Source organism: Nocardioides cavernae (genome assembly GCF_013410035.1).
Lineage (GTDB): Bacteria > Actinomycetota > Actinomycetes > Propionibacteriales > Nocardioidaceae > Nocardioides > Nocardioides cavernae_A.
This window is the reverse complement of sequence record NZ_JACCBW010000005.1, coordinates 112,995-170,665: the sequence shown is the minus strand read 5'-3', so window position 1 is coordinate 170,665 and position 57,671 is coordinate 112,995. Positions and strand designations below refer to the sequence as shown.

Genomic DNA, 57,671 nt, shown 5'->3' with positions numbered 1-57,671 from the left:
AGGGCCGGCTCGAGCACCTCACCATCGGAGCCCTGATCCGGTACTCCTCCTCCACGCACGAGGCGAAGGTCTGGTACTTCACCACCCCACTGCGGGTTGGGACCGACCTGATCCTCATCGACGAGCACCGGCAGCCGCTCTCGCGCGACAAGCTCGCTGAGGCGATCGGTGCCGACAACATCACCGACGTCGCGCGGGTGCACCGTGACCGGGTCCGCACCCAGGTGTTCGGGCTGACCGGGCAGGCCGGCGAGGAACGCTACGCCGGGCTGCTGCAGCTGCTCCACACGCTGCGCTCCCCCGACGTCGGCAACCGCATCGACGAAGGCAACCTCCCGCGCATCCTCTCCGACGCGCTGCCGCCGCTGTCGGAAGCGGCACTCGCTGACGCCGGCACCCATCTGGATGCGCTCACCGAGGCCCGCGCCGCCCAGCAGCGCCTCGAGACGGCCCTCGCCCACGTCACCACGTTCCTGGGCACTTACCAGCGCTACACCGCGACGCTGCTGACCTCCACCTCCGAGAACGTCTCCGCGGTCGCGAGGGCCGTGACCAGCGCGGACCGGACGGCCCGGTCCACCGCCGCCGACCGCGACCGGCTGGGACTTGAGGCCGCGCAGGCCGAGACGCAGCTGGCAGAGCTGGAGGAGACCGCCGAGGACCTGCGCGCCACGATCGCCGCCATCAAGCTTTCACCTGCCTACGCGGCAGGCGTCAGCTTGGACAACCTGGCCGGGAAGGTGCAGGCGCTGGCCGCAGCCGCCCGAGGTCGTCTGGACGCCGCGGACTCCGCTCGGGCCACCGAGACCGAGGCGGTCGCCCGCGGCGACATGGCTGCCGGTGAAGTGGTCGCGGCGGCGCTCTCCGCGTCCGCGGCGCTCACCGAGGCCCGCGAGCTGCTGCACCAGGCCCAAGTTCCGGCCGGGGCGCTGCCGGCGACCATCGCCGCCGCCACCAGCCCCGGCCCGGTGCTCATCGAGCCGGTGCGCCGCACCCTGGACTCCGACCCCGAACCCCTGGCGCGCCCGACGCCGGCCGAGCTCACGTCCGTGCCGGAGGATCCGACGGCGGCCGCGGCCACCGCCCGCGAGGTCGCCGCCACCGCTACCGCCCGGGCCGCCACGGCCGGGAACCGCCGCGCCACCGCCCTGAGGCTCGCGGCGGAGAAGGTGAACGTAGAGAAGGCCGATGCCGCCGCAGAGCAGGCCACAGCCCGCCTGGAGGAGGAGCTCGAGGACGCCGACCGGGCGGCCGAGGAGCGCGACAACATCGCCCGTGACCTCGCCGGCGCCTGGCGCAGCTGGGTCACCGACGAGGTCACCGATGGGCTGCTCGGTGCCGTCGACTGGTCTACCACCGCGGTCGGGCCGCTGCTGGTCAGCCTCGATGCCCTCACCGGAGACCCGGCCCACGAGACCGCCACCAACGCCGCCGCCGGGGACGCAGCCGGGGACACGCCTGCAGACGGCTCTGGGGACCGGGTCGACCTCGGCGCCTTGGACCAGGCGGCCCAGGACGCCGCCGGCGCCGCGCGGTCACGGCTGGCCGACCAGGTGGCGCAGTTGAATCTGACCGACCGGCAGGATGCGGAGTCCCGACCCATCCTGAGGGCGGAGCAGGACGACCTGCTCGCGGCCCGCGACCCTGAGCCGCCGGCGGCTCCGTGGGTTCGCCCGGCGGCCGATGGGACGCCACTGTGGCGGTGCGTCGACTTCGCCGACACCGTCGCTGAAGACGACCGAGCCGGCCTCGAGGCAGCGTTGCTCGCCTCCGGGCTACTCGGCGCGACGGTCGACCCGGACGCCGGCCATCTCGTCGCCGTCGACGGGCAGCTGTTGGTCAGCGCAACCGGGCCCGTCGCCGACCGGTCGTTGGGTGCGCTGCTGCGTCCCGATGCCGCCTCCCCCGTCGAGGCCGACGTCGTCGCGGCGGTGCTCGAGCGGATCGGGCTCGGCATCGGGCACTCCACCTGGGTCGAGGTGGATGGAACGTGGGGCAACGGGCCGCTGACCGGTCGCCACACCGTCGCGGCCGCGCGCCACATCGGGGCAGCAGCCCGCGCTGCCCGGCGCGCCGTCCGGCTCGAGGAGATCGCTGCCGAGCTCGCGGCCCTCGACGACGCCGCGGCCGCCCGCCGCACCGAACGCGAGCAGGTCCGGGACGCCCAGCAGAGCTTGCGCGACCACGTGCGGACCGCCCCGGCCAGCTCCGGTCTTGTGGCCGCGCGCCGCCTCGCCGACGCCGCCAGTACTCGGGTCGTTCGGGCCGAGGCGGAGGTTGAGCAGCGACGACGTGCCGCAGAGTCGCTGCGCACCGCCTGGGTGCGCGCCCAGGCCGACCACCGCAGTGCCTGTGACCACACCGCATTGCCCTACGAAGCCGACGCGCTTCTCGAGGTCCGTGACCGGGCCCGCTCCGCCGCGACCGGGTGCACCAAGCTCGCCGACGAACTCTCGGCCCTCGCCCGGCGAGGCGGCGATTACGAGCGGACCCGGGCCGTCGCCGAGGCCCCGACCCGCCGACGTGTCGAGGTCGAGGAGCAGGCTCGCGCTGACTGGTCCCGCTGGCACACCGCCGCCGCGGAGCTCTCCACTCTCGAGGAGACGATGGGCGCCGCAACCGAGGAAGTCCGCGAACGGCTCGCTGACACCGAGGCGGAGCTTGAGAAGGCCAAGAAGCAGCTCGACGGCAGCCGCAAGGAGTCGTCCCGGCTTACCCGCGACGCCGCGGTTGCCGCCGAGCAGGCCGCGGCCGCAGCCACCAAGGTCGACGAGGAGCACGGCCGACTTCTCGAGGCGTTCACCGAGCTCACCGCCCGCCTCGAGCTTCCCGGCGTCGCCGCAGCTGCCACCGGCGGGGACGCGGAGCCGTTGCGCCGTCTCGTCCGCGACACCCTCGGTGACCTCACCGCCGCCGCAGCCGCACGCGTCACCGCCCAGGTGCGCGCCGCCGTGGCCGGGCCCGGTGCGCCGGTGGAGGAGACGGCTCTGGGCCGGGCCCAGCAGACCCTCGAACGGGAGCTGTCGACCAGCTTCGACATCATCCCGACGGTGACCGAAGGGGTGCGGCTGGTCGAGCTCACCGACGCCGAGGGACGCTACCCGATCGCCGAGGCTGCCACCCGGCTCGCAGACAAGGTCGACCGAGCCCGGGCAGCCCTCTCGGACCGGGAGCACACGGTGTTCACCGACGTCGTCATCGGCGGTGTCGGCGAGGAACTGCGCCGTCGGCTCGGGCAGGCCGAGCAGTTGGTCGCAGCGATGAACAACTCCCTGGGCGGCATCTCCACCAGCCACGGCATCCGGGTGAAGCTGCGCTGGAAGCTCGCTGAGGACGTCGGCTCCCCCGTCGCACGAATCAAGGAACTATGCGCAACGTCGGCCGCGATCCGCGCCACGCACGAGACCGACGAGCTGGTCCGGCTGCTGAAGGCCCGCGTCGAGGAGGAGTACATCCTCGACCCGACCGCCGGGTACGCCCACCACCTCAAGAACGCCCTGGATTACCGCCGCTGGCACCGCATCGACATGGTGCTGACGCGGCCCGGCCAAGCCGGGGACGCGCCGGTGACCCGCCGCACCCCCCTGTCTCAGGGAGAACGCCGGTTCGTCTCCTACGTCGTGCTGTTCGCCGCCGTCGACGCCTACCTGTCCGGACTTCCCCACGCCGCCCGGGCGTTGCGACTGATCATCCTCGACGACGCCTTCGCCAAGGTGGACGAACGCACCATCGCCGAGCTGCTCGGGCTGCTGGTCCGGCTCGACCTCGACTTCTGCATGACCGGTCACGCCCTGTGGGGCACCTTCCCCGAGGTTCCGTCCCTCGACGTGTACGAGGTCCGGCGCGTCGACGGCAGCTCGGCGATCACCACCCACATCCACTGGGACGGCAAGACGCGCAATATGCGGGTGGCCCGGTGAGCACACCCGCGCAGGGTCCGACCTCCGGTGCCGGGCCGGGCTCGGAACCGGGTTCGGGGCAGGCAGCGCTGCCGCCGGCGGCACGTGACTACCTGTCTTCGCCGGCGCTGGCGCCGATGTGGTCGGCGGTGCGGGATCGGCTCGAACGCAACGGGCTGGCCGCTCGAGGCACCGTCACCGTCACCGTGGATGACGCCGGAGCCGAGATGCTCGCCGGGCTGCTGCGGGCACCGGTCTCCGGCGGTGAGGTGAAGGTGCGCCTCGACCGGCTCGATGCGGCCCTGCGTGGGTCGGTGGCCGCACGTGGGCTGCTGTCCGTCACGGAACTGCTGCACGGGCGTCTGGTCGACAGGAAGGCGCGCCGCCAGCAGCAGGCCACGCAGACCGCGACGGTGTGGGCCTATCTGGAGGAGCAGCTCACCGCCGTGGGGTTGGCCGGCTCCGACTGGGTCGGCGAGTGGACTGCGGGGATACGTCGGGCGGGGCTGCTGGCTCGCGCCGGCGCGGAGGTCGAGGTGGTCATCAGGCACAGCTGTGCGGTCCTTGCCGAGCTTGCCCCCATGCTGTCGAGCGACTCGGCCGATGTGGGTGCGCTGCTGCCGCGGTGGGAGCTGGCGCAGCTGGCCTCCCAGGTCACGGGCAGCGCCCATGGACTCGACGACGGGACGGCGGCCGCGGCATTGGTGCTCCGCGCGGCCGCCGCCGCGACCGGTCAACCAGTCCCGGCCACCGCGGCCGCACGGCGGGAGCTGTGGGCCCGCGTCGGGGTGAGCCCCGACGCGGTCTCCGGGACGGTGCTGGGCTGGGGCATCCGCCCACCCGGGCCGGGACCGTGGGCGGCGATGATGCGCACCCGGGCGGACCTCGGGCTGGTGACGCACGTGACCCTGCAGGAGTGGCGCGCGGCTGCCGCCGCGACCGCGTGGGGGGCCCCGGGCGACCGTGTGTGGTTGTGTGAGAACCCGCAGGTCCTCCAGGCTGCGGCGGCAGCGGCGGTACCCGGGCCGCTGCTATGCGTGGGCGGGAACCCCTCGACCGTGGGTGTGCTGACCATCGACGCTCTGATCGCCGCGGGTGTGGAAGTCCGCTACCACGGCGACTTCGACGTCGCCGGTGTCGCGATCGCCGCCCGGCTGCACTCCCGGGGCGTGCTGCCGTGGCGGATGGCCGCGGCCGACTACCTCACTGCGGTTGAGGCCAGATCAAGAAGCACCCTTCCCGCGTTAAACGGGTCGGTCACGAAGACACCCTGGGACCCGGAGCTCACCACCGTGATGAACACGCATCGGGTCGCTGTTCACGAAGAGGCGATCCTCGACACGCTGCTGGGCGACCTCCTTTAGTCCGGATGCCGGCTCGACGCGCTCACGGACTCGCGGGCTATACCGGCGGGCAGCAGGAACTCTCGGGCGACGTGTCGACCCGGGCTCCGCGGGACGTCCCGCGCTCACCGCCACAGCGGATAGTCCGTAATGCGCCGGTCGCACTCGCTAGGGTTCTGAGCCAGCGGCCGAGATTTCGGCCGCCACAGGCAGAAGGCAGCACATGCCAGGCGGGCACTTTGCGGAGAGCGGGGGCCGAGTGCGTGTTCGACGACTCTGGATCCAGAACTTCCGAGGCATCAGATCTCTCGACTGGAGAATCCCTCCCGACCAGCGACTGATCGCACTCGTTGGCCCCGGGGACAGCGGCAAGTCGACCATCCTCGACGCTATCCACTATCTCCTCGGCGACCGCTGGAATATCCCCTTCGCGGACACCGACTTCCACGGCGCAGACGTCGAAGCGCCCATCGCCATCACCGCGCTCACCATTGACATCCCTGCCGACTTGAAAAAGGACACGGCGCTCGGGTTGTGGATGTCCGGCGTCGATGCCGCAGGAGAGCTGTATCAGGTTCCTGAGGACGGACTGGAGCCTGCGCTCCTGGTCCGTCTTACCGTCGACGCAAGCCTCGAACCGAGGTGGTCCATCCTTCGAGCAGACGGCTCTGGTCAGTTCCTCACATCGACCCAGCGTCGCGCGTTTTCAACGTTCAAGGTCGACGACCGCGCGGACGCTCAGCTTCGGTGGAGCCGCAACTCGCCGCTCGGCCGGATGTCGTCCAACGACGGCGGCGAGCGAGCCGCTCTGGCGGCCGCATCCCGAGCAGCTCGCGAAGCTCTCGTCGACCACGAGCACTCATCACTGAGCGACTTGGCCACAAAGGTCCAGGAGCGCACCAACCAGATTGGCGGCGGAAGCTTCAGTGACATCAAACCCGGCCTCGATACATCCCGCTCGTCCATGGGCGCCGCCCTAGCGCTGTACGAAGACGTGGTTCCCCTGACTAGCTACGGGTTGGGTAGCCGGCGCCTGGCCAGCCTTGCCGTGCAGCAACTGGCGGCCGGCAGCCGCTCGGTAGCGGTCGTCGACGAGATCGAGTCCGGTCTCGAGCCGCACCGGGCCGTCAGGCTCCTGACCTACCTGCTCGGCGATGACAACTACGCGCAGGTCTTGGTGACCACGCATTCCCCAGTCATCGTCGAGCAAGCCACGATTGAGAATGTGGCGACCGTGCAGAACCAAGCTGGGTATGTCACAGTCACAGCGCTCGGCGGTAGCGAAGAGGTACTCCAGCGGTTGCGACGCGCTCGTCCGTCATCGTTGCTTGCTCGCCGGGTCATCGTGGCGGAGGGTAAGACCGAGCACGGAGTCCTGCTCGAGTTCCTCGACGCCTGGGACGAGGCCCGGACTCACTTCGGCTACTCGACCTCTGCGGGCGAGGGCGTCGCCATCCAGGACGGGAACGGCGGCACCGAGGTTCCGCTCCGATCTCACGCATTGGCAGGGCTCGGCTTCACCGTAGCGGCGTTGTGCGACAACGACGACAGGGCCGTAGACGGTCCCCTCGCTACCGCGCAGGCCGCCGGCGTCACATGCATCCGCTGGGAGCACGGACACAACATCGAGACGCAGATCTGCTCCCACCTCGACGAGCAGGGACTGATCGACCTTCTCGCCCTTGCGGTCGAGCGTCGCAACAGCGTGAACACGGTGCTCGACGACATCAACTCAGTCGTGCCCGGTCGCCCGTTCACCTCTCTGGCCGTCGACGACTGGCTCCTGATCTACGACATGGCGGACATTCGGGCATGGGTCGCCCAGGCGGCCATCTCCAGGAAGTGGTTCAAGGACGTCCCCAGCGGTCGCGACCTCTGCCGCTGGATCCTCAACCGGTACCAGGACCCGCAGGTCGCCTCCACGGTTGCGCGACTGGAGCAAGTCCGTGTCTTTGTCTACCCCGATCCGCCCGCCGGCAGCGAAGAGGACATGGCTGGCCAATCGGGCACTGGGAGCGAACCCGCCGGTGAATGAAGATCTCCGTGCACATGCCGCGGCCGTCTTGGCGGCGGCACCCTGCTCGGTCGAGATGCCCGCAGGGACAGGCAAGACCCACCTCCTCGGCACCGCAGCCGCGGTAGCCGCCGACGAGGGCCACCGGTCGCTGGTGCTCACCCACACCAACGCGGGCGTCGACGCCATCCGCAAACGACTCCGGAAGTTCGGTGTCCCGCCGGCGATGGTTCGCGTCGACACGCTCACGAGCTGGGCGTTCACCCTGTCGCGCTCCTACTCCACCATCGCCGGCGTGATAGTCAGCGAGCTGCCCGACTGGACGCAGTCGACGGCCTACCTCAGCGGTGCAGGCGCGGTCGCGCGCTCGAGGGCGATCGCGGACATGCACGCGGCGAGCTTCGACTACTTGTTCATCGACGAGTATCAAGACTGCTCGCTCGTGCTGCACGACTTCGTCCTCGCGCTGGCCGAAGCCACACCCAGGACCGTGGTGTTCGGCGACAGACTGCAAGGCATCTTCACCTTCGACGGTCCGATGGCCAATTGGGACCATCACGTACTGACGAACTTTCCCCACCACCACATCCCGGTCCACCCACACCGATGGACTCACCACAACACCGAACTCGGTGCCTGGCTCCTCGAGACTAGGACGCTTCTCACCGCTGGCAACACATTCGACTTCGCGCACCACGAGGTCCCCGGACTGACCTTCGTCCAGGCAGTGGGCCCGACCGCCCTGGCCCAGGTAGCCCACGGCTTCCGCGACTTCAACGAGACGGTCGTACTCTTCGATAAGTGGCCCCGCGACGTGGCCGGTCACGCTAGTCGGCTCGGGGGCAGCTACACCGTAATGGAGGACATCAGCGGCAACTTCATGCGAGACATGCTCCGCGACGTTCCCGCACCAGGGGATCCACAGATCGCGCGATGGTTCGCTGGGTTTGCCAAGGGCTGCGTGGTCGGTCTGGCCGGCGTTGACGGTCCCGTCCTAAGCCGACTCGCACGCGGGGAAACGGTGAGCCACTATCAGCGCGACGGCATCTCCGAGGTCCTCGCCGCCCTCGACGCACTGCTGACGAACCCGACCTACGAACAGGTCGCCGTCGCCGCCGCGGTGGTGCGAAACACTCCCGGGCTGCGCGTCTACCGCTGGGAGGCCTGGAACGACACTCGAGAGGCGCTCACGCTGACGTCAACTAGCGGCGAGCCACCCCTCGACAACCTCGCCCGGGTCAGGGACCGCGTGCGACGATCTGGGCGGCGCTCCGAGAGCCGGATTGCATCGAGGACCCTGCTAGTCAAGGGGCTCGAGTACGACCACGTCATCATCGCCGACGTCAGCAAGATGACGGACCCTTGCAATCTCTACGTCGCGCTGTCTAGGGCCCGAAAGAGCGTCACCATCCTCGGCAGCAGCTCGCGCATCCTGCTCAGAGCAGGCGGCTGATGGCCGCCGGGCGCATGATCGGCGATCCAGCGTCCGAGCATTAGTCGCGATCCAAGCCCCCGGTGAACGGGTCAGCTGGCGCGATTCTTGGCACACGATTCGCACAATCGGGTGCCTGATCGACGCCTACTGAGCGCCAACTTGTGTCCCCCCGGCCGTCAGAACATGCAGGTCAGCGGCCTGATCGTCACCCTTAGCCGAGGAGTTCACGTGCTACTACGACATCTACCGAGAGCAATCCTGAGCTCCGCCCCTGCGACGGCATCTCGCGGTCATTAGCCCGTCACCCTGTTGTCTTGGATCAGTGCGTGGCCCGTCAGTTGGACCTGCGCGTCAGCGCAGGGCATCGGCGGCGACCGCCGCCTCAATCTGTGGACTGGTCTTCCCCGAGTGCGCGCCAGCCGGGGTCGAACGCGAAGTAGTCCGCCGACGCGATGGGGTTCTGGATCGCTGTCACCCGCGCCTGTTCGGGATCCTCGGGGTGTTCGACGACGTAGAGCCAGAACTCGTCGCCGAGTTCCCGGTTCATGTCGATCTGACTGTCTGACACTGGAACTCCGCGGTCCGGCCAGTCCCGTGCAGTTGCCTTGACCTCGATGATCCGACGATCTGAGCCATCCGGGCGATAGGAAATGACGTCGAAACCTTTGTTGTTGTGCGGCTGCGGCTCGGCAGTGCGCCCGCGCGCTTCCTCGTACTCAACGACCCGATCCACGCCGTGCTCCCCGAGCTTGATCGCCCTAGCGTCCTGTCGTTCAGCCATTCGGGCTTCGCGACTTCCCGCCGCGGCGACATAGCTGAAGAAGCGTGAGATGGGTTGGGAGCCGGGCTTGTCGCCATCGATCCCTCTGGATACGGAAGGCGTACCACTCGCGGCACTCGACGAGGTGCTCTTGCCGCGCGAATGCCTTGCCGTTTGGGAAGCTTCCCGCCCCTCATCTGGCGACTCGGCGGCTTCCGGTAAACGCTCGGCATCTCCTACTCGTCCTGCCTGGCCACTCATCTCCCGTTCCTGCTCGTGACCCTGGCTGTTGGACGACGAGGTGCGCATATCTTGAGCGTCAGCTTCAACGCCTGCCGCCGCCTGGTCCTCGGGCACGTCGTCAAGACCTTCGTGGCTCCGATCGGGATCCGACTCGAGTCCAGCGGCGCAGTCCCACCCTAAGCGATCGTGCAGGTCGATTGATTCGACTTCGGCGCTCAGAACCTCCTCCGCGCCCTGGACGTCTTCGTCGGAGATGTGGCGGGCGTGGAGATAGTTCTGGCGGCCCCGAGGGCTGGCATCCAGCAGGAGGGCGAACGCGTCGCCCAACGGAACATTGAGGTAGTTGGCGAGACGAAGGCCGAACGCGGACCAGTCCGGCTCGCCCTCGTCGACTGCCAAGTAGGCGGTGCCCTCGTGAATGAATGCACTAGCGCCGACGGTCTGGCGTGGCGAGTGACCCTTCAGCGCGTACTTCAAGCCGAGTTCCGAAGTACACACGAGTTGGAGGGCTCGGAGTCCTCGGGCGATCTCGTCACGCCGTGTGCCATAGTCCGCCGCCGCGGTGGCAAGCAGGGCGGGCGCGACTTCGTCCAGCCGCATGCTCACGAATCGCTCGGCATCCTCCAGCCGATCGACAGGCTTTGGGGTTACCTCGACCCGTTCGTCCAGGATCGGGATCTCGAGGGACGTGAGAACCAGTGGCAAGTGACTGTCACCGGCGTAAACGGCAACAGTGTCTGCCCACACCTCTGCTAGCAGCGGATCGCGGATCATGAAAGGACGCCGGACGAATCGGAGTGCTCCCCTGACTCGGGCAACGATCGGCACTGACCCGTGCTCCAGACTCCCCGTCCCCTCGGCGCCCTCCAATTGAGCGAACAGCCAGGCACCGGCCGCCGCGACATCCTCCGAGAGCGAGGGAAGCTCCTCGCTCTCCTGCTCCAACCGCTCGAGGAGTTTGACGACCGCAGGCGCGTCCGCCCTGGCCGCATCCACGAGGCCGAGGACTTCAGCCATGCCCTGGGTGGGTCGCGGGGCATGGACAGCCAGCGTGGTGAGCAATGCCGTCACTGCGGCGGGAGATCCTGGTGCGGGACGCCACACGTCACTCGGCGCGGCAATCACGTGCCGACCAGAGCGGATAGCCGGGATCCAGGCCTCCGTCTTGAGCAGGACTCCCGCTGCCGAGTCGAAACTGCGGTCGCGCGGGTTCCTATCTACCTTGTGGGCACCGGCAGTGCAGCGCCAGGTGGCGACCAACGCCTCACGGTAATAGGAGTCCCAGTCAGCCACGACATGTCGCCACAGCACCGTCAGGCGCAGGGCGTCCCCGCTCTCGATGATGGCATCGGCTCTATCAATCATCGGTGCCGACTGGAGCCTCTGACTCTGAGGGTGACCCTGCGGGCAAACGCTCGCTTGCGCGAAGGCCTGACCGTATCGCCAGGAACTTGGACCGTCGTGGGGGCCTAACTCGACGACCGCCGGACGAACCTGGACACCCATCCATTCGTAGAACGAGAAATCCGCCTCCGGGTCCGTCGAGTCGACCGCCAGAAATTCGGCATATCCAAATGGGCCATAAAGCGCCTCCAATTCGGCACCCGCTAGCCAGTCGGACCCGAAGTAGACGTCGTAGGCGGGGAGAAACGCAACGCCATCCGTCACGCCTGCGTCGCGCGCCGGCAGAAGGGTCTCGCGAACGGCATCGCGGATCTCGCGGTCACCGGCGCCTTCGCCTCGAATAGAGTCGAAGTAGCTTCGCAGAGTCGCGAGCGCGTCGCGTCGCTCCGCTTCGTCGAGGTCAAGGTCCGTCAGACGAGGCATCAGGAAGTCCGTGACGAGTGCACGCCACGTCAACGGCTCCATCTCTGCTCGCTCGAGTAGGTCCACGACACCCTCCACGTCGGGAAGGTCGGCAACCGGGATGTGGAGCCCGGGCGGGAACTCTTCTTCGGCCCGTTGGCGGGGAAGGAAGGGCTTCGGGTCGTCCGCTGGCCGCACCCAATCGCCGTCCTGCAGGCGGACGCACTTGCATCCCCTGAGTCCTGCGCCGAACAGGTAGCCCGCCGTGTGCGACCACTCCACCAGAAAGTCGTAGTAAATCGTGGCGTCGGAGTCAGGCCCTGGCTCCAGCAACGACAGGGCGCTTTGCTCATTCAACTCCCGGCACTCGAACTCGCTCACAAGGAGCGTGCGCGATCGCTGGCCGCCCTCAACCTCCGGCTGGACGAGCTCGGGTAGTGCCAGCCAGACGTGAACATCGGCAACAGAAGGCACCGAATCGGGCAAGAGCCACACATCGGCCGGCGCGCGCAGTTCACCGTCCTGACACGGAATCCATGCGACGTCGCGGAGCTCATCGAATAGTGCAGCGATCACCCCTTCTCCTGTGTGGGTTGCTGGCCCATGGGGAGCGAAGACATCGACCGTGGCCGCGCCTCCGAAACGGCCAGTCAGGTCCGGGACAACGGCGTCTGCCACGAACTCAGCGAGTTCCTTGGCAAGCCAGTCGTTGTACATGCCCGCTGGCCCTGACGACGCGATCCGGCGACGGTCGAGCTCGACCTGGAAGTCAGCATTAAAGATGATCGAGAGCCCCGTTTCTTCCTCTGTCGGGAAGTACACGTGAAGTGGCTCGGCCGCCGTCGCTCGAGGCTGACCGGTGTCGTCGAGCGGCACCGCGGCTGCGATCCGCACAGCCTCGACCTGACGCCACGCCTTGCCGAGCTCGGAGACCAGGTCATGGTCCGGGATCGGAACAATGTTGCGGTAGAGCACGAACTCCTCGGACCGATCATCGGCCTGGAGGATCACGTACTGTTGGTTGTCGTCGCCCTCACGGAGAGCCTGTGCATAAAAGTCTGATGTGGTGCCGACCAGTTCGAGTGACTCTGCGGCATCCAGGAACAGGAGGAGCCGAGGGACGATGGTTTCGGCAACGTGGGTGACGGCGTCCTCTGCCGCGGCGTCGTCGCGGAAAGGGAGCCTCATGACGGTACTGAAGCCCCCAGCCTGCAGATCCGAGACAGCGGCGACGTCTGCGCCGAGATCCGCGTCCGACAATTCGAACGGGAAGGCGTAGTCAGGGAGCGGGAAGTCGTCATCCAGGGTCCGCCCGACAATCGCCTCGACCTCCCGGCGGAGACGTGCACGGTCGAAGCAGAACCGGAGTTCACCCGAGATGATCTGCGGGGTGTTTGTAATCTCCGCGACCGACTTGAATCCCAATCCCTTATAACCCACGCTCTTGCGAGGGTCTTTGGACGATTGCGCGAGGTCGCAGATCGCCCCGACCTGCGACGTTCCGAACCCTGCACCCGTGTCGCCCACCAGTAGGGCGGAGTCGGTAACCACGAACTTGATGTGTGCCGCCGCTGCACCCTCCGTGGCCACTGCGTCATTCGCGTTCTGGACGAGTTCCAGGGGGTAGCGACCCGCATACTGCTCGCGGACGATCTCCGCACCAGCATCACGCTGGCGTAGCGCCCGAAGTGCCGATTCGACGCGGCCGGCCTTCACTTCGGAGCGGAGGGCGTCAAGCCCGTCAGTGGTAAGGCTGCGTACCAGATCGATCGGACTCGCCATTTGCGGACCTATGACGCCGGATAGTCGGGCGAGAGCTCAACGAGAACCTCGGGGTCGTGCCCGAAGAAGTAGTCGACCTTCAACGCGTTGAAGTGGGCCTCTCCGAACTTGATCTTCCAGCCTTCGGCTTCAAACCGGAGCTTCTCGATGTCCGGTCCGCCCTTCGTCTCGCGCACGAGATACAGGAATTGACCCACAGTCTCTTCGCGGACGAACGCCCAGTCAGGGTTGTAGTTGCCTAACGGCGTCGGGATCTTGAACCACTCCGGCAACTTCACGAAGAGCGGGACGTCCACGCGCTTGTCTAGGAACTGTGCGAACCGCTCCTCCACGTCCGAGTCGCAGACAACGTGGTCGGTCACGCTCTTCTCGACCGGAACTACCCGCGGCGCCACCGTTTCGTCCTGGTGACGCTCCCGGAAGAGATCGACGGACCAGGACTCCCCCGCCGGCTCGTAGACGATGCCGTCCGTCAGCTGGTTGTACAGCGCTTGGTTGATCGACTCCGCAACCTCGTCGATGAAGACCGCAGGGTTCCTGGTGACTTGGTCCAACCGATCACATTCCCGAAGGATGCGGACGATCGTTGCCCTCGATAGGGGAAGCCGTCGACACAGCTCCCCGACGACGTCGGGCATCTTGCGCTCGCTCTCGAGCTTCATCGCGCCGCGGTCGCGGAGGTCGGAGCCGGTGAGCCCCGCTGCCCCCATCTCTACGACATCCTTCGACACTCGGAACTTGACGGGCTCGAGGTCCGGAAGAGCGTTGATGCGCTTGACGGCGTCGCCGACGACATCATCCGACGAGAAGTGCAGCTTGTACGAGGTCCGTGGCGAAATGCGCTCCCAGAGTTGAGCGAACAGCGGTGAGCCGAGGACCTCTTCCTTGAGCCGCAGCTTCTTCTTCTCGCGGAGGTTGACGACGCGGCCCGTGAACGCGACTCCCGTCTCCTCCTCGATCTCCTTCTGGAGGGCCGAGGCGAAAGTGGAGAACGACTCCTTGGCGATGACGGTCAGGAGGTTGACCTCTTCGACATGGCAGCGCTCACCGTTCTCCATGACGGGGAGTCGAAGACCGCGGCCCACCTGCTGGCGCTTCCGCATGGTCGACTTGCCGTCCTGCAGGTTGCAGATCGTAAACACGTTTGGGTTGTCCCAACCCTCTGCAAGCGCGGAGTGGCTGAAGATGAACCGGAGCGGCTCGTCGAAACCGAGCAGTTCCTCCTTCTTCTGCATGATCCGCTCGAAGGCGTCGGCTGCGTCCTTGGAGTCGGGGCGCGCCTCCTTCGCCACACCTCGTGCCGTCACAGCGAAGTAGCCGTCGTGGACGTCTTCTACCGCCGGCATGGTCAGTGCACGGAATCGCCCGTCGCCGAGCAGCCGCGCGTACTCCTCCTCGAACCAGACACGCAGTTTGGCGTCCTCCGGCGCATAGTGATCGACCTTCTCGATGAAGAAGAGCGTCAGCGGCTTGATCCGCGCCGAGATCTGTCCGCGGCGCTTCTGGAGAAGGAGCTGCAACTCCTTCTCAAAGTGACTCTCGATCGCCTGGCGCAGCATCAACCTCAACTGCTGCTCGTCGGCCTCCGATGTCGAGGAACCAGCCGCCACCTTGCGCCCGTTGCCGAACTCGACGACACCGGCCTCGGCATGGATGTCCTCGACCGCCCACCCCTGATAGAGGTCGCGTCGACCGCTGAGTTCGAACAGGTCGTCGTCCTTGCGAAGAGTCACGCGCGTCGGCTTTGTTCCCTGGCGCGTGGCCTTGTGGATGATCGCCGTAGCCGTGACGCCTGTCGGGGTGGCGTTGATCTTCGAGATCTCGACGTACGCCTCGTTGAGATCAGCATCCTTGGTGATCGAGAGGACTCCGATCCTCTTCACCAGCCTGGCCGCGTACGCATCGACGGGCGTCAGGCGGTATACGAGATGGGCCTTCGGGAGCCCGCTCTTTTCCGTCGGTGGCGTGGCCGAATACGCCACGCGGAACAGCGGCTGGAGCTCATCGATCGCCGGCTTCTGCGTCGGCCCGTCCAGGCTCTGCGGTTCGTCCATGATCACGACGGGTCGGCAGGCGCGCAGGAACTCGATGGGCGCATAGCCGTTCATCGCGTCCGTTGGGCGGTGGATGACACGGTTGTTCGCGTCACCGGTCATCGCTGCGATGTTGATGACCATGATCTGGAGGTGGGACGCCGTCGCAAACTGGCGAACTCGGGTCAGCGCGTTGCTTTCATAGACGTAGTAGTCGTACTGCAGCCCGTCGTAGATGTCCCTGATGTGCTCGCGGAGCAGCTTCAGGCTCGACAAGACACCCTCGCGGATGGCCACGCTGGGTACGACGATGACGAACTTGTTGAACCCGTACTGGCGGTGCAGCTCCGCGATCGTTCGGAGATAGACGTACGTCTTGCCGGTGCCGGTCTCCATCTCGACTGAGAACTCGAGAGGCATCTCCCCCGACTCCAGGGCGCGGCGGAGGGGCTCGGCGACCGAAGGAACGACGGAACCATCCTCGAGCTCGATGGTTCGGTCCTGGATGCGGCGAAGGTTGGTTCGGACAGTCTCCGGTGCCAGAGCAAGCGAGTTGCCGAAGACCAACTCCTGGAACGACTCGAGGGTTCCCTCGTCGCCGAACCCTGGTACCGCTACGCCCTGCTGCATCGACTCCTGGCCGGCAAACAGCTCTACGACGCTGTCAATAGCGTCGCGCTGGTACTGCTGGTTGGCGTCGAACTTGATATCGACAGCCATCAGACCGTCTTCACCGTGATGCCGAGGTTCTTGGCGTTCGTGAATGCGTTGGTCTTAACCGCGTCACGTCCGGCAAATCCATCTTCAAGGAAGACTAGAACCCGTGGCTCGAGTGCGATGGCAGCGCTCGCGACGGCCTCGGTGACGTCGAGGCTCAGCACAACAGCGACGCCATCGGCCGAGATGACCTCAGCGGAGTCAGCCTTGTCGCGGGTCCACCGGGCGTCGAGAGCAACACCCTCCTTGAGAAGAATCTCTCCGGCGAGCTCTTCCATCACATGGTCGCCATCGTCCAACGTCGACTCGCGCAGATCGAAGAGGTCCTCCGGGTCCGCCGAGGTCTCGTCGCGGAAACAGCTCGGACTGAGGCGGAAGGAGCGAAGCCCGGATTCCTTGACCTCGGCGGCACAGGCCGATAGCCGTGCGCGCGTGAGTTCGGCGATCGAAGAGTATGGACCGGCGTCCGTGGGCTCCGGCAACTGCACAAGTACGAATCGGCGGCCGGACCCGCCCTCCGAGTCAAGCTCCAGGACGGCCTGGCCCGTTGTCCCGGAACCAGCAAAGAAGTCCAGCACCAGGTCCCCAGGCTCCGTAACCTGGTCAACCAAGGTGCGCACTAGTTCGAGCGGCTTCGGGAAATCGAAGAACTTCCCTCCAAGCAGCTTGGTCAGCTCGCGGGTCGCCGTGTAGTTGTAGCCGGCCACGTCGGACTCCAGCCACGTCGAAAACCCCGTTCGCTCGGACCGAAGATCCGCCAGAAACTTCTTCTCGCGCGGCCGTCCGTCAGGCTTTCTCGGAAACAGAATCCTCCCCTCGGCGATGAGAGCATCAACCGTCGCCTTGGCCTTGGCCCAGCCCCGATCCGGGTGAGGCGGATAGGCCCGGCCCGTCTCGGGATCGACAATGTCGTAGTGGAGATTGGGGCGGGCCTTTGCGTCTGCCAAGCCGGTCAGGTTCTCGCTGGTCCACGGCCCTCGCGGATCGTCGTCGGGGTTCTTGTACTTCGTCAGGTCGATGTCTGCCCCACGCAGCGCCGAGCCCAAGCTCCGCCCGTACAGCAGCACGTACTCGTGATCCGACGAGACCCGCGACTTGTTGCGGCTGTCAGGGGTCTGGCGACGGCGCCACACCAAGGTGCCCATGAAGCATTCAGGGCCGAAGATCTCATCGAGCAGGGCCCGCAGATTTGCGAACTCGTTGTCATCGATTGAAACCGCGAGGACGCCGTCCTGGGTGAGGAGATTTCGAGCCAGTACCAGTCGCGGGTACATCATCGACAGCCAACGGGAATGCAGCCGGCCCACACTGTCAACGGCTGCCGACCTACGATTTCCGGTCTCGTCGAGCTGACCCGTGAACTCCAGGTATGCGGTCAATCCGTCGCTGAAGTCGTCCGGGTACACAAAGTCATTACCAGTGTTGTACGGCGGGTCGATATAGATCAGCTTGATCTTGTCGTTGTAGGCCTTCTGCAGGAGCTTCAGCACCTCGAGGTTGTCGCCCTCGATGAACGTGTGGCGCGCTTCGTCGAAGTTCGTCGACTTGTCGAACTCGGGCAACAGCGCTCCGCGACTCGGAGCCAGCAGCGAGCGGACCGCCCCCTGCTTGCCAGCCCACATAAGACCGAAGCGCTCGCGCCCATCTGCAGGCGCGGCGACCTCGGTGTCGAGCAACTCGCCCAACCGGCCGGCGTCGAGGATGCCGTCGGCGAGGACGCCCGGGAACAGGTCCTGGAAGGCAGCCAACTTCTCGGCTGCCAGATCCGGCGACTCCAGTTCGACCTTCACCACTTCGTCGCTCATGCGCTCCCAATCTCTCGTCAGACGTGCAACCAGCAGGCTAGTGCCGACAACCCCGGCCGTTCGCAGGTTCTGGACGGTTCATCGCCCGTAGCCTTGGCATATGTCAGCAAAACCCACCGACACAATCCCGACACTCGAAGGCGAGGCCGCTGCGGCAGTGGCCCATCGTGGTGGGCATGTGCAGATCATCGCTGCTGCCGGATCCGGCAAGACCGAGGTGGTGTCCCAGCGCGTCGCGTCGCTGCTCGCCGACGGCGAAACCCCCGAGTCGATCGTGGCCTTCACCTTCACCGAGAAGGCAGCGGCCGAGCTCAAGGAGCGCATTCGCGAGCGGGTCACGGCCAAGATGGGTGACACCGCGACCGATCAGCTCGGCCGACTGTACGTTGGCACGATCCACGGCTTCTGCTTCCGACTGCTCCAGACGTACGTTGCGAAGTATGAGACGTACACGCCGCTCGACCCGAATCAGCTGACCAACCTGCTGTACCGCGAGGCTAACCGGCTGAAGCTCCGCCGCCTGGATCCCGACGAGAAGTTGTTCCGGGGAATCACTGCCTTCCAGGAGAACATCGACATCGTTGAGAACGAGCTAATGAGGGTGGAAGACCTGCCCGAGAGCACGTTCCGCGATTCTGCTGAGCTCTACTACGCGATGCTCGATGGCTACCGGTTCATGTCCTTCGGCACCCAAATCGTCGAGGCCGTACGCGCGCTCGAGGACACCGAGATCCGCGCTGCGGTCACCGCCGCCTTAAAGCACCTGATCGTCGATGAGTACCAAGACGTCAACCCGGCGCAGGAACAACTCATTCGGCTCCTGTCGAAGCCGCACGGAACCGCCGACGTGGTGGTCGTCGGGGACGACGACCAGGCGATCTACCAGTGGCGCGGCTCCAACGTCGACAACATCGTCTCCTTCAAGGACCGCTATCCCGGCGTCACGCAGTTCAACCTGCTGATCAACCGCCGCTCACGCCCGGGCATCGTGCAGCTCGCCAACGGGTTCGCTCAGTCGATTCCGGGGCGCTTAGCGAAGGAGATGGGCTTGTTCCGCGCGGAGGCCGGGCCGGCGGTCTCTATCGCTGTCGGCCACGATGCCGAGCAGGACGAGGCGGACGCCATTGCCCTCGATATTGAGGCCCTACATGCGCAAGGCGTGCGCTACCAGGACATCGCGATCTTGGTGCGAGGTCGCAACGCGTACACCAAGATCCTCGATGCGCTCGACATCTCGAAGATCCCTGTGCAACCCGGTGGCCGCACCGGCTTGTTCGAGCAGCCGGAGGCGGCCATCTTCGGAGCGACGTTCGCCTGGCTCTCCGGCGTCGACTGGGCGCCTGGACGATTCATCAAGCGCGAGAAGACTTTCCTTCCCGACCTGCTCGACGACTACCGGAGCACGTTCGGGCTCAACGACGACGACATCCAGAAGCTCCAGGGCCACTTGATCCGGTGGAAGTCCAAGACGACGCAGGACCCTCCGGACTTCGATCCAAGCCTCGTCCGGGAGTTCTATGACCTGACTGTCCTGCTGAGGATCGCAGAGTGGGACCTCTCAGACGCCCACCAGCGCAACCGCTTGGGCACCCTCGCCCGGTTCACCAACGTCCTTGCCGACTACGAGTCGGTCACCCGACGCTCACGGCGGGACCCGGAGAATCCGTCGGAGCAGGTCGGCGGAGCCGTCGGAAACGAGTGGTTCTACCGCAACTTCGCCCTCCTGCTCGTCAACTATGCGACTGGCAGCTACGACGGTTTCGACGGCGAGGAGGATCTGCTCGGTGACGGCGTCGCACTGGGCACCATCCACGGGGCAAAGGGCCTGGAGTGGCCCGTCGTGTTCCTGCCTTCACTGACCGAGGGTCGGTTCCCGTCAAGCCGTTCCGGGCGCGTCAAGGACTGGCTCATACCCCGCGATCTCTTCGAAGCTGCTCGCTACGAGGGATCAGACGCCGAGGAGCGTCGACTCTTCTACGTTGCGCTGACCCGCGCGCGCGACTGGGTCTCCCTCTCGTCGCACTCCAAGGTCACAAAGAACGCGACGAAGGCGTCTCCGTACATTCTCGAGGCGCAGGCCCTGGCGTCCAGCGCGGGACTTCCGACTGGCGCGGAGCCGCGGGGCATCGAGATGCCCGACCTGGCGGTGACGTACTCCGAGCTCGAGGCCTACATCTCGTGCCCACAGTCGTACTTGCTTCGCAACGAACTCGGTTTCATGCCGCCGGTGAAGTCCGAGATCGGCTACGGCAACGCGGTGCACCACATCATGCGCGTCATCGCCGAGCACGCCCGCGCCACGGGGAAGCTACCGACTCCAAAGCAGATCAACGACCTGCTCACGTCCGACTTCTTCCTGCCGTTCGCCAACAAGGCGGCTCACAAGGAGATGCGCGAGAAGGCGCGACTACTCGTCTTCAAGTACGTGAAGGAGAATCAGGACGACATCAAGAGGACCTGGGCCACGGAACGCCCCTTCGAGCTCTACCTCGACGGCGTCGTCGTCAGCGGGCGCGCCGACGTCATCTACGACGAACACGACGGCGTGATCGACAACCTCGCCATCGTTGACTACAAGACCGCCACTGGTGGGGAGGTTCACCCGCTCCAACTTCAGGTCTACGCCGACGCCGGCCGCCGTGAAGGGCTCACCGTCGGGGCCGCGTTCATCCACGACATGAGTACGACAACCCGTCACACGGTCGACATCACCGCGGACGCGGTGAAAGCTGCCGAAGCCACGGTCATCAAGGCAGCCGCCCTGCTCAAGAAGCGCGACTTCACGCCGAAGCCCGAAAAGTCGAAGTGTGTCTCTTGCGACGTGAAGACCGTGTGCGGAGCCGCGAAGCTCAAGTGAGCGCGAGGACGCTCCCAGCGTGCTCGAGCTGCGACCAGAACTTCAGGTGGGCGTCGTGGCCGCGGCCCACGCGGTCTGGGCGGCCCGGCGCCTGCTCCGCGCTCGGGACGTAGTTGCGCAGCGTCTCCCCCACGTGATCACGGGTCAGCATGATGAACGCGACCTCATGGCGAGACGCCATCACGCAAAGGCGGCCCGTCTCCAGGTCGAACGCTGACGGGTCTGCGACGCCTGACAGTGGATGAACGGCGATCATCACAGGACGTTCCAGGCCCTGCCAACGCTCTGGCGTGTCGACCCTGATCTGATTGACCCACGATCCCAGCGCAGCCGAGAGCACCGAGTTCATGACCCGGTGGCTGCTCGTCACGCCGATATCGGCGGGCGCGAGAGGCCGCTTCTCTTCGCCGAACCGGAGTGTCGTCCCTCCCCCAAGCAGGTCGCTGAGGACCTTCGCGGTTGCGGCAGCAATCTCGTGATCGACCTCGATGGGCGGTCCGTGGTCCGGGGTAGGAATGGTGAGTGCGAGCGGGCGGCCAGCCGATAGCGCATCGCCCCAGGGGCTGGACAGCTCGAGTCCCCGGGCTCCGACGGCGACGTACGCCTCGAAGTCGAAATCATAGAACGGCTTCACGAAGTCGACTGACTCGTTCGGGAGTCGCCGACAGGCTGGCAACGAACCAACGAACCGGACGGACTCCAAGGTCGGTTCCGCGAGCACCACCTCCGGCGCTGCCTCGTGTGGCGCACGCGGCGATGTCTCCCAGCGTCGAACGTCGATCGGAACAACCGGCGGGATCTGTCCAGGGTCACCGATCATCAGGAACCTGGCGCTGACCAGCGCGCACTGCATCAGGTCTGCCCAGCTCATTTGCCAGGCCTCGTCGATGGCGAGCAGGTCATACGGGGCGGACAGATCGGTGAGCGACCACTTGGCCGTTGTCGCAACGGTGACTCCGGGACCGTGCGGCAACTCCTTCTTGTCGGTGACCCACCGGACGCTCGTCGGGAAGTCATCCGGCGGTCGGAGACCGGTGCTGGAGAAGCGCGCCACACGCACCTCTGGGTGCTCCTTGGCCCAACGCATGCAAATGTCATCGGCTTGGCTATTTGTCTGAGCGGCCACGGCAATCTGCATGCCGTCCCCAGCCAGCGCCGTGAGCACCGCTATGAGGGTGTGCGTCTTGCCTGACCCCGGTGGCGCTTTGACCACGGCGAGCCTGCCCCCGTCCGAGAGGTAGGCGGTGAGCGCCTTGCGCAGGTCGGCGTATTCCGCGTCGATAACGTCGAGACTCACACCGTCACCTCCCCAGCGATCTGGGCGACATCGTCGAAGACGAGGTCGGTAGTACCGTCATCAGAGCTGATCTCGATCGGTGCAGATGCCTTGCCGTGCGTGAGCCACGCTCCCGGTCCACTTGCAGCCGACCAGACCCGGTGGCTACGCCGCTGTGTGAGGCTGGCGGCATCCGACTGAACAAAGGCGACGTCGACACCAACCCAGGCGTCGTCGGCGGGCTTCGCCATGATCGGCCCGAGTAACGGCTTTGTCTTCCGCCCGGTCCACTCCACCGTCACAAGAAGATCGCCATCTGTAGCGTCGATCTCGACGATGGTGGCCTCGTGCCCCCGGGAGCTTTGGGGAGCCACGCGGGCGTTCTCGCGCAGCCGGTGCGGCAGCGTCGGGTCCAGGCTGACTACCCAACGCGGGACCGTCGACCGGCCGACCCCAACGTCGTACACCCGAACTACATGCGACTCGAAAGCGCGGCCGTCGTCCAATGCCTCACGGAAGAGCGCTGGATCGTCGTGGATGAGGTAACCGACGTACGCCTCGTCGGCTGCAGAGTGAATGAGGTATCGGGAAGCAGCCGCGGATCCGTGAAAGTCGGTCTCCGGATGGGCAACAAAAGCAGGGCCATGGCTTGGGTCGTTGAGGCGGAGCTCAATCCGCTGGTGCTGGAACCAGAACTCAGCGTGTGCCTTCGTCACGAGTTCGCCGACGCCACCATTTACCGGCCGGTCGTTGTTGGCCATCAGCTCATACGCCTGCTCTGTCAACTTCCAGCGACGCAGCAACTCGTTGCGAAGGACCGCGGAGATCGCAGCCGCGGTCTCGCTCACGTCGTTGCCTTCGCGACGCCCGTCCTGCCACGTGCTCACAAGCTCGCTGAGGTCATCGCGCTCAAGCGTCGGGTCCAGGGTTGGCGAGACGGTGAGACCCTCGGCATCCGCTGCTGCCGCCAATCGGGCGTCACGGTCACCCGGCGTGGTGAGCCATGCGAGTTGGTATCCGAGATGAGCCGTCCGGGCATCCTGAGCCGGGAAAACGTAGGAGTCCCCCAGAATCTGGCTTGCGCTGATGACGTGCTGGTTGCCGACCCGCGAGGTGTCGCGGAACATCCAGCCGGAAACGCGCCCCAAAGCACGCAGGATGTCCTGGTTCACGCCACCGAACTTGGTCTGCGAGTAGGTGTAGCTGAGCTGGTGGAGCATGGCGATGTGCTGGCCGTTTGGCAGCCAGACCTGGCGCAAGTCACCCAGATCGGGCTTCTGAGGAACCGGGTCGAAAGTCCAGTTGTGCACGCGCAGGTGCTCCAGCAGATCCTCCGCGAACGTCGCGGCTAAATCGGCGACGTCGTCGCGGACACGACCGTCGGGGACGGACTCGATACGCGGATCGGAGCCGACTGTGCCCCAGGCGATGCCCCAAGGTCGTGACTCACCGGCCATCCGGACGAAGGCGACGATCATGGCTTGATCGGGCGGCATGATCGCGTGATGGATCGTGTCGTACCGCGGAAGCGGTTGACCGGCCTCCCAGGCCGCCAACTTGCGAGCGATCGCTCGTACTGAAGTCATCAGCCGACCAACTGCCTCTGGATGTCTGCCTCACGGTCATCGGCAGGCGCGACCCCTGCCATGAGCTCGAGTGCTCGCGACACGGTGGTTTCGCCGAGGAACCGCGCGACTTCGCCCCCGAGGACGATCGGGTCGTCTGCCGCCGTGGCCCTGGCGTGGCACCGGGGTGCCAGGTCGCAGAAGGACAAGCAGGCCTCCGAGTAATCCGTAGGTGCGTCGAGCACACGCTTGATCAGTGCGGGGTTATCAGCAGAGAAGTCGTCGTCGCGGACCACGCCGAGAGCGACCTGCTCGAGCCGATCGAATCCGCGCTCGGCGCGAATAGCCTGATAAGTCAGGTCTTCATTGGCGCGGACGGACGGCGAGTTCGAACCTGGCCACGTGAAGACGAGGAACCCATGGGTCGAGATCTCGATTTCGTCAGTCAGCCCGAGGGTCTCAACAGCAAGCCGCATCGCGTGCTCGTAGACCCCGGCCTGGGCTCGCGCTGACGCGAGCTGCTGGGGGTCGGTGTGTCCGCCTCTGTCGGGGAAGACCTTGACCTCCCCCACCGTGACACGCGCCCGTCCATCGACGGTCGTCGTGACAGTCACCGCGTCGATGATGAGAAGGGCCTCCGGAAGGATCACGCCCTTGGGGATCTTGATCATGGGCGCAGCAACGATCGATTCCGCCGATGTGGGCTCAACGGCGATTCGACGAAGCCAGGCCTCGGTCTCCCTGAGTGCCTGATCGATCGTGGTCACTCGGGTACCGCGGTTCAGCTTGAGCCGCAGGTCGAGGAATCCAACGGATCCCTCCGGCAAACAACTCTTGCGCTCGAGCGCTTGGCGCAACTTGACGGCTTCGTCGTAGAAGAGCCCTGCCTCGAACCGGTTCCCGCGAGCGATCGCGAAGGGCGACTGACCGAAGCTGACCTCGAGGCCGACCGCCTTCGCCGCCTTGTCGAGACGGACGTTGTGGACGGCCGAGAGCGTGTTCGCGTCACAAGTCGGGTTCTTCGCCCACTGCTCGAAACGGCCGCGCGTATTGCGACGAGCTTCCTGACGGATGTCGTCGACAGCCGGTACTTCTGCGCTCGAGCCTGCCACGGGCACCTCCACCTCTCACGGCGAGGTTAGTGAGTCGGTCCGACACGCGCCGCCGAACCCCCGATGCTCACTAGGCGCATTTCCATCCGGCCGATTCTCGTCGGCCGTCGATCACTGGATCGGGGTTACCCCGCCGGGCGGGTCTGTCTGGAGACAAGGCCAGGACGACACGGTGCGTATGCCCCTGGAGTCCTGACTGACAGGCCGCCCATCCGTCGTCTTCACAGCCAGCAATGCCCGTCGGGCGGGGACGGTGATCGCGATCGATCCGATCTTGATCGCGTCCCACCGCTAACACCAGTACGACGAGGTTCAGCCAGCCGGGCGCGCCGGCCGCCACGGCGTCCGAGAGCACCTTCGTCCCGACGATCAGGCCGGCTGCCACGGTCAACATCGCTGCGAACGTGCTCATCGTGGGCCGCGAGGCTCGCACTCGGCGGATCAGGAGGTTCGACGGGGCGTAGAGCCTCAGGTAGCGGTGCGCGAGCGCCACCGCGGCGATGATGGGGAGTGCGAGCAGCATGATCATGGGATCGCCCTTTCTGACGGGGTCACATCCCGTCGTACGCCGACGTGAGTCCCGGCGCGCCGCCTGACAACGCCTCCTGTGGACAACGGACGCGCGCCCCGACCCATGGACCCGAGACGGCCTGGAGTTCGGCGCCAACGGCGCGGGACTCATTGCGGCTGGCGCTCGACAGCGCGACTGCTTCCCTTAGAGCAACCAGCGCGCGCTGACGGTCGGCACGCTGGGCGTCGCTGGCCGCGCCTCCAGCCAGTGGCAAGTCGCTGGTGGTCTTGTAGCGATCGCGGTAGGCGGCAACCGACGTCGCAGCGCGGACCCATCTTTCGCGCTGGGTGGGATCCTGCGGAGGTTTGCCGAGCCGGTGCATCCAAGCGGCGCCGCGTCCGATGGCGACATCGAGAAGCGCGCGGTGCACGCGACTCGATCAGCTCCTTCCGCTGGCCGATCGCCTGTCGGTCCTCAGCTGTCATCGGGCCGAGCGGCTCGGGGATCAAGCCGGCGATCAGTCGCGGACGGAGACGGCAACCGCGCGGCGGCGTCGCTGCGAGCTTGTCGATTCGGTAGCGGAGCACCGCACCGATGTCATCAGCGTCGTCGAGACGGTGTTGTCCGACGACCCGAGGCAGAAGACGTTCGAGGTCGTGGTGGTATGCCTCGGCGCGTCGTAGTGCCGCCGTGAGCGGGCCGAAGGCCGTCGACTCGGCGACTGCGGCGTGCTGCTCGGTGGTCAGCCCGGAGCGGCTGAGGAGGTCGACGAAGCGGTCGTGCTGAGCGTCGGCGGCGATCGTCTCGAGTTCGGCCGCGAGCCGGTCGATGTCGCCGTGCAGTTGGTACTCGGCCTCAATCGTCTGCGTGGCCGAGAGGTCGGCGCCGCTGTGCTGGAGGACGCCGTACAGGACCGTCCTGGCCGCGACGTCATCAGCCTCCGGCGCGGAGTGGCTGTCGTCGGGCCGGTCGAGGGCGACGTACGCGATGTTGGACTCGCGGCCGCGGGTCATGGAGACGTAGAGGTTCTCCCGGGTCGTGGATGCAGTGACGACGACGTGCGCCGTGTCGACGGTGACGCCCTGAGCGCGATGTGCGGTGACGGCGTAGCCGAGGTCGAGGTGCTCGGCGACGTATTCCGGCGGCAGGACGGTTCGCCGGCCCTCGCCGCCGAGGCGCTTGACGAGGACAGAGCCGTTCCGACGGATGTCGGTGACCAGCCAGCGGTCGCCGTTCTTCACCCACCCACCTCGCGTGGTGCGGATGGTGCGGTCGTTCTGGCGCGTGATGACGACGTCTCCGACCGAGGCTCGACAGCCGTCGACCAGCTGGGCCTCGCGGTGATCGATGGCGCCGTCCAGAAGCAGCCGCTCGGCCCGGGCGCGTTCGTTGAGCGCGCGGACATCTCGGGCCGACTCCGTCACGAGGATGCTGGCGCGCCCCGCCGCGCAGTCGGCGCGCCAGGCGACGTATGCGGCGTCGACCATCACGTCCGTGAGGCCCTCGCGGATCCGCTTGTGGCGGGCGTACGCCGAGATGACCTGCACGTCTCCGCGGCTCAGCGCAAGCGAGGCCTCCTTCTCCCACTCGTTGGCGAACCGGTGGATCTCATTCAGCGCCGGGGCGTCCGCACGCCGGTCGACGAGGAGGGCAAAGGCTCCGCCTGCATCCACAGACTGGAGTTGGTGCGGATCGCCCACGAGAACCACCTTGGCGTTCGCGGCGGACGCGATCCCCGTGAGCCGATCGAGCGTCACCGTGTCGGCCAGAGTCGCCTCATCGAGGATCACCAGCTGACCTCGGCGGAGTTCGGTCCGACCGTGGTCGTGCTCGTGGAGCCACTTCGACGTGTTCTCGCACGCGACGCCGAGGTCGTCGGCCAGCGCCTGGGCTGCAGCGGCAGACGGCGCGAGACCGACGACACTCCCCCGCCCGTGCTCGCTGATCCAGGCCGTGCGGAGGGCTCTCATCGTGGTGGTCTTGCCGGCCCCAGCCGGTCCGACCAGGAGGTCGACCTGACGCCCTGAGCGGCAGACGCTCTCCACAGCACGCCGCTGCTGAACTGTCAGCGCGACCGTGCCATGACCACCTGCTCGACCCGCGATCTCGGCTGACACCGCCGGTGCAGTCACCTTCTCGGCGCGTGCCAACAGTCGTGCCTCGGCGTCGAGCACTGCGATCGAGGAGTACTTCTCACCATGCCGCGGGCGGAACCGGCTCGTGCCGTCCTCGCGCTGGAACCGGACCGGGCTGCGGGCGAGCTCCGGCGGCGTCAGGACCACGGAGCGTGCCTGGGCCGCGTCCACGATCAGACCGACGACGGCCTCGCGCTCTTCGGGCGTCGCGAACCTCAGATCCATCGTCTGCTTCGCCGCCTCGGCCATCAGGTTCCAGTGCGTCCAGAACGGCCCGCTTCACAGAGACCAGCGCGACCACTTCGGCACCAATCGCCCCGATCGCAGCCAGCGGCACGTCCTCCGCTGTCAGGAAGTCGCCCTCTCGCCCGATCACCGACTGCGACCACCCGGTGGGCTCCGTCCCCAACCGCTCGGCGGCCCTTTGACGCCAACCCGTGGTGAGATCGGCGAGCGACTGGACCTCCTTCGGCGGGCGCGTGGCCAGCGTCGCCTGGGCCCGGAGTTCGACAATGGTCCTGGCCGACGGCATCCGCCCGTGCCGTGCGACGTACTCCGCGATGAGCTCCTCCTTCTTGAGCTCGATCTCGCGGGTGCGGTTGGAGAACTCTGTGATCAGCTCGTCGGTGACACCGGCGATCTCCCACCGGGGATTCCGGTCGGGACCGCGCGGCCGCAGCTCCCATTCGATGCCGAGGTCGCGCGACAGCCGGTCGGCGAGGAGGGCGTCGTAGTGGGCGGACAGGCCGGTACGTGAGGCGAAGACCGGGCGTCCGTCGAGGCTGCGCCAGCGGCCGTCCATGACGGTGAGGACCTTGTTGGCGATGACGACGTGGGTGTGGAGCTGCGGGTCGCCGGCCCGCGAGTCGAAGTGGTCGTAGGCGACGGCCGCGACACCCGCCACGTCGACCTGGGCGACGGCGCCGTCGGCATCGGAGATGCCCGCACGGGTGGCGGCAACCTCTCGCTCGAAGAGCGCAACCACGTCGGCGATTGCCGCGTGGTGGGCGGCGACGATCCGTTCCTGGGTGACCGCGTCCGCGACCCCCCAGAGCACGGAGACCGACTTCGGGACGCTGAACGTGAGGTCGAATCCGGCGACCGCTCGTCGCATCCCAGCGGCGGTCTCCTCTGCCTCGATCCGTGTCGTTTCAGTCGCGCAGTCCTCCGCGGTCATCCCCGGGTCGAGCGCCGCGACGCGCTCCTCAATGCGGTCCGACAGCCGCTTGTACGACGGATATGCCTTGCCGAGCTGCCCTCCGGTGATGGGGTCTCGGCCCATCCCAACAAGCAGGGCGAGCTGCTCCTCGGTCACCTGCATGCCGGGCCGGAGCTGGCCGGCCCCGAGGGCGGCCACGCCGGAACCGAGCCAGCACCCGGGCGGCGTACCGACCTCGGAGTAGTAGCGCGTCAACGGCGTCGTCAGGGACCGCGTGCCATCGCCCGCCGCCACGCTGCGCAGCAGGTATTGGTATCCGCTGCCTGCCGACATCCGGCGCATCGAGACCGTCACTGCCGTTTCCGTTCCACAGGCCTCAGGTGCGCGTCCTTCTCCACACCCCCTCGAACTGCACACCGTGTGACGGCAAGGAGGCGGTAGTCGAGGAGAGCGGAAGCAGTACGAGATGAGGGCGCGGAGAGGCGATGGGCAGGTGGGAGGGCAGGGTGAGCGAGAAGGCTGAAGGAGCCACGGGGAGGGAGAGGCTGAGGAATGAGGTGGGACGACGGGCTTGGGCAGAGACGAGCACCTGATCCCCGAAGAGACCCGGGTAAAGACGTCGGGTCCGGATCCGTGAATCAGGCTTACGATGAGGTTCAGACGATGCACGCACCGCCCGCGGGATGTCGTCGCGCCTCATCGCCGTAGGCGAGAGGAAGCAGGACCACCACCATGAAGAATCGACTCGGGTTGACCTTCCTGGCGACCGGCACACTCCTGTTGGCCGCGGTGTCGGCGTGTGCCGACAACGATGCGGATCCGCCGCCGACATCGCCGGCCACGTCGTCGCCGACGGAGTCGGCGAGCCCGACCGCGACCGCCTCGCCGACGTCGCCCAACGACGCCGCGACCGGGGACGCAACCGCCGCGATGACCGACTACTACGCCGTCCTCGACGCGCTCCGGGCCGATCCCTCCAGCGACCTGAAGAAGCTCGAGACCGTCGCGATCGGCGCACAACTCAACGCCGTGCAGACCCTCGTACGACGGCAGCACGATCAAGGACAGCGCCAGACCGGCGCGACGGCCATCAGCGAACTGAAGGTCCAGTCGGTCACCCTCGACAACTCCAACCCGGACGCCGGTAAGGTGCCCACGGTCGTCATCGACGTCTGCTGGGACGTTACCAAGGTCGACGTGCTCGACAAGAGCGGCAAGTCGATCGTCTCCCCCGACCGCCCGGACACCGAGTGGACGCGTTACACCGTTGCGAACTACGACTTCGCCGCCGACCCGAGCGGCGGATGGCGCGTGGCGACGGGCCAGGACCTCAAGCAGACGCCATGCGCAGCCTCTGATTCGCCTCCTGCTGACCGCCCTCGCCTCTGCCAGCCTCACTGCCCTTGCGTCCGGAACGGCGTACGCCGACGGCACGGTCTGCGGTCAGACCGACCCCGCCACCGGCGAATGCCTGATCTGGATCCACGTCCCGGGCAATCCCGGCACGCCGGGCACGCCAGGCGACGACGGGCCAGAGGACACCGGAAGCGGCGCCGCCTGCTACTGGGACGGCACGAGCCAAGGCGTCACCAAGCCACCGCCTGGACCGGTCCCCTGCACGAAGGACGGCGCGTACTGGTCGAACGCGTACCACTGCTACATCACCCTGGTTCAACCCCAGCCGCCGGCTGGCGATCCCATGTGGCAGGGCCACGAGCCCGGCGACGGCGCCGTCTACTACTGCGACCAGCCACAGACCGGGCTGCTCATCACGATCTGGACGCAGGATCCGCCGCCGAACTCCGGCGCGGGGCCGACGCCGAGAGAGGTCGCGCAGATCGCTATCGAGAACATGCACCTCAGGGCGATCGACATCGGCATCGCTCCCGAGCCGGGGCCCGACAGCATCGGCCTTGTCGGCATGCCGGTGTGGATGTGGGCCAAGGCGCCGAGCAGCCAGACGTTCGGCCCGATCACGGAGAGTGCGTCCGCAGGCGGCATCACGATCACCGCAACAGCGAAGGTCCTGCACATCACGTGGGACATGGGCGACGGAACCGAGGTCGTCTGCGACACGGCGGGCTCGCCGTACAAGCCGGAGTTCGGGCGGACGGACTCCCCCGACTGCGGCCACACCTATAAGAAGTCGAGCGCGGGCCAGACCGATGACGCCCACACCGTCACCGCGACCTCGAGTTGGGTCATCACCTGGTCGGGCGCGGGCCAGACCGGGACGATCCGCCTCGACGGCCTCAACCGCTCGGCCCAGATCCGGATCGGCGAAGCGCAGGTGCTCGTGAACTGACGAGCGCTGCGCGGGGAGGGACGAAGTGACCACGACTACCCGAGAGGACCGGAAGCCCGGCCCCCACCGCACCGCGCCCGACGTCGGGCCGCCGATCACTCCCCCGCCCAAGCTGCGCAGACGGCCTGGTCTTGTCGTCGCAGCCGTGGTCATCACGGCCCTCGGATGTCTGCTCGGCGCGTGGGCATGGAACGCCACGACCAGCACCGAGGAGGTCCTTGCTGCGACAAAGACGATCCACCGGGGCGAGGTGATCGCTGCCGACGACATCCAGCGCATCCGGATCAGCGGTGATCCGGCTCTGGAGCCACTCCCCGCCTCTGCGTACGACGACATCATCGGTCAGCGCGCGGCGCTCGACGTCGCCGCTGGCGGACTGATCACGACCGAGTCGACGACTGATGCTCCGATGCCACCGGAGGGGCAGTCGATCGTCGGGATCTCGCTGACTCCGGCACAGGTCCCGGCGCTCCCCATGCACGGCGGAGACAAGGTCCGCATCATCGTCACCCCGGCTGCCAACGGCGACGCCCCGACCGGTGCGCCGCAGTTCACCGCCGCCGAGGTTGTCGGCACGGCGATCGATGAGACGACAGGCAACACCGTCGTCAACGTCCTGGTGCCGTACGCCGACGCGAGTGTCCTCGCGGCCCGCGCCGCGACCGGCAACGTGGCGCTGATCCTCGACTCGGGAGCCCAGTGATGGCCATCGTGTGTCTCACCTCGGCATCCGGCTCGCCCGGTGTCACCACCACGGCAGTCGGCATGGCGTTGAGTTGGCCACGGCCAGTGCTCCTCGTCGAGGCCGACCCCACTGGCGGATCCGGCGTCCTCGCGGGGTTCCTCCGCGGCACTACGCCGTACGACGCCGGGCTGATCGAGCTCGCCCTCTCTCCGCTCGGCACGGCGGACGCACTGCGCGACGTCGTACGCCCGCTGAGCCCGAACGTCTCGTTCGTCGCCGGCATCCGATCGCACGCTCAGGCCACGGCGCTGCGCGACGTCTGGGACCCGTTGGCGGCTGCGCTCCACGACCTGGACGACAACGGCCAGGACGTGATCGTCGATGCCGGCCGGCTGGGCCTCGTGGCCTCGCCGACGCCGCTGCTGGAGGCCGCCGACGCGACGCTCCTGGTCACCAGGGCCAATCTGCCGTCGATTTCGGCCGCGCGCTCCTGGGCGGAGACCATCCGCCAGCCGGCCACAGGATGGCGTGACCCCGGCCTGCTCCTTGTCGCCGAGGGCCAGCCCTACCGGGCCACCGAGGTCACCAAGGTTCTCGGCATGCCCGTCATCGCCGACGTGCCGGGCGACCCGGGCCGCCGCGGCCGTCTATCACCGCGGCGCGGCACCCCCGAAGCACTTCGAGACCGGCTCCTACGTCCGCGCGCTCCAAGCCGCCGTCCAGTCGGTCCAGGCGCACGTCGCCCGAGGTCAGTTCGCGCTGGTCGAGGAGGCACGAGCATGACGGAGGCCTACCGATTCGCGAACGAGTACGGCGACCTGACCCGCCTGCCACTCTTCAGCCAGTCCTCCAACGGCGTCCCCCACGTTGTGCCCAGCGGTCTCGACGCCACGGTGGCGTCAGCTCCTGTTCCAACCTCCGATGGCGACTGGGCGCTCGTCTCGACCTTGCGGGCCCAGGCGTCGGAACAACTGAGTCAAGCCGTGCAGTCCGGCCGCGCCCGACTGGACAAGGAGGCACAGCAGGAGCTGGGCCGGTCGATCGTGCTCGACCTGATCGAGTCCGCGATGGCGGAGGCTGTCGACACCGGCCTCGGTTCGTGGAGTCCCTCGAAGCAACAGGCGACCGCCCAGGCCGTGTTCGACTCCCTGTTCCGCCTCGGCCGCCTCCAGCCCTTGGTGGATGACGACCGGATCGAGAACATCGTCATCGTCGGCCACGACAACGTACAGCTCGAGCTGATCGACGGGACGCTCGTTCCCGGACCCCCGGTGGCCGACTCCGATCAGGAGCTGATCGACTTCCTCGTCTTCCTTGCTTCGCGCAGCGAGGTGAATGCTCGTTCGTTCTCCGAGGCGCAGCCGAGCCTCCACATGAGGCTCGACGGCGGGTCGCGGCTCGCGGCCGTGGCGTGGGTGACGACGCGTCCGTCGGTCGTCATCCGTCGTCATCGGTTGATGCGGGTGACGCTCGAGGACCTGGTCAAGCGCGACATGATGACGCCGGTCGTCGCCTCGTTCCTGAGAGCTGCTGTGCGAGCCCGGTGCTCGATCGTGGTGGCCGGGGCGCAGGGGGCCGGGAAGACCACGCTGGTTCGAGCCCTCCGTGCCGAGATCGACGAGCTCGAGGCGATCGGCACCTTCGAGACGGAATACGAGCTGCACCTGCACGAGCTCGGCCGGCACAAGGTGGTCATCCCATGGGAGGCGCGGCCGGGCTCGGGTGAGCGCGGTCCTGATGGGCGGCAGTCGGGTGAGTTCACGCTGGACGAGGCGCTCGTCGACTCCTTCCGCTTCAACCTTTCGCGACAGATCGTCGGCGAGGTCCGTGGCAAGGAAATCTGGGCCATGATCAAGGCGATGGAGTCCGGCACCGGATCCATCTCCACGACGCACGCTGCCGACGCCGTGGCTGCGGTGCGCAAGCTCGTGACCTGCGCGATGGAGGCGGGTCCGCACGTCACGCAGGGTCTCGCGACCAGCAAGCTCGCAGCGACCGTCGACCTGAATGTCCAGTTGAGCCTGGAGACCAAGGTCGGGCCTGGTGGAGCTCAGCGGACCAGGCGGGTCGCGGAGGTCATCGCGCTCGCGCCGGGCGAGAAGGACCCCGGCTACGCGACCACCCATGTGTTCCGAGCCGATGCCACTGGCGTCCCAGTCCCAGACGTCCTCCCCGACGAGTACCGGAGGCTCGCCCAGCACGGCTTCGACCTGGCGGCGTACCTCGCGAGTCAGCCGCTGGGAGCCCGGATATGACCACAATCCTCCCTGCCATGGCCGGTGGCCTCGTCGCCCTGGGGCTCCTCGGGGTGGTCATCGGCCTGCGCCCGACCGCTGTTCCACCGCGGGAGCCCACAGCATCAAGTCGGCGCCGCGCACTCAACCGTCGCACCCGGATTCTGCTTCTCGCCGGTGGCGCGCTCGGCCTCGTCGGCTGGCTCATCACCGCCTGGATCCTGGCGCTCGTCATCGCGCCCGTCGCCGTCATCGGGCTCCCCGTCCTGCTCAGCGCTCCTCCGGCAGCCACGCAGATCGCGCGCCTCGAAGCGATGGAGGAGTGGACTCGATCGCTCTCAGGAGTCCTCACCGTCGGCATCGGCCTGGAGCAAGCCCTCGTCGCAACCCTGCGGTCGACGCCCGCTCCTATCGCCGAAGAGGTCAATCGACTGGTGACCCGGCTGCGGGCACGGTGGGACACCGAGAAGGCTCTGCGCGCGTTCGCCGACGAGCTCGACGACGCGACCGGCGACCTGATCGCGGCCAACCTGATCCTGGGCGCACGCCGGCGCGGAGCCGGGCTGGCGAGCGTCCTCGAAGGACTCGCCGAGTCGGTCGGCGCCGACGTACGCGCGCGCCGGCAGGTCGAGGCGGACCGGGCGAAGCCGCGAGCGACCGCGCGGTGGGTCACGCTGATCAGCGCGAGCGTGCTCGTCGTATTGGCGCTGTCCGGGACGTACGTCGAGCCGTACCGCACGCCGGTCGGCCAGGTGCTCCTCGTGCTCCTCCTGTCGGCGTACGTCGCCACCCTGATCTGGATGCGACGCATGGCCGCAGGCAAGCCGCTCCCCCGGTTCCTGGCGACCCGGGCAGTTGCGGAGGCGTCGCGATGATCACCGGGCTGCAGTTGGCGATCCTTGCCGGAGGTCTCGTAGGCCTCGGCTTCGTGCTTCTCGTCGCCCGCCTTCTGCCTGCGGAGCCCGACCTCGCCGACGCGCTCGAGAGAGTCTCCTCGTCGCGTCCGCGCTCGACCGCCACCGACGCCGCGCGGTCGAGCAAGGAGCGGCTCGGCCCGTGGGGCCTGCGCGTATTGCCGCCTGGTCTCTGGGTTCGTACGCCGACTCGCGAACTCGCGCTGCTGCGGATACCGGGCACGCAGTTCCACGGCGAGAAGCTGGTGTTCGCCGGGCTTGGTCTCGTCATCCCGCCGGTGCTCGTCACGCTCTTCAACGCCTTCGGGCTGAGCATCCCGTTCCAGCTCCCGGCCGTCGCCTCGCTCGCGCTGGCCGCCGTCATGTTCTTCATCCCGAACTACAACGCCCTCGACGAGGCCAAGAAGGCACGGACCGAGTTTGCCCGAGCGCTCGGCGCCTACATCGACCTTGTGGCGTTGGAGCGGAACAACGGCATCGGCCACCGCCAGGCGATGGAGGCTGCGGCCGAGGTCGGCGACTCGTGGGTGTTCACGCGGCTGTCCGAGGAGCTCACCCGGTCGCGGTGGTCGGGACTGCCGCCCTGGGACGCGCTGCACACCTTGGCAGAGGAGCTCGGACTGCCCGAGCTCGACGACTTCGCCGACATCATGCGCCTCTCGGGCGAGGAAGGAGCCGGCGTGTACGCGACCCTGCGCGCCCGCTCCGCCGCCATGCGCACGGCGATGCTCAACGACGAGCTCGCTCAGGCCAACGCCGTCGGCGAGCGCATGTCGATGCCCGGCTCCCTGCTCGGCGTGATCTTCATGGCGCTGCTCGTCGCGCCCTCATTGCTTCGCATGTTCACGAACTCGTGACCACGGAAGGACACATCCACAGGAGGAAACCCCATGTTGAAGGTTCTGGTCCTGCTGCAGATCGCAGCACTCAGAAAGTACGACGACCTGCGAGCATCCCGCCGCAGTGAACGCGGGTCGGTGACGATGGAGCACGTCCTCTGGGCCGTCGCCGTCATCGGAATCGTCGGGATCGTGGTTCTCGCGGTCACGAACTATGTCACCTCAGAAGCGGGCAAGATCAAGTAGCCGCCGCCGGCGACGCGGCGAACGGGGCTCGGTTTCGATCGAGCTCGTCGTCCTGCTGCCCGCACTGTTCGCGGTCATGTTCCTCGGGATGCAGGCAGCGCTCTACTACCAGGCGAAGACCGTCGCCATCGCTGCTGCGCAGCAGGGCGCCAGAGCCGCCGGTGCCGAGCACGGCCGGGAGGCCGACGGGGTCGGCGCCGCCAACGACTTCCTCGCCGAGGCCGGTGGTGATGACGTCATCACCGCGACCTCGACGAGCGCGAACCGGACCGCCACGACTGCCACCGTGACCGTCAGCGGCTTCTCCCTGAGCGTCATTCCGGGGTGGAAGGTCCGCATCACGCAGAGCGCGAGCGTGCCGGTCGAGCAGGTGACCGCGCCGTGATCCGCCGGGACGAACGCGGTTCAGCAGCGATCGAGGCGGCGATCGGCGTACCAGCCTTCGCGCTCTTCGTCGGCCTGGTCATCTTCGGAGGTCGTACGGCGACCACCCATCAGGCGCTCCAGTCCGCCGCCGCCGATGCCGCCCGGTCAGCCTCACTCGCCCGCAACGCGGACGCCGCACGAGCCGATGCACGCGAGGCAGCAACCTCGAGCATCACCAACCAGAAGATCGGCTGCTCGGCCATCGACGTCGCCGTCGACACGAGCGACTTCGACAAGCAGCCTGGCGTTCCCGGCTTGGTGAACGTCACTGTTTCCTGCCGACTCGACCTGTCCGATCTCGCCGTTCCGGGAGTCCCCGGATCCCGCTTCATGCACGCGGCGATGTCCAGCCCGATCGACACATGGCGGGAACGATGAGCCGCCGGGACGAGCGCGGCTCCATCACCGTGTGGCTGGCCCTGTCCAGCTTCGTGATGATCTTCCTCGTCGGACTCGCGGTCGACCTCGGTGGCCAGGTCCACGCCCACGAGCGAGCCCACGACGTCGCCGCGCAGGCCGCACGGGCCGGTGGCGAGGAGGTCGAAGGAAGCTCCGCCATCCAAGGCCACGACCTCGCGATCTCCCCCGCCGCCGCGCGTGCCGCCGCCCAGCGCTACCTCGACGCCGCGGGCGTCGCCGGAACGGTCGCCATCAACGACGGCACCACGATCACGGTAACCGTCACGGACTCCTACGACCCGCAGTTCCTCGGTCTCATCGGCATCAACCGCCTCGACGTCACCGGCACCGCGACCGCGCGACTCGTCCGCACCCTCGGAGGTAGCAAGCAATGAACAGGACCGGCTCCAGGCTGCGCGGCCTCCTGGCCACCCTCACGCTCGTCGCCTTCGTGGTCGGGGTGCCCGTCGTGCTCATCTCCATCGACGCGCTCCCCGACCCGAGCGCGTTCACGTGGTCGAGGCTGACTGCTCAGGACGACGGCACGCTCGCCCTCCAGGTCATCACCGCTATCTGCTGGATCGCGTGGGCCGTCTTCACCTGCCAACTCCTCACCTCGATCGTGTCGCAGGCTCGCGGCATCCGTACGCCGCGCCTCCCAGGTCTCGCGGTTCCTCAGCTGGCCGCCGACTGCTTGGTCGCGGCCGCGGCGCTGCTGTTCGTCGCAGTCCCAACGGTCAGCACCGTGCTGCCCCAGCCTCGGGCGCATGCGGCGGTTGCCGCGCCGCTGCCGGACGAGCCGCAGGTAGCAGTTGCTCTGGATGCGCCACCAGAACCGCGAGCAGACGAGCACGTGCAGACGGTCCAGCCGCAGACCGAGCACTACACGGTCAAGCGCGGCGACAGCCTCTGGAAGATCGCCGAAGAACGACTCGGCGACGGCACGCGGTACGTAGAGCTCTTGCCCTCAACGAGGCCGTCCTCGATGGGCGTCCCGACTTCCTGCTGCCCGGAACCGTGCTCAAGGTCCCCGTCGCGGATGACTCTTCGGGCGGCTCGTACGTCGTCCAGCACGGTGACACCCTCTCCGAGATCGCCGAGGACCAACTGGGCGACGCTGATGCCTACCCGTCGATCTTCCGAGCATCGCGCGACACTGTTCAGCCGAACGGCGCCCACCTCTCCGACCCGGATCTCATCTTCCCCGGCTGGAAACTAACCATCCCTGGAGAGTCAGATCCGGCCGAGCCGCACAAGCCGAAGCATGCTCAGGACCCACGAGGGCAGGAGACGACTCCACCCACCGACAGTGGTACTCCGCCCGCTCCCGAAGCATCCGACCCCGAACCCGACCAGGCTTCCCCCGAGCCTGCCGAGGACGACATCACCCCGACGTGGCTGCTCCCTGGACTGGCCGGCGCGGGAGCACTCCTGGCCGGGTCGCTCTGGCTGGTGCTCCGACAGCATCGGCGGACACAGCTGCGCTATCGCCGGCCCGGCATGATCATCGCGCCGCCGCCGGACGACCTGCTCGCAGTCGAGAAGTCCGTTCAGGTGTCCGGAGCCGTTACCGCCCACCCGATCGAAGAACTCGATGCGGCCCTTCGAGGCCTTGAATCTGCACCTCGCCTGGTCTCCGTCCGACTCTCTGCGAGCCGGATCGTGCTGACACTGGCGGAGCCGGCTGAACTCCCCAAGCCATGGACTGGAGAAGGCGCTGCATGGCACATCCCTGTCGAGGCGGTCCCGACTCCACCCCCGGACGGACTGTCGCCGTACCCGATGCTGGTCAGCGTCGGGCAGGCCAACAACGGATCACTCGTTCTGCTCAATCTCGAGGAGCTTCGCGCCTTGGCGCTGACCGGGCACAGCGACCGCAACGCGGCGCTGGCTCGCCATCTCATGGCAGAGTTGGTCGTCAACCCTTGGGCCTCTCCGGTGCACATCGAGGCACTGGGAATCGGCGGAGAACTGACCTCCATCAATCGCGACTTCGTCCACGTCCACGACCCCGGAGATGACACGTTCCTTCGCGCTCTGGCCGACCACCTCGCGACCGCCAGCCCGACCGGCGAACCAGACGAGTTTCACGCCGCGGTCATCGCGGGCGGCGACAGCGGTCCGGACCTGACGCACTTGGCCGGGGCCCTCGTTGGCTTCTCGGGACGCTCCGGCCTAGCTCTGGTCAGCGTCGGAGGAGAACCGTGCCCGCCGTTCGTCGACCTCCACCTGAGCGCCGATGGCCGTCTGCGGATTCCTTCTCTTGACCTGGATCTCGCTTCCGCGGGGCTGACTGCCGCCGAGGCGGAGGCGTGTGCCGCGCTGATCGATCTCACCACGGAGGCCGAGGTGGTGCCGGTCCCCCGTGCTGTCGACGAACGGACCGTGACGAATTGCGCGGGTGCGCTCGTCGACGAACTGACGGAACCGCGCCCAGAGGACCAGCCAGCGGGCTCCGCATCACTTCTGCCGCTCGACACCCACGTGTATGCCGACCGCGCAGCGACGACCGTCGATGACGTCGAGACTCTCGCCCCCAACGCGTCTCCGGAAGCCGCCGAGGCCATTCATGCCTCCGATCCGGACCTCGACGAGGACCTCGCCCGCTGGGATTCCCCGGTTCCCGTGGCCCCGAAGGTGACCTTGCTGGGTCCGGTCACGGTCAGGACTCTGGGCGACGCGACAGCCACGGCCCACCGCCGGCCCTACTACGTCGAGTTCCTCGCCTACCTCGCGCTCCACCCGAACGGGGTCACCGCCGAGAAGCTCGCCGAGGACCTCTCCATCCGTCCTCAGAAGGCGCGGTCCGACCTGAGCATCATCCGGAAGTGGCTCGGGCAGAACCGGGCTGGCAAGCCCTTCCTCCCCCGCGCTCAGCAGACCCATCAGGACGGCGTCCCGGCGACGTACGCCCTCGACGGGGTTCTCTGCGATCTCGACCTGTTCAGGCGCCTCCGCGCGCGCGGCCAGAGCCGCGGTGCCGAGGGGATGGCAGACCTCATCGCGGCGCTGCACCTCGTCAGCGGCGAGCCGTTCACCGACCTCCGCAAAGACGGGTGGGGATGGCTTCTTGAGGGCGACCGACTCGACCACATCATGACCGCCGCGATCGTCGATGTCGGCCACATCGTCACCACCCATGCACTGGCCCTCGGCGACCTCGGCCTTGCCGACTTCGCGTCCAGCGTCACCCTCGCCGCGTCGCCGTACGACGAGGTTGCAAACCTCGACCGCGTCGCGGTCGACCGAGCCTTGGGGGATGTTGAGGGAGCTGACGGACGGCTACGGAACAAGGTCTTCAACCGCAGCGACGACGACCTTGGCCCGATCCAGACTCCGCCCCGCACGGCAGAGCTCACCGACCATGTGCCTCGGTCCGAGACACGCCAGCGACCGACCGGATGAATCGGCCAACTCGGATGCCATAGCCACCGCCACGTCGTTGGCACCCAAGCGCCGCTAGAGGAGAGTCGAAGCCTCCTGGCGTGCGGAATCGCAAAACTCCCGCCGCTCGTCAAGCGACCTCGCGACCGCGTCAATGCCCGCCTTTAACTCCGAGAGGACGGTCGCCAACTCGTTGCACTCGGCTCGAAAAGCACCGTAGTTCTCATCAACTGCGCGGCTCTTGATGGCTTCGAGTTGCTCGTCGATCGCGGCTCGCCTCTGGACCTTCGCTTCGGCTGCCTTCGCGTCGTTGTTGATCTGGCTAATGAGGTCTAGCGCATCGAGCGCGAACGGGACGACCTTGGTCGCAGCGTCGACGCCCTTGAAGAACTTTCCGACTCTGGACACCGTCTCGGCCCCGGTCTCGGCTGCCGCGACAGCTGCTTGCTTCGTTCCCTTCGCCTTGGATTCGAAGACGGCCTTGAGATCGGCTGTCGTCTTCGCAAGGTCCTTATTGAGATCAAGGAGCGGCTTCTTGTAGGCGCCGATCTTGATGACGTCGCCGTCGCTAGCCGATTCGTCGGTCGGAAGGTGCACCGAGATTTGCTCGATCAGTCGCTTCAGACCTTGCCAACTGGGCCTGGCGACCTGCTGCTCGAGTTGGTCCTCCATGTCTTGCGCCAGGGAAGCCAACTCAGCTCCCTGCCGCTCCAACCACAGTTCGAGGGCCTCGATGAGTCTGTTCTTGAGGCCCTCCTCGGTGAGCACAGAAGACGTCATCGCTTGGTCGACCACACCACCAACGGCGGTCATCAGGTCGTTGCGCGCCCCAACGCGAAGTTCGTCTAGTCGCGTGCTTAGCTGGTCGACTCGGGCAGCCAAGTCGCTTGTGGTCCTCGCGACGCTCTCAACTTCGGCTTCCTGAGCGTCCACCGTTGCGAGTTGTTTCCGAACCTCGCCGATCCAGAATCGTTCGGCGGCTGCAGCGCGCAACGACCCTGCCGATAGTGGGAGCGCTGCGAGTTGCGTGGCAATCTCCTCGAGCCCATCCCATTCGCGGAATGGGTCCCAGACCGCAGGGTCCGCATCCTGGTTCGCTCCCACGATGCCGTACGGGTCCGGCGAGGCGACGAATACTCGCGCCTTTAGGTCCCTGCCCAGGGTGCGTTCCAACTCCTCCGCCAACTCGCGCCGCTTGCTCGCCGCCAACTCGCGGTAGCCGTCCCGGTCGCCCTCTGGATCTACGCCGGCTTCGTCGAAGCGCGAGATGACAAACCAGAGTGCGCCGTCGCTCCAGGGGAGGTCGAGGGCGTTCGCCACCAACGCGCGCTCGCCTGTGAGCAACTGCGATGTCACGACCACAACTAGAACATCGGTGGTCCTAATGGCTTCGAGGGCTGTGGCCGTGTTGCTTTCACCCCTGGCGTCCGTACTCCCTGGGGAGACACCGGGAGTGTCTCTGAGGAGGACGTCTCGATACGCGATCTCGGAGGCCGCGAAGGTCTCGTGCCTTGCACTGATTGTCAGCCACTTGGGAACGGGGATGTCCGCATCCACTAGAAGTCTTCGGAGCAGAGATGACTTTCCAGAGTCGTAAGCGCCGAAGACGGTGGCAGTTGTAGGACTGGCGTCGAACGACTCCCATGCGTCACGCGCCGCAGCCACATCGTGGGCGTTCCCGTACGCAGCTAGCCACCCCTGCGCTCTGTCCACCAGTGTCACATCTTCAGACATTGCGTCCGACCTTCCGCTTTCCAAAGGAATTCTCACCCAGGAGCTCCTCGATTGCTTTCACGAGCTCTTGCTTCTCGTGAATTAAGGCTTCGATGTCGATTTGCCGCGCAGAGCTTTGGTCGCTCAAGTCGGCAAGACGGATCAAGGCGTCATCCAGAACCCTTCCGGGACCTTGATTCTTCTTGTCTCCGACTAGGAGCATCTTCTCGACTTGGTCAATCGTCTCGTCGATGGCGTCTGCGAGTCGCTTCCGGGCTTCCTCGCGCTTGCCGGCGGCGACCTGATCCGAGACGAAAGCTCCGATGTCGAGAACGACTCCAACGACGGCGAGAACCGCACCCACCTTCGCAACCTTTGCGGCTGCCTTGGTTGCACCCCACGGCTTGAATTTGATGTCCGTGAACCTCTTCACGGCGGCGTACAGCGCGTCGCGCTCCTTGAAGATGTTTGCGACCGCCTTGGCGGCATTGTTGACACCCCGCCCGTACTTCACACCGTCTTTGACCCGGTTGGCCCTCCGGAGCACGTCAGGACCCTTGCGCCTGCTGCGCCTGTTGTTCCATCGGAGACTCCTGGAGACGTCGGACTCGGTCTCATCGCTCCACGCTGCGATCTTCTTCTGGGCGTCGTCGTAGAAGGCCGCAGCGTCAGCCTGGAACTCGGGGTCTACCCACCACTCGGCTGCTGCCTTGGCGGCCGCTTCCAACTGCTCCTGGGGCGCAGACATGGCCTCAGTTGCAGCTCTTTCTGCGTGCGATCGAGTCATCGACCTGACGTCGGCGACTAGTGAGCTATGAAGGACTTCCCCCGATCGGATACCACGCCGGATTGCATTCAGGATCGACGACTCTTCGGCCCCGGTGTTGTTCAGGTCGTCCAGGTCCCCGAGTAGGGCTTGCCTGGCGGCGAGCAGCCCATCGACAGCAAGATCCACAGCACCAACCTGCGCGAGCAGCTCTCGTTCCTCGCTGGCGCGCTCAAGTGCCGAGATGAGCGGTGCGATGCCATCCCACTGTCGATGCAGAGGCTCATAGCTCGCGGGCCCCGATGCAGGGAGATCACCCACGGTCCCGTACGGGTCAGCGGACAGCGTGTGGATTGGAATGTCGTCCACGCCCCAACGCGCAAGCAGGGCGCGGAGCTCAGACTCCTTCTGGCTGCGCAGGCGCATGAACTGCGTGGGACTGCCCAGCGGGTCGACGCCGAGCTCGTCGGCCCTGCCAATGACGAAGATGGTGTTCCTCTGCTTGGCCCGGGTGACGTCCGTCCCTACCAAGAATCCCTTGAGAGCTGAGTCGTCGCCAATCACCAGGTTGACATTCACGACCACAATGGCGATGGAAGCTCCCGAAACCGACCTCCTGGCCTTGAAGTCATGTTCCAGATTGAGGGACTGGAGGCCAGGTGAATCGACTAGATCCACGTCGTGCCACTTGTACGCCGTGTCTTTGACCGTAGTCGGCTTGCCCGCCACGCGAAGACTCTTTGGCGTCGGGGTGTCGACCTCCGCGAGGAGTCTCTTGATCAGCGATGACTTGCCAGTGTTGTAGTCGCCGAAGAGAACGACACGCGGTGGCTTGTCCAGCATCTGACGTGTTGTGTGCTGGGCCTGTTTGACCTCTGGGCTTCGCTCGGCCAACGCTGTGAAGCCTTCGAGCCATCGAGTGAACTCCTCGGGGGCGACCAAGTGGCTGGTAGCGGTCACCGCTCTCACCAAGTGCTTGGTGTCCTGGTCGGCCAGCGCGCGCAGTTCATCGTGATGGACAACCGGCACATCGATACGCTCGCCGCCCACCTGGATCCAATCCTCTCCAAGGAGAATCGCATTCGCCCCCACGGATCCATCGCTCGCGGCCTCAAGGTGCTTGAGCGCATCGCGCATCACGGAAGCCGGGGAACCTGCCCGGTCCATCTCTTGTGCCCGCTGCCGGATCTCTTCCGCGGCCCGGACGATGGCACCTTGGGCGGTGGAAACCGCAAGGTAGTCAGCCAGCTTTCTCTGCACGGCAGGCGCCCGCGACTTCCGCGCCTCATCCAAGAACGACTGGGCCAAGCTCTCCTCCAACTGGCGGTATGCCTTGGTCACGCTCAGCCGGGCGCTTCCGAGAGCCTCCTTGCGAGCGCGCAACCTCTTCTTCTCCGCGTTCGCTTGCCGCTTCTTACCGAACCAGGCCAGCACGGTTGAGACCACACCAGTAATAACCAGAGCGGCCGCACCGACCCATCCGATCGGGTTCCACCAGTTGGCGGCGATGGCGATGGCCATCCCGGCTCCGACGGCTCCACCGGCGACTCCAAGGAAGCGTGCCGCAATCCCGACCCGGTCGCCGACCTTGCCAGCCTTTCCGTCCACCTTGAAGAGCCGCTGCTCGAATTCGAAGTCAGCGGCCGCCTCGGTCGCGGTCATCTCAAGCTCCCGCGCGAGAAAGGCCGCCGAGCGGTGAGCAGCCTTCTTTGAGGCGACCTGGATCAACGTGTCGTCAAAGACGCGCTTGACGAATTCCTCTTGACCAAGAGAGATCTTCTTGTCGAACGTGTCGCGCACAGCGTTGCTTGCTTCCTTGAGCGACGTCACCTTCAAGGCGCCGAGCTCATTGCGAATCACTTGGCTGGCGTGGCGCTCGAAGCGGCCAACCTTCCGGGACTTGTACGGACCGCCACGAGCGTCCTCCACAGCCGACAGTGCGTCCAAGGACACCCATTGGGAGTCACCGAGGGCGTCCGGGTAGCCAAGGACGTCGAACTCCTCCGCGATGGCAGCGTCGAGGATGGAGAGGCGTCCATGGATGTCAGCGGCCTCGCGACCGAGTGCTTCTTGCCATCCATCGAAAACAGAGCGCACGCCCTCACGAAGGCCGTTGACCCGCAACTCCTTTCCACCAGACTTCACCAGGGCGGAGATCAGGTCTTGAAGAGTGCCGAGATTCGACCAGGTGTACAAGTAGTCCAACCCGAACTCTTTGCGCGCGAGCCCGTGGTTCACCTCATCCGGCCCCCGGTAAGGGTCCCTGGCCCTCGCGGCGAGGGCGCGCTTAGTTTGGATTGCGACCACGGGGACGGCGTCCATGCCGATCGAAGCCAGTGAGTCGCGAATGTTCGAGGCGTGTTCCCGAACACTCTTCTGCACGTTGGCCCGGCCGGTCGCCACTGTCATCCGGGCAGGGTGTCGCCACATTGAGTTGCGCACATTCAAGACTGCGACGGCAGGCTTCGAGAACTCCTGAACCCAAGCCGCGACCTTCGAGAACTCACTGGCCTGCTGGCTCTGCGTGTCGAAGCACAAGAGCACCACATCGGCCACCTCGACGGCACGACGAGCAGCCGTCTCAAGGTTCTCAACGCTTCGGGTTCGACCCCAGCCGTTGATCCCGGGGGTGTCGTACAGCCGGCAGGAGTTCCACTCGACAGGGGTGACATCCACCGTCCAGTCGCTCTCACCACGGGAGACTCTCCCGCCATCGAGCTCAGCGAGAGCGGAGATGAGGCTGCTCTTCCCTGCTCCTGTCCTGCCGAAGAGTGCGATGTTGAACGTCTTGAGAACTTCCTCGTACCTGCCGAAATAGCTATGGATGTCGTTGCTCGCACCCTGCAACAGGTTGGCGATGGCCACCGATGCCTTCTTCAGGGAGTCGGCGCCGTCGTGCTCAACGCCCTTGAAGGCATCCTGGGCGCGTTGGGATGCTGATCGGAGCGAAGCCTCGGCACTGCCGATTTGTGACTTTAGGTATCGAACCTCGTGCTCACTTGCGGCAATCGCAGATTCGACCGCTCCGCGCATTGCCCTCTCGGGCTCGGGTTCCGGCGTTCGTTGCGCGCCGTCGATATCAGCTCGGACGAAGTGGTCGCGAGCCTCGGCGTTCACTGCTTCCACCGTCGGCGATCGCTGTGGGGACGCCCACTCGGCCATGGTGTCCAAGGCGACCCCGTGGCTGCCTCAGAGACTGCTGACAGAACCATCAGAGCAAGGTTAGTGACGTGGCCCGACAGATTTGAGCCGATTGGCCCATTCGCTCGTCCCTCGCCACCGCCAATCGCACCCATGCCAGTGCCCCGTCTGACATCAGCAACCGGGTGAGAGACCCCATCTCGCCGGGCTGATCACAACGACTTGGGGATACCTGCTGACCTGCGCAAACGCAGGTATCCCCCTCTCCGATCCGTCCAGGTATCCCGAAATCGTGGATACCTGACGGCGCATCGTCTGGGGCATGTTCGACCCCACCAACCCGGTTCCGACGTGGTCGGTGTCGACGATGCAGCGAGTCGCTGACGAGCCGACGCTCGCGGCCGCCGCACTGCGCTACGCCAACCTCGGGATCCCGGTCTTCCCGTGCGTCCCGGGCGGCAAGCAGCCGCTCACGCCCAACGGCTTCCACGACGCGACCTCCGTCGCCCGCGTCGTCCACGCCTGGTGGCAACGCACCCCCAACGCGAACATCGGCCTACCCACGGGCGCACCGACTGGCGTCCTTGTCGTCGATGTCGACGTGCACGCCGGCGCCAGCGGATTCGACGCCTTCGAACGAGCACGAAGCCAGAGCTTCGGGGACGGGTGGGCGTGGCTGGTACGAACACCCTCTGGCGGGCTCCACGCCTACTACCCGAACGTCCGCGGCCAGGAGCAGCGCAGCTGGCAAGTTCCCACGGCGCACATCGACTTCCGCGGCGACGGCGGCTACGTCATCGCTCCCCCGTCGCGCGTCACGATTGACGGCATCCAGCGGTCGTACGACGTCATCGCCGTCGCCACGCACCCGGCGAGGCCCGTCGATGCGGCCGCGCTTCGCCGGTTCCTGGAGCCACCGCGACCGGCGCGGACTCCCCCGCCGCCCGGCATGCCCGCCACAGGTTGCCGCCCCGACGCCCTGGCGCGAACCGTCGCGCTCACGCCGGAGGGCGGCCGCAACCGTGCCCTCTTCTGGGCGTCGTGCCGGCTGGTCGAGAACGGGCTGAGCCGCGCGGACGTCATGGGCTGGCTCGGGCCGGCAGCCCAGTACGCCGGACTCCCGGACCGCGAGATCGAGACCACGGTCAACTCCGCGTTCCGCATTGCCATGCGGCTCGGCCCGGGGAGCCGCCCGGGCCCTACCCCAGCGAGTGAAGGGATCCACCTGTGAACACTCATGCCGAGTACCGCCGCCACAGCTATCGGCCGCCCGAGCGCCCGAGCCCCGCCGAGGGTGTCGAGCCCACCGCCAGCGAGCTTGCACGACACCGTGATCCGTTGCTCGGGCCCGAACAGCCCGCACGCGAGCAGATGCAGAAGCGGATCGCATGGGTGCGCCCCACTGAGTTGGGCTCCTACCTCAGCCCGATGGTCGGCCGCGGGATCGATCTCCAGACGGAGCTCGTACGACGAGCGCGCCGTACGCCGGCCACGACGACCCGAACGCTCCGCCACCCCGGACCACACCGAGCAGCGCCCACCGTGAGCCAGGAAGGACTGGGACTGTGAGCGCCTCGTTCGCCACCCCTGAAGGACTCCGCGCACTCCTGCAGCGCCTTCACGACCGGGAGAGCGTCGGCTACTGGGCCTGGCGGCAGGACCCCGAGGCGGAGCGGCTGATGCAGTTCACGATCCGCAAGTACCGATCGCTCGCGCGCGCTCACAATTGCGAGTCGGAGGACTCGGCGTACGCCGCCTTCGAGGCCATGCGCTCGCGCGCGGTCAGGTGCGCGGACGACCCGTGGGCCGTCATCACCCGTGCCGTCCAGGTCAGCCTGATCGCCGAGGAGCGCGCGGCCGGGCTGCTCTGCTCGACGGCCCAAGCGCGCAGGCGGGAGGTCATGCGTCACCACGACGCTCGCCGCTTCGGCGAGGACGAGACGGGGTTCCTCGAACTCCTCGCTGAGAGCCGGGGCCCGTCGACGGCGGACCCAGCCCCGGCGGCGCCGCGGTTGGAGCCCGGAGTGACAGCGCCGACGACAGCGTTCGAGGCGCTCAACCTCGTGATCAGCATGTTCGTCGCTCTCGGCTGGCCGAGCGGCAGCGCGACATGCACCCTCGACTACATCGCCACACGGCTGATGGAAGCCGGCGACCGCCACGTCGCCCACGCCTACCTCCGGCGCGACCTGGCCGGCCGCGTGGCCCTCGACTTGGACCGCGACTCCTGGGCCACCGTGCTGCGGATCGTGCTCGGCAACCCTGACAAGGCCGCCGCCGCGACCCGGGCCGGCGTTGGCGTACTCGCCATGCTGGTCTGCGACTGGAAGGTCGTCGACCTGCTCGCCGACGACGGGCTCGTCGTTGAGATCCGCGACTCTGCCCCGAAGGTCGCCAGGAGGATCGATGTCTGACAAGGGGCACATCGAGCTCGAGCGACAGATCGATTCGATCACCGTCGGCGTACGCCACCGCAAGGATCCGGGCGACCTGAACGCGCTGATAAAGTCGATCGAGGAGGTCGGCCTGCTCCAGCCCGTCACGATCACCCCCGACGGCGTCCTGATCTGCGGCTGGCGCCGGCTCGAAGCGCTGCGCCGGCTCGGGCGGCGCACCCTGAACGTGTGGGTCCGCTCAGGCATCTCAGATCAGCTCTCGCACCTGCTCGCCCAGCAGGACGAGAACGAGCAGCGCAAGCCGCTCTCCCCGGTAGAGACCGCCCGGCTGTACGCCGAGATCAAGATGCTTGAGCAGGAGGATGCCCAGCGTCGAATGGCCGCCACGCAGTTCGGCGGGGCAGGTCGCGATGGCGGAGCCTCCGGCTCCGGGGATTCCCCGGACCCGTGCGGTGACGCCCGAACTCGCGCAGCGCAGCGGCTGACCGGCAGGGACGCATGGCAGCGCCTCGAGCAGACCAACTGGATCGAGGCGGTCTCCAAGGCCGAAGCGCTCGGCGCGTCCGTCCGCGAGTTCGCAGCCAACATGCTGAGGGAGATCGACGACGGTGCCCCGGTATCACCTGCGTACAAGCGCGTGAAGGCCGCCGTCGAACTGGCGAGCCAGCCGCCTTCCCCGTCCCGGCAGGAGCAGGACGAAGTCGCCCGACTCTCCGTCGAAGCGCTCAAGCGGGTTCAGGAGGAAGAGAACGCCAAGCGCCTACGCGCTCTGCGGAGCAAGGCCAAGCGCGCGCCGAAGCACCACAGCCCGCGGTCGTTCGTGCTGATGTGGTCCGAGCTCGAGGGGTGGACCGCGCTGTACGACGTCGCGGAGCTTGCGGCTGCTCTCAAGGACGACGACTGGGCGCGCTTCGAGCGCGTCGTCGCCGAGACGATCGAGCTGCGTGACCAGCTCCGTGAGGCGCGTACGGCGGCCGCGTCGGCCTGATCGGCGTACCTCTCGAGTGTCCGCAACCTCGACCTCGGAGCCACGATGCGCAACCTCACCTGGCGCCAGATCGCCGTCATCCTCGGCTGCGTCCTCACCCTCGCTACCCTCGCCGTCGGCATCTACGGACTCGTGCGTGGACCACAGTCCGCCGAGTCCACTCCGGCGTCTCCACCGCCCGGAGAGTTCGGGGCGATTCCGGAGGAGGCGACTCCGGTGGTCACGCTCAAAGATCGCGCGCTCCCCCGCACGAACGATCCGATCGCGTACTCACGCGCAGTCGCGTCGTCACTGTTCGATTGGGACACGAGCCTCGGCTTCCTGCCGAGCGACTACACCGCGGCCGTCCTGGCCGATGCCGACCCCTCCGGCGAGGAGGCTCCCGGCCTGATCGCCGACGTGGCCACCTACCTGCCAACGGTCGACCAATGGCTCGACCTCGGGGCGATGGAGGTACGGCAGACGATCGAGATCGACGACGCCTACGTTCCGGAGTCCTGGAACTCCGCGGTCCAGCAGGCTCACGGCCACCTCCGACCGGGTACGACGGCCGTGACTGTCACCGGCACGCGGCACCGGAGCGGCGTTTGGAACGGCGAGAGCGCCGAGTCGTCGCACCCGGTCGCGTTCACCGTCTTCGTCGCTTGCGAGCCTTCGTTCGATCGCTGTCACGTCCTGCGGCTCTCGCAGCTCGACAACCCACTCAGGTGACGACGCCGTGGGCATCAAGGTGCTCGTGGTTGGCGCCGCGGCCGCCGTACTTCTCGCACCTGGCGCCGCCGTCCTCGGCGTCGCGACCCTGATCAGCCCCGCTGCCGCGGGATCGGGCAGCTGCATGTGGGAAGGTCAGGCGACCGAGAGCCTTGGCGTCAGCGGCCCGGTGCCGGACAGCCTCAGCGCGACGAACACCAACGGTGAGACCGTCACCCTCAACCAACAGCAGCTCATCCGGGCCGCGGCGATCATCGCCACCGGCCAGAGCGAGAACATCCCGGCCCGCGGCCAGCTGATCGCGATCATGACCGCGCTAACCGAGTCATCTCTTCGGGTCCTGTCGAACGTCGGCGCCTACCCTCACTCCGGCGACATCCCGAACGACGGTGACGGCAGCGACCACGACTCCGTGGGCCTCTTCCAGCAACGCCCCGCCGCTGGATGGGGCAGCGTCGAGAACCTGATGGATCCCGTCTGGTCATCCCGAGCCTTCTACGGCGGACCCAGCGGCCCGAACCACGGCTCGCCGCGGGGCCTGCTCGACATCGACGGGTGGGCATCGATGGATTCCGGCGCCGCCGCCCAGGCCGTGCAGGTCTCGGCCTATCCCGACAGGTACGCCGTCAACCAGCCCATCGCGGAGAAGGTTCTGGCGACGCTGAGCGGCGTATCGCTCTCCAGGGACCTCGCCTGTGCCGAGCCGGCGGGCGAAGTGCCGCTGAACCTTCCCCCGGGGTTCGCCGGCAACTTCATCAAGGCGGCCGCATCACAGCTCGGCAAGCCCTACGTCTGGGGCGGCGGCAACTTCGAGGGGCCCACGGGCGGCGGCTTCGACTGCTCCGGGCTCGTCCTGCACGCGGCCTACCAAGCCTCCGGCGGACGCATCCGTCTGCCCCACTACTCCGGCGACCAGATCCACCGCGGCACTGGCATTCCGTGGGCGTTCAAGCGACCAGGCGACCTGATCTTCTTCAGCTACCCCGGCGCGGGGGGCCCGCATCACGTCGCGATCTACGTCGGCGGCGACAGGATCCTCCACGCGCCGCGGACCGGTGACGTCGTTCGCTACGGGACGATCAGCGAGTTCTCCGGTGAGGTCATGATGGTCCGCCGACTTCACTGACGAGCGAGGTTGTGTCGGAGGGAAAGGCCATCCTCGGCGCAAAAAGGGCCGCGTTACTCGGGGTTGGGAGCGCCGCGCCTTTCAACCGCCGGGGAGAAGCATCGGCTCAAGCGTCACAGTTCGTCCACCGGACGGACCCAGATTCTGGCAGGCTGACAAGCGACGCCCTGGGCAACGATCACACCCTCATAGAGGACAGCGGAGGCCTGATTTGATCCTCTTCCCCCATAAGGCCGCCCGGGATCCGGGCAGTAGCCCCGCTGCCCTCGAACAGCTCGCAGATAGTTCTCGGCGTGGGGTCGTCATCGCCGTAGCCGCGAACCCCTCAACGCCGGTGTCAGCTCTCGCCCGATTGGCGCGTTCGTCGGACTCGGCAGTTCGAGCGAATGTCGGCGGCAATCCGTCAACCAGCGGAGAGGTGCTGGCCGCCTTGGCCGCGGACCCGGAGTCCGGCGTCGAGCAACGACTCGCAGTCGCCTCGAATGAGTCGACACCCCCAGAAACCCTTCAGACGCTGGCGGGTAGCAAAGAACCGGAAATTCGCCGCGCGGTCGCGTCAAATCGGGCCACTCCCTTGATCGCGCGGGCCAGGCTGATGACGCAAACGGACCTCGCAGACGTAGTGCGTCAGACAGGATTCCTCGGCGCCCCGGCCGACCGCGCCTCAATCGCCCGGGCGTATGGCAAGCACGCGGAGCGCCAGGTGCTTGTTCACGATAGTGAAGAGCTGGTTCGCCGGGCAGTTGCAGAAGCGCAGGACGTTTCGCGAACAACACTCGAAGACCTGTGTGGCGATTCGTCGCCCCGTGTCGCTGCGCTTGCACAGGCGAAGGCCTCCTCTTCCCCTGAGGTATTGGCCCGACTTGTCGAGACCGATGACCTCGGCGTCCTCACGGGGCTGTGGAGGAACCCATCGACCTCCGCCGAGGATCGTCCGGGCATCGCGCGACGTCTCGCGTCCAAGAGTGATGCACACACTGCCCGTCAGATCGCTCAGCATGCAGCAGCGCCAGCTGACGTCCTCCAGCAGCTCGGGCGCCATCCTGACGACGGCGTACGCGAGACGGTCGCGCGCAATGCCTCGACACCCGCCGAAACCCTCGCGGCTCTGGCGGCCGACCCGAGCGAGGCATGCCGAGCCGCTGCATCGGAGTCCGCGAGCGCTCCAGCGGAGTCGCTCATTCGACTGGCGGTCGATCCATCTCCCAAGATCCGGCAGGGAGTCGCCGGCAATCCTGCGACGCCTTCGGCGATCCTTACACGTCTGGCAGACGACACTGAGATGAGCGTGCGTGCCGCCGTCGCGGCCAACTGTTCGACACCCTCGATGGCGCTCCAGCAGCTTGCAGCAGCCATGTGCCGTCGTGTCGTCGAAGCAGGTGACGCTGGGAACAACACGCGGTGGTCAGCGGGCTACGACAGCCCCTCCGATGAGTACAACTTGACCCAAGTCAGAATCGCCGAAGTCTCGGCGTTGGAAGGACTCGCGGCAAATCCTTCCGCCCCGCCCGACGCTCTCATCCAGATCGCGCGCACGGCGTCCACAGCGTTCCTGCGACTTCCGAGCGGGGCCAGCCGTGCCAGAACACAGGGCGAGGACCTGCTTCGCTCTCATAGGTCTCTGCTCGACTCACTGATTGCGAACCCCGCCCTACCTGAAGCAGGTATGTCGGAGGTCCTCCGCATCCTTCTTGCCGACGATCTTTCCCAGGCGCTATCCAAATCGCGCGAATCGATCCTCCGCGGCTTTCTCCGGCGGACCACCCCGATCGAGATCTTGTCTCGTCTGCGGGATGCCCATTGGATTGCGCCACGATGGACGAAGAAGAGGGAGTACGCGCCAATGGACGAGGGCGGGTCGTACTACGTCGATGTCCTGGACCCTGCCACCTTCGAGAAGGATCGAGCCGCCCTCTCGCATCAGTTCGACATCGCCATCTCGAAACTCGAGTGGACCAAAGTTGCCGGCGGTGCGGCTCAAGCCCTCCGGTTCGCGAGTGCCGAGGCAACTGCGCCCGACATCCTTCATGAACTCGCGACGAGCGCTGATGTCAACGTGAGGCGCGCGGTCGCCTCGAACCGATCTACGCCCGGGTCTGTCCTGCTTTCGTTGGCCAGGGATCAGGACCCATCGGTCCGTCGCGCCGCGGCGGCCTGGACGCAGCGCTCGTGCCGGCACACGGAAGACATCAAGGCGATCCAAGCCCTAGTGTTGCTTTCACGGGACGACCGAGGTGATGTTCGCGCCGCTGTCGCCTCCAACTCCGGTTTGGCACCGTACAGCGAAGAGCGGAAAGAACTTCTCGCACGCCTCGCCTTCGATCCGGACCCCATCGTTCGGCGGGCCGTTGTTGACTCATACCTCAACACTGATCATTGGGAGGACCCGCCAGCTGCGCCGCTCGCCCACCTCGTAAACGAAGGCGAGCCAGACATCTGGCGTGCGGTCGCGGAGTTCTGGCGCACACCGGAATCTGTCCTAGACCTGCTGGTCGCGACGGACGACATCGACACCCACGTTGGTGTCGCAAAGCACCCGAAGGCATCGGCTGAGCAGCTCGCACGACTCGTGAGCTCGACGAACCCCACCGTATTGAGCGTCTTCTGCGATCCGCCTAGTCACTACGGCCGCTCCCAACGCCCGTTTGACTCAAGAGAGGTCATCGACGCGCTGGCTCGAAATCCGATCGCTCCCCCAGCAGCTCTTGCGCGAGCCGCCCGAGTCACCTCGGACCCTGCGCTGCTTAACCTGATCGCGGTCAACCCGAATGCACCTCAAGAACTGCTGATGGAGTTGGCCTCGGGAGACTCAGAGGATGGAGTTCGCGCAGCATCTCTGAACTCCAGCATCGAGGTACTGCGGCTAGCAGCGTCCAATCCGGCCTGCCCTGGGGACGTGCTGGAGGCACTGCTTTCACACGCCTCTGACCCAGACATCCGAGAGCGGCTCCTTAGGAACTCCGCCACGACGCCTGAGGTTCTCATCCGCCTCGTGCATGATGAGCCAGGGCCCGCGGAGCACGCGTAGCGCGATTACTGCTGACTCCCGTAGTGGTGCGGTATGAGCACCTCGAAGCATGAGCAGCCGCGACGTCATCACAACTACGGTTGGGCCTGACTTCGGTGCCGTCGGCGGCGCTGGCAACCTCCGCACCATCGTTGGTGCCCTTCTCACCTACGGCCTGATCGTCGCCGTGCTGATGCTCGTCATCTCGGTCACGACCTGGGCCGTTGCTTCGAGCTCGGGCAGTTGGCACACCGCTCAGAAGGCGAAGCTTGGCTGCTTCGTCGCGATCGGCGGAGCGGCGCTGACGGGCGCCGCGCTCACTTGGGCCAACTGGCTGCTGGACATCGGCCCGCACCTCTAAGACGTCCGCCCGTCCGACGTCAGGAGCCTCCGATGGACCTACTCACAGCAGCACTCCTGCTCCCCCTCGACATCTCGATCGACCCGAACTCCAACGGCCTGCCCGGGATCGGTCAGCTCAAGAAGATCGTCGGAGCCTCCATGACGGTTGGCCTGGTGCTCGCCGTACTCGCGCTGATCATCTCGGCGATCGTTTGGGCGCTGGGGGCCAACTCGTCGAACCCGCACCTTGCCGGTCGTGGCAAGCTCGGCGTTCTCGTAGCCCTGGGTGCCGCGATCGTCTGCGGCGCCTCGGTGACACTGGTGAACTTCTTCTGGAACGTCGGCCAGCAGGTCTGAGGAATCGATCATGGGTGTCTGCGACGTACCGGTGATCCAGGAGGTCTGCAACGCCGCCGGGGACGCGGCTGGCGCGGTGATCACCGCGCCGTTCGACTGGCTCGCTCAGGGCATGGGCGGCGCGGCCGAGTGGATGTTCACCTCCGTCTGGAAGGTCATCGACACCACGACGTACGTCGATGTGACCAGCGGCGAGTACACGAAGGTCTACAACATCATGTTCGGCGTCGGGGTCTTCGTGATGCTCGGCTTCTTCATGCTCCAGGTCATCGGCGGCATGCTCCGACGCGAACCAGCCGCTCTCTCCAGGGCCGCACTCGGCCTGGCTAAGTCGATCCTGGGATCGTTCGTCGCGCTCGCTCTGCTCGCAACCGCGCTCGAGATCACGGACCAGCTCTGCATCGGCATCGTCAACGCAGCCGGCACCAACATGAACGAGATGGGCGACAAGGTCGCCGTACTCGCCGCAGGACTCGGCGCCATCAACCTCAGCGCTCCGGGCGCCGGAGCGATCATCACGATCTTCCTCGCCAGCCTGGCCATCATCGGAGCGATGGTCGTGTGGATCAGCCTGCTGATCCGCAAGGCCCTGCTTCTGATCGCGATTGTCTTCGCACCGATCGCGCTCGCAGGTGCCAGCTGGGACCACACCCGGACGTGGCTGAGCCGCTGGGCGACGTTCGTGATCGCGATGATCCTCTCGAAGGTCGTCCTCGTGGTGATCTTCCTGCTCGCCACCGCCCAGGTCTCGGCGCCGATCGACGCCGACCTCGAGTCCGTCAGCCAGCCGATGGCGGGCGTCGTACTGATGCTGATGGCCGGCTTCGCGCCGTACCTGACCTACAAGGCCATCGCCTTCATGGGCTTCGACATGTACCACGCGATGTCGGCCGAGCAGGAAGCCAAGTCCTCGCTCAACCGGCCGATGCCGATCCCGCTCTCTCGCCGCACGGGCAGCGAGCCGGCCAAGGTCCTGATCGCGGGCGGCGCAGACGGTGGCGGCGGTACGACCTCCGGCACCTCGCCCGGGGCCACGGGACCATCCGCCGGCGGACCGTCGACTGGAGCTAAAGGCGGAAGCGCCGGATCCGGCGGTGCCGCCGGAGGAACCGCAGCCGCGGGCGGCGCAGCTGCCGCCGGAGTCGTGGTCGCAAAGGAGGCGGCAGCGGCCGGTCCTCGGCTTGGCAACTTCGTCGCTGCCCAGGCGACCGGACAGGCACAGGCACATGAGTCCGCCGCTCCTTCGACAGTCCCACCCCCAGTCGCGGACTCGACGCTGGTCGACACCGCTGGGAAGAAGTGACCGGCCGTGGCCACGACGACCCGCGAACCGGAGCTGACCCCGGTCAAGTTCTCGCGCCTGACCCGACGCGGCGTCCTGCTCGGTCTCTCCGGGCCCCAACTCCTGATGGCCAGCCTCGCGTCGGGCACGTTGATCGTCGGTCTGTACGTCGGCGCCGTGGTGATGACGTTCCCGATCATCCTGTTCTTGGTCGCGCTGGCGTTCGTTGGTGTCAGAGGGCGCAAGCTCATCGAGTGGGCGCCGATCCGCGCGCGATGGCTCTGGCGATCCACCGGCGGACAACTGCTGTACCGCCGAAGGATCGTGAAGCCGCGCCCCGCCGGCACGCTGGCCCTGCCCGGCGACGCGGCGCGCCTGCGTCAGTGGGTGGACCCCGAGACGGACGCCGTCATGGTTCACGACCCGCACGCCGCCACCCTGACCGCGATCATCGGTGTCTCCCACCCCGCGTTTGTGCTGCTCGACCCAGCTGAGCAGGAACGCCGAGTCGTCTCGTGGGGCCGCGTCCTCGCGACGGCATGCCGCTCAGGGCGAATCGCCTCCGTGCAGGTGATGGAGCGGACGCTCCCTGACTCCGGCAAGGGCCTGGCGGACTGGTGGGAGCAGCACGGCAACCGCTCAGCCTCGTGGGCGTCGACGACGTACGGCGAACTGGTCGACCGCGCTGGTCCGGCAGGCGAGCGCCATGCATCGACCGTCTCGATCTCACTCGACATGAAGGTGGCCGGACGAGCGATCCGGGCTGCCGGCGGAGGCATGCGAGGGGCGGCCGCCGTACTCCGACAGGAGATGGCGACCATGCTCGCCGCCCTCCGATCCGCCGACCTCTCCCCCGGCGAATGGCTCACGCCCGGCGACCTTGCGCTGATCCTCAGGTCGGCGTACGACCCCGCCGTCGCGGGCGCACTCGAGCGGCAGGGCGACATAGGCGGGGACCTCGCCACCGCGGGGCCCGTCGCGGTCAACGAAGCGTGGGGCTCCTTGCGCAGTGACTCCGCGCACCACTGCGTCCTCTGGATCAGCGAGTGGCCGCGGTCCCTCGTGTACCCCGGCTTCCTCGCGCCGCTGCTGCTGTCTTCGGGGATCCGGCGGACCTTCACACTGCTCTACACGCCGATGCGCACCGATCGCGCTGCTCGGGACATCCGCAAGAAGAAGACCGAGTACATCTCCGACGCCGCCCAGCGCCAGAAGATCGGCCAGATCGAGGACGCCCAGCAGACCGCCGAGTACCAGGACGTCCTCCAGCAGGAGGCCGACCTCACCGCCGGGCACGGAGTCCTGCGGGCGACCGGGTTCGTCGCCGTCAGCGCTGGTGACCCCGACGAGCTCGAGCGCGCTGTCGCGGCGATCGAGCAGGCGGCGATCCAAGCGTCGTGCGAGACGCGCCGGCTCTGGGGACAGCAGGCGCAGTCCTTCGCGGCGAGTGCGCTCCCACTCTGCCGCCGGGTTTGATCCCTCCGCAGATCGTCCAAACCGCAGCAAGTGTCGGACCTGCTCCCTAGGCTCGGACCGAAACATTCGGACGGGAGCAGGGACAGCCAGATGCGGATCATTGCCGGCAGATATGCCGAGATCGCGAACACGCGTCGGGTCGGCGGACAAGGCGAGGTCTTCCAGGCAACGGACCTGCATCAGGGCGGCCGCATGGTCGCGGTCAAGCTACTTCCAGCGTCTGCTGACGACATCTACCGCATCTACTTCGAACGTTCGACTGCGGCCAACCGGAAGCTCAACCACCCGAATGTCGCTGCGCTGCTCGACAGTGGGGTCGACGACGGAATCGGCGCCTACTACCTCGTCATGGAGTGGGTCCCCGAAACGCTCAGCTCCTGGTTGAGCACCTTCGATGAGCCACCGGGCTGGGACGACCTTGCCGAGGCTGTCGCACTCCCGCTCGCATCGGCCCTCGCGCATTCCCACTCGCTGGCCGTGCT

The 57,671-nt window shown here is 66.9% G+C and carries 38 protein-coding genes (2 of these 38 cut by a window edge); 26 read left to right on the top strand and 12 right to left on the bottom strand.

Annotation, left to right across the window (positions count from 1 at the left end; all coding sequences use genetic code 11):
* From F4692_RS18950 to F4692_RS18935, 4 genes are all read left to right on the top strand, one after another.
* Positions 1–3,920, top strand: the 3' portion of a protein-coding gene (locus F4692_RS18950) for a TIGR02680 family protein (RefSeq protein ID WP_179621293.1). Its footprint begins 394 nt before the window's first position; the window shows 3,920 of its 4,314 coding nt (coding positions 395–4,314); its start codon lies off the left edge, out of view; its stop codon occupies positions 3,918–3,920.
* Positions 3,917–5,263 carry a TIGR02679 family protein gene (locus F4692_RS18945; protein WP_218858780.1) on the top strand — a complete coding sequence of 449 codons (1,347 nt, stop codon included), beginning with the start codon at positions 3,917–3,919 and terminating at the stop codon, positions 5,261–5,263. The genes F4692_RS18950 and F4692_RS18945 overlap by 4 nt, the downstream gene beginning before the upstream one ends.
* Positions 5,264–5,501: 238 nt before the next feature.
* Positions 5,502–7,277, top strand: coding sequence for an ATP-dependent nuclease (locus F4692_RS18940; RefSeq protein WP_179621292.1), 1,776 nt, complete (start codon positions 5,502–5,504; stop codon positions 7,275–7,277).
* The gene (locus F4692_RS18935) at positions 7,270–8,709 is read left to right on the top strand and encodes a UvrD-helicase domain-containing protein (protein WP_179621291.1); all 1,440 of its coding nucleotides are present in this window, start codon (positions 7,270–7,272) and stop codon (positions 8,707–8,709) included. Before F4692_RS18940 ends, F4692_RS18935 begins: the two co-directional genes overlap by 8 nt.
* 364 nt (positions 8,710–9,073) lie before the next feature.
* Here the strand turns inward: F4692_RS18935 and F4692_RS18930 are convergent, their stop codons facing one another.
* Genes F4692_RS18930 through F4692_RS18920 form a run of 3 tightly spaced genes read right to left on the bottom strand, consistent with a single transcriptional unit; the run spans position 9,074 to position 17,837 of the window.
* Entirely contained in the window at positions 9,074–13,282 is a 4,209-nt protein-coding gene (locus tag F4692_RS18930; RefSeq protein WP_179621290.1) for a protein NO VEIN domain-containing protein, read from the bottom strand.
* Positions 13,283–13,290: 8 nt separating this feature from the next.
* Positions 13,291–16,035, bottom strand: coding sequence for a restriction endonuclease (locus tag F4692_RS18925; protein WP_179621289.1), 2,745 nt, complete (start codon positions 16,033–16,035; stop codon positions 13,291–13,293).
* Positions 16,035–17,837 carry a site-specific DNA-methyltransferase gene (locus tag F4692_RS18920; protein ID WP_179621288.1) on the bottom strand — a complete coding sequence of 601 codons (1,803 nt, stop codon included), beginning with the start codon at positions 17,835–17,837 and terminating at the stop codon, positions 16,035–16,037. The genes F4692_RS18925 and F4692_RS18920 overlap by 1 nt, the downstream gene beginning before the upstream one ends.
* Positions 17,838–17,937: 100 nt before the next feature.
* Here F4692_RS18920 and F4692_RS18915 point away from each other — a divergent pair, with 100 nt between their 5' ends.
* Positions 17,938–20,694 (top strand): ATP-dependent helicase, encoded by a 2,757-nt coding sequence (locus tag F4692_RS18915; protein ID WP_179621287.1) that lies wholly within the window; start codon positions 17,938–17,940, stop codon positions 20,692–20,694.
* Here F4692_RS18915 and F4692_RS18910 read toward each other — a convergent pair.
* The 7 genes from F4692_RS18910 to F4692_RS18885 form a co-directional block, all read right to left on the bottom strand.
* Positions 20,687–21,991 carry an AAA domain-containing protein gene (locus F4692_RS18910; protein WP_179621286.1) on the bottom strand — a complete coding sequence of 435 codons (1,305 nt, stop codon included), beginning with the start codon at positions 21,989–21,991 and terminating at the stop codon, positions 20,687–20,689. The two genes, F4692_RS18915 and F4692_RS18910, sit on opposite strands and share 8 nt — an antisense overlap.
* Complete coding sequence (locus F4692_RS18905; RefSeq protein WP_179621285.1) at positions 21,988–23,556, bottom strand: hypothetical protein; 1,569 nt, start codon at positions 23,554–23,556, stop codon at positions 21,988–21,990. The genes F4692_RS18910 and F4692_RS18905 overlap by 4 nt, the downstream gene beginning before the upstream one ends.
* Entirely contained in the window at positions 23,556–24,647 is a 1,092-nt protein-coding gene (locus F4692_RS18900) for a hypothetical protein (protein WP_179621284.1), read from the bottom strand. The genes F4692_RS18905 and F4692_RS18900 overlap by 1 nt, the downstream gene beginning before the upstream one ends.
* Before the next feature lie 70 nt (positions 24,648–24,717).
* The gene (locus F4692_RS18895; RefSeq protein ID WP_179621283.1) at positions 24,718–25,176 is read right to left on the bottom strand and encodes a hypothetical protein; all 459 of its coding nucleotides are present in this window, start codon (positions 25,174–25,176) and stop codon (positions 24,718–24,720) included.
* Positions 25,177–25,325: 149 nt separating this feature from the next.
* On the bottom strand, positions 25,326–27,203 hold the full coding sequence (locus F4692_RS21395) for an ATP-dependent DNA helicase (RefSeq protein ID WP_308645385.1): 1,878 nt from the start codon (positions 27,201–27,203) through the stop codon (positions 25,326–25,328).
* Positions 27,204–27,351: 148 nt separating this feature from the next.
* The gene (gene mobF, locus F4692_RS21390; RefSeq protein WP_308645382.1) at positions 27,352–28,806 is read right to left on the bottom strand and encodes a MobF family relaxase; all 1,455 of its coding nucleotides are present in this window, start codon (positions 28,804–28,806) and stop codon (positions 27,352–27,354) included.
* A gap of 302 nt (positions 28,807–29,108) precedes the next feature.
* Positions 29,109–29,351: a hypothetical protein gene (locus F4692_RS18885; RefSeq protein ID WP_179621282.1), complete on the bottom strand. Its 243-nt coding sequence runs from the start codon at positions 29,349–29,351 to the stop codon at positions 29,109–29,111.
* 368 nt (positions 29,352–29,719) lie between these two features.
* Here F4692_RS18885 and F4692_RS18880 point away from each other — a divergent pair, with 368 nt between their 5' ends.
* From F4692_RS18880 to F4692_RS18830, 10 genes are all read left to right on the top strand, one after another.
* Positions 29,720–30,757 (top strand): hypothetical protein, encoded by a 1,038-nt coding sequence (locus tag F4692_RS18880; RefSeq protein ID WP_257030053.1) that lies wholly within the window; start codon positions 29,720–29,722, stop codon positions 30,755–30,757.
* 145 nt (positions 30,758–30,902) lie between these two features.
* Complete coding sequence (locus F4692_RS18875) at positions 30,903–31,460, top strand: SAF domain-containing protein (RefSeq protein ID WP_308645381.1); 558 nt, start codon at positions 30,903–30,905, stop codon at positions 31,458–31,460.
* Positions 31,460–33,697, top strand: coding sequence for an ATPase, T2SS/T4P/T4SS family (locus F4692_RS18865; RefSeq protein WP_257030052.1), 2,238 nt, complete (start codon positions 31,460–31,462; stop codon positions 33,695–33,697). Before F4692_RS18875 ends, F4692_RS18865 begins: the two co-directional genes overlap by 1 nt.
* A complete protein-coding gene (locus tag F4692_RS18860) occupies positions 33,694–34,551 on the top strand; it encodes a type II secretion system F family protein (RefSeq protein WP_179621280.1) in 858 nt (285 codons plus the stop codon). Before F4692_RS18865 ends, F4692_RS18860 begins: the two co-directional genes overlap by 4 nt.
* Positions 34,548–35,447 (top strand): type II secretion system F family protein, encoded by a 900-nt coding sequence (locus F4692_RS18855; protein ID WP_179621279.1) that lies wholly within the window; start codon positions 34,548–34,550, stop codon positions 35,445–35,447. The genes F4692_RS18860 and F4692_RS18855 overlap by 4 nt, the downstream gene beginning before the upstream one ends.
* 33 nt (positions 35,448–35,480) lie before the next feature.
* Positions 35,481–35,675, top strand: a complete 195-nt coding sequence (locus F4692_RS18850; RefSeq protein WP_179621278.1) for a hypothetical protein — start codon at positions 35,481–35,483, stop codon at positions 35,673–35,675.
* A complete protein-coding gene (locus tag F4692_RS18845; RefSeq protein WP_179621277.1) occupies positions 35,644–36,060 on the top strand; it encodes a TadE/TadG family type IV pilus assembly protein in 417 nt (138 codons plus the stop codon). Before F4692_RS18850 ends, F4692_RS18845 begins: the two co-directional genes overlap by 32 nt.
* On the top strand, positions 36,057–36,479 hold the full coding sequence (locus F4692_RS18840) for a TadE/TadG family type IV pilus assembly protein (RefSeq protein ID WP_179621276.1): 423 nt from the start codon (positions 36,057–36,059) through the stop codon (positions 36,477–36,479). The genes F4692_RS18845 and F4692_RS18840 overlap by 4 nt, the downstream gene beginning before the upstream one ends.
* Entirely contained in the window at positions 36,476–36,895 is a 420-nt protein-coding gene (locus F4692_RS18835; protein ID WP_179621275.1) for a TadE/TadG family type IV pilus assembly protein, read from the top strand. Before F4692_RS18840 ends, F4692_RS18835 begins: the two co-directional genes overlap by 4 nt.
* Positions 36,896–37,517: 622 nt before the next feature.
* Positions 37,518–39,905: a LysM peptidoglycan-binding domain-containing protein gene (locus F4692_RS18830; RefSeq protein WP_179621274.1), complete on the top strand. Its 2,388-nt coding sequence runs from the start codon at positions 37,518–37,520 to the stop codon at positions 39,903–39,905.
* 54 nt (positions 39,906–39,959) lie between these two features.
* On the opposite strand, the gene F4692_RS18825 is transcribed toward F4692_RS18830, so the two are convergent.
* Positions 39,960–41,618: a GTPase gene (locus tag F4692_RS18825; protein WP_179621273.1), complete on the bottom strand. Its 1,659-nt coding sequence runs from the start codon at positions 41,616–41,618 to the stop codon at positions 39,960–39,962.
* The gene (locus tag F4692_RS18820; RefSeq protein ID WP_179621272.1) at positions 41,611–45,525 is read right to left on the bottom strand and encodes a GTPase; all 3,915 of its coding nucleotides are present in this window, start codon (positions 45,523–45,525) and stop codon (positions 41,611–41,613) included. The genes F4692_RS18825 and F4692_RS18820 overlap by 8 nt, the downstream gene beginning before the upstream one ends.
* A 301-nt stretch (positions 45,526–45,826) precedes the next feature.
* On the opposite strand from F4692_RS18820, the gene F4692_RS18815 reads away from it, so the two are divergent.
* The 11 genes from F4692_RS18815 to F4692_RS18765 all read left to right on the top strand — a co-directional run.
* Positions 45,827–46,735 (top strand): bifunctional DNA primase/polymerase, encoded by a 909-nt coding sequence (locus F4692_RS18815; protein ID WP_257030051.1) that lies wholly within the window; start codon positions 45,827–45,829, stop codon positions 46,733–46,735.
* A gap of 334 nt (positions 46,736–47,069) precedes the next feature.
* Positions 47,070–47,918 carry a serine/arginine repetitive matrix protein 2 gene (locus tag F4692_RS18810; RefSeq protein WP_179621271.1) on the top strand — a complete coding sequence of 283 codons (849 nt, stop codon included), beginning with the start codon at positions 47,070–47,072 and terminating at the stop codon, positions 47,916–47,918.
* Entirely contained in the window at positions 47,911–48,888 is a 978-nt protein-coding gene (locus F4692_RS18805; protein WP_179621270.1) for a ParB N-terminal domain-containing protein, read from the top strand. The genes F4692_RS18810 and F4692_RS18805 overlap by 8 nt, the downstream gene beginning before the upstream one ends.
* A 45-nt stretch (positions 48,889–48,933) precedes the next feature.
* Entirely contained in the window at positions 48,934–49,599 is a 666-nt protein-coding gene (locus F4692_RS18800) for a hypothetical protein (protein WP_179621269.1), read from the top strand.
* A 7-nt stretch (positions 49,600–49,606) separates the two neighbouring features.
* Positions 49,607–50,725 carry a C40 family peptidase gene (locus F4692_RS21655; protein ID WP_179621268.1) on the top strand — a complete coding sequence of 373 codons (1,119 nt, stop codon included), beginning with the start codon at positions 49,607–49,609 and terminating at the stop codon, positions 50,723–50,725.
* 211 nt (positions 50,726–50,936) lie between these two features.
* On the top strand, positions 50,937–53,753 hold the full coding sequence (locus tag F4692_RS18790) for a HEAT repeat domain-containing protein (RefSeq protein WP_179621267.1): 2,817 nt from the start codon (positions 50,937–50,939) through the stop codon (positions 53,751–53,753).
* A 49-nt stretch (positions 53,754–53,802) separates the two neighbouring features.
* On the top strand, positions 53,803–54,093 hold the full coding sequence (locus F4692_RS18785; protein WP_179621266.1) for a DUF6112 family protein: 291 nt from the start codon (positions 53,803–53,805) through the stop codon (positions 54,091–54,093).
* Between the two features lie 32 nt (positions 54,094–54,125).
* Positions 54,126–54,431 carry a DUF6112 family protein gene (locus F4692_RS18780; RefSeq protein WP_139624216.1) on the top strand — a complete coding sequence of 102 codons (306 nt, stop codon included), beginning with the start codon at positions 54,126–54,128 and terminating at the stop codon, positions 54,429–54,431.
* Positions 54,432–54,462: 31 nt separating this feature from the next.
* The gene (locus F4692_RS18775) at positions 54,463–55,734 is read left to right on the top strand and encodes a TrbL/VirB6 family protein (protein ID WP_308645380.1); all 1,272 of its coding nucleotides are present in this window, start codon (positions 54,463–54,465) and stop codon (positions 55,732–55,734) included.
* A 6-nt stretch (positions 55,735–55,740) separates the two neighbouring features.
* Entirely contained in the window at positions 55,741–57,189 is a 1,449-nt protein-coding gene (locus F4692_RS18770; RefSeq protein ID WP_179621264.1) for an SCO6880 family protein, read from the top strand.
* A gap of 90 nt (positions 57,190–57,279) precedes the next feature.
* Positions 57,280–57,671, top strand: the 5' portion of a protein-coding gene (locus F4692_RS18765) for a serine/threonine-protein kinase (RefSeq protein ID WP_179621263.1). It continues 2,998 nt past the right edge of the window; the window shows 392 of its 3,390 coding nt (coding positions 1–392); its start codon is at positions 57,280–57,282; the stop codon falls past the right edge of the window.

What these genes read in the sequence shown, in the direction of transcription:
- F4692_RS18930 (WP_179621290.1), bottom strand. Translation starts at nt 13,282, where the DNA reads ATGGCGAGTCCGATCGATCTGGTACGCAGCCTTACCACTGACGGGCTT.
- F4692_RS18925 (WP_179621289.1), bottom strand. Translation starts at nt 16,035, where the DNA reads ATGGCTGTCGATATCAAGTTCGACGCCAACCAGCAGTACCAGCGCGAC.
- F4692_RS18920 (WP_179621288.1), bottom strand. Translation starts at nt 17,837, where the DNA reads ATGAGCGACGAAGTGGTGAAGGTCGAACTGGAGTCGCCGGATCTGGCA.
- F4692_RS18915 (WP_179621287.1), top strand. Translation starts at nt 17,938, where the DNA reads ATGTCAGCAAAACCCACCGACACAATCCCGACACTCGAAGGCGAGGCC.
- F4692_RS18905 (WP_179621285.1), bottom strand. Translation starts at nt 23,556, where the DNA reads ATGACTTCAGTACGAGCGATCGCTCGCAAGTTGGCGGCCTGGGAGGCC.
- F4692_RS18895 (WP_179621283.1), bottom strand. Translation starts at nt 25,176, where the DNA reads ATGATCATGCTGCTCGCACTCCCCATCATCGCCGCGGTGGCGCTCGCG.
- F4692_RS18865 (WP_257030052.1), top strand. Translation starts at nt 31,460, where the DNA reads ATGGCCATCGTGTGTCTCACCTCGGCATCCGGCTCGCCCGGTGTCACC.
- F4692_RS18860 (WP_179621280.1), top strand. Translation starts at nt 33,694, where the DNA reads ATGACCACAATCCTCCCTGCCATGGCCGGTGGCCTCGTCGCCCTGGGG.
- F4692_RS18855 (WP_179621279.1), top strand. Translation starts at nt 34,548, where the DNA reads ATGATCACCGGGCTGCAGTTGGCGATCCTTGCCGGAGGTCTCGTAGGC.
- F4692_RS18850 (WP_179621278.1), top strand. Translation starts at nt 35,481, where the DNA reads ATGTTGAAGGTTCTGGTCCTGCTGCAGATCGCAGCACTCAGAAAGTAC.
- F4692_RS18845 (WP_179621277.1), top strand. Translation starts at nt 35,644, where the DNA reads ATGTCACCTCAGAAGCGGGCAAGATCAAGTAGCCGCCGCCGGCGACGC.
- F4692_RS18835 (WP_179621275.1), top strand. Translation starts at nt 36,476, where the DNA reads ATGAGCCGCCGGGACGAGCGCGGCTCCATCACCGTGTGGCTGGCCCTG.
- F4692_RS18825 (WP_179621273.1), bottom strand. Translation starts at nt 41,618, where the DNA reads ATGTCTGAAGATGTGACACTGGTGGACAGAGCGCAGGGGTGGCTAGCT.
- F4692_RS18820 (WP_179621272.1), bottom strand. Translation starts at nt 45,525, where the DNA reads ATGGCCGAGTGGGCGTCCCCACAGCGATCGCCGACGGTGGAAGCAGTG.
- F4692_RS18815 (WP_257030051.1), top strand. Translation starts at nt 45,827, where the DNA reads ATGTTCGACCCCACCAACCCGGTTCCGACGTGGTCGGTGTCGACGATG.
- F4692_RS18805 (WP_179621270.1), top strand. Translation starts at nt 47,911, where the DNA reads ATGTCTGACAAGGGGCACATCGAGCTCGAGCGACAGATCGATTCGATC.
- F4692_RS18800 (WP_179621269.1), top strand. Translation starts at nt 48,934, where the DNA reads ATGCGCAACCTCACCTGGCGCCAGATCGCCGTCATCCTCGGCTGCGTC.
- F4692_RS18785 (WP_179621266.1), top strand. Translation starts at nt 53,803, where the DNA reads ATGAGCAGCCGCGACGTCATCACAACTACGGTTGGGCCTGACTTCGGT.
- F4692_RS18780 (WP_139624216.1), top strand. Translation starts at nt 54,126, where the DNA reads ATGGACCTACTCACAGCAGCACTCCTGCTCCCCCTCGACATCTCGATC.